General features: G+C 72.9%; 47 protein-coding genes and 1 pseudogene (1 of these 48 cut by a window edge). 34 read left to right on the top strand and 14 right to left on the bottom strand.

Annotated elements, in window-relative coordinates; genetic code table 11:
• The 6 genes in view from KVS67_RS01455 to mnhG are tightly spaced (at most 13 nt apart) and all read left to right on the top strand, a layout consistent with a single transcriptional unit that may run on beyond the window.
• Positions 1-1,516: the 3' portion of a DUF4040 family protein gene (locus KVS67_RS01455; RefSeq protein ID WP_144826503.1), read on the top strand. It extends 1,325 nt beyond the left edge of the window; the window shows 1,516 of its 2,841 coding nt (coding positions 1,326-2,841); its start codon lies beyond the left edge, outside the window; the stop codon is at positions 1,514-1,516.
• Positions 1,513-1,968, top strand: a complete 456-nt coding sequence (locus KVS67_RS01450; protein ID WP_144826501.1) for a sodium:proton antiporter — start codon at positions 1,513-1,515, stop codon at positions 1,966-1,968. The genes KVS67_RS01455 and KVS67_RS01450 overlap by 4 nt, the downstream gene beginning before the upstream one ends.
• Complete coding sequence (locus KVS67_RS01445) at positions 1,965-3,605, top strand: monovalent cation/H+ antiporter subunit D family protein (protein ID WP_144826499.1); 1,641 nt, start codon at positions 1,965-1,967, stop codon at positions 3,603-3,605. The genes KVS67_RS01450 and KVS67_RS01445 overlap by 4 nt, the downstream gene beginning before the upstream one ends.
• A complete protein-coding gene (locus tag KVS67_RS01440) occupies positions 3,602-4,042 on the top strand; it encodes a Na+/H+ antiporter subunit E (protein ID WP_144824080.1) in 441 nt (146 codons plus the stop codon). Before KVS67_RS01445 ends, KVS67_RS01440 begins: the two co-directional genes overlap by 4 nt.
• Positions 4,039-4,329 (top strand): monovalent cation/H+ antiporter complex subunit F, encoded by a 291-nt coding sequence (locus tag KVS67_RS01435; protein ID WP_144826498.1) that lies wholly within the window; start codon positions 4,039-4,041, stop codon positions 4,327-4,329. The genes KVS67_RS01440 and KVS67_RS01435 overlap by 4 nt, the downstream gene beginning before the upstream one ends.
• 13 nt (positions 4,330-4,342) lie before the next feature.
• Positions 4,343-4,720: a monovalent cation/H(+) antiporter subunit G gene (gene mnhG, locus KVS67_RS01430; protein WP_065573027.1), complete on the top strand. Its 378-nt coding sequence runs from the start codon at positions 4,343-4,345 to the stop codon at positions 4,718-4,720.
• 60 nt (positions 4,721-4,780) lie between these two features.
• Here mnhG and KVS67_RS01425 read toward each other — a convergent pair whose 3' ends face one another.
• Positions 4,781-5,302 carry a PaaI family thioesterase gene (locus KVS67_RS01425; protein WP_144826496.1) on the bottom strand — a complete coding sequence of 174 codons (522 nt, stop codon included), beginning with the start codon at positions 5,300-5,302 and terminating at the stop codon, positions 4,781-4,783.
• A 67-nt stretch (positions 5,303-5,369) separates the two neighbouring features.
• Here KVS67_RS01425 and polA point away from each other — a divergent pair, with 67 nt between their 5' ends.
• From polA to rpsA, 3 genes are all read left to right on the top strand, one after another.
• Positions 5,370-8,183, top strand: coding sequence for a DNA polymerase I (polA, locus tag KVS67_RS01420; RefSeq protein WP_217564716.1), 2,814 nt, complete (start codon positions 5,370-5,372; stop codon positions 8,181-8,183).
• Positions 8,167-9,540, top strand: a complete 1,374-nt coding sequence (locus KVS67_RS01415) for a GNAT family N-acetyltransferase (RefSeq protein ID WP_078025548.1) — start codon at positions 8,167-8,169, stop codon at positions 9,538-9,540. Before polA ends, KVS67_RS01415 begins: the two co-directional genes overlap by 17 nt.
• A gap of 142 nt (positions 9,541-9,682) precedes the next feature.
• On the top strand, positions 9,683-11,140 hold the full coding sequence (gene rpsA / locus KVS67_RS01410; RefSeq protein WP_036315338.1) for a 30S ribosomal protein S1: 1,458 nt from the start codon (positions 9,683-9,685) through the stop codon (positions 11,138-11,140).
• Positions 11,141-11,275: 135 nt separating this feature from the next.
• On the opposite strand, the gene KVS67_RS01405 is transcribed toward rpsA, so the two are convergent.
• Together KVS67_RS01405 and KVS67_RS01400 are read right to left on the bottom strand one after the other, a co-directional pair.
• Positions 11,276-12,493 (bottom strand): methyltransferase, encoded by a 1,218-nt coding sequence (locus KVS67_RS01405; protein ID WP_230260433.1) that lies wholly within the window; start codon positions 12,491-12,493, stop codon positions 11,276-11,278.
• Positions 12,486-13,187 (bottom strand): YigZ family protein, encoded by a 702-nt coding sequence (locus tag KVS67_RS01400; protein ID WP_041102704.1) that lies wholly within the window; start codon positions 13,185-13,187, stop codon positions 12,486-12,488. The genes KVS67_RS01405 and KVS67_RS01400 overlap by 8 nt, the downstream gene beginning before the upstream one ends.
• A 154-nt stretch (positions 13,188-13,341) precedes the next feature.
• Between KVS67_RS01400 and coaE (KVS67_RS01395) the strand changes: the two genes are divergently transcribed.
• The 7 genes and pseudogenes from coaE (KVS67_RS01395) (at position 13,342) to KVS67_RS01365 (ending at position 22,164) form a co-directional block, all read left to right on the top strand.
• Positions 13,342-15,711, top strand: coding sequence for a dephospho-CoA kinase (gene coaE, locus KVS67_RS01395; RefSeq protein ID WP_217564715.1), 2,370 nt, complete (start codon positions 13,342-13,344; stop codon positions 15,709-15,711).
• The gene (coaE, locus tag KVS67_RS01390) at positions 15,708-16,355 is read left to right on the top strand and encodes a dephospho-CoA kinase (protein WP_036315330.1); all 648 of its coding nucleotides are present in this window, start codon (positions 15,708-15,710) and stop codon (positions 16,353-16,355) included. The genes coaE (KVS67_RS01395) and coaE (KVS67_RS01390) overlap by 4 nt, the downstream gene beginning before the upstream one ends.
• Before the next feature lie 37 nt (positions 16,356-16,392).
• Complete coding sequence (uvrB, locus tag KVS67_RS01385) at positions 16,393-18,522, top strand: excinuclease ABC subunit UvrB (protein WP_036315328.1); 2,130 nt, start codon at positions 16,393-16,395, stop codon at positions 18,520-18,522.
• A 77-nt stretch (positions 18,523-18,599) separates the two neighbouring features.
• Complete coding sequence (locus KVS67_RS01380; RefSeq protein WP_036315325.1) at positions 18,600-19,238, top strand: SatD family protein; 639 nt, start codon at positions 18,600-18,602, stop codon at positions 19,236-19,238.
• On the top strand, positions 19,235-19,999 hold the full coding sequence (locus tag KVS67_RS01375) for a hypothetical protein (protein WP_217564714.1): 765 nt from the start codon (positions 19,235-19,237) through the stop codon (positions 19,997-19,999). The genes KVS67_RS01380 and KVS67_RS01375 overlap by 4 nt, the downstream gene beginning before the upstream one ends.
• A gap of 49 nt (positions 20,000-20,048) precedes the next feature.
• A pseudogene (locus tag KVS67_RS01370) lies at positions 20,049-20,888 on the top strand (TerC/Alx family metal homeostasis membrane protein); the annotation flags it as partial.
• A 16-nt stretch (positions 20,889-20,904) separates the two neighbouring features.
• The gene (locus KVS67_RS01365; RefSeq protein WP_217564713.1) at positions 20,905-22,164 is read left to right on the top strand and encodes a TerC family protein; all 1,260 of its coding nucleotides are present in this window, start codon (positions 20,905-20,907) and stop codon (positions 22,162-22,164) included.
• 52 nt (positions 22,165-22,216) lie between these two features.
• On the opposite strand, the gene KVS67_RS01360 is transcribed toward KVS67_RS01365, so the two are convergent.
• Complete coding sequence (locus KVS67_RS01360; protein ID WP_063189259.1) at positions 22,217-23,683, bottom strand: alpha/beta fold hydrolase; 1,467 nt, start codon at positions 23,681-23,683, stop codon at positions 22,217-22,219.
• A 32-nt stretch (positions 23,684-23,715) separates the two neighbouring features.
• Positions 23,716-26,349: an RNA helicase gene (locus KVS67_RS01355; RefSeq protein ID WP_217564712.1), complete on the bottom strand. Its 2,634-nt coding sequence runs from the start codon at positions 26,347-26,349 to the stop codon at positions 23,716-23,718.
• Between the two features lie 42 nt (positions 26,350-26,391).
• Between KVS67_RS01355 and KVS67_RS01350 the strand changes: the two genes are divergently transcribed.
• Positions 26,392-27,315, top strand: coding sequence for a methyltransferase domain-containing protein (locus KVS67_RS01350; protein ID WP_159833129.1), 924 nt, complete (start codon positions 26,392-26,394; stop codon positions 27,313-27,315).
• Between the two features lie 30 nt (positions 27,316-27,345).
• Here KVS67_RS01350 and KVS67_RS01345 read toward each other — a convergent pair whose 3' ends face one another.
• Positions 27,346-28,026, bottom strand: coding sequence for an MBL fold metallo-hydrolase (locus KVS67_RS01345; protein WP_036315309.1), 681 nt, complete (start codon positions 28,024-28,026; stop codon positions 27,346-27,348).
• Positions 28,027-28,140: 114 nt separating this feature from the next.
• Between KVS67_RS01345 and uvrA the strand changes: the two genes are divergently transcribed.
• The 11 genes from uvrA (at position 28,141) to secG (ending at position 41,142) form a co-directional block, all read left to right on the top strand.
• Entirely contained in the window at positions 28,141-31,125 is a 2,985-nt protein-coding gene (gene uvrA / locus KVS67_RS01340) for an excinuclease ABC subunit UvrA (RefSeq protein ID WP_063189254.1), read from the top strand.
• A 40-nt stretch (positions 31,126-31,165) separates the two neighbouring features.
• The gene (locus KVS67_RS01335; RefSeq protein ID WP_036315306.1) at positions 31,166-31,837 is read left to right on the top strand and encodes a 1-acyl-sn-glycerol-3-phosphate acyltransferase; all 672 of its coding nucleotides are present in this window, start codon (positions 31,166-31,168) and stop codon (positions 31,835-31,837) included.
• On the top strand, positions 31,830-33,755 hold the full coding sequence (gene uvrC, locus KVS67_RS01330; RefSeq protein WP_036315391.1) for an excinuclease ABC subunit UvrC: 1,926 nt from the start codon (positions 31,830-31,832) through the stop codon (positions 33,753-33,755). The genes KVS67_RS01335 and uvrC overlap by 8 nt, the downstream gene beginning before the upstream one ends.
• Entirely contained in the window at positions 33,752-34,648 is an 897-nt protein-coding gene (gene rapZ / locus KVS67_RS01325; protein ID WP_063189252.1) for an RNase adapter RapZ, read from the top strand. Before uvrC ends, rapZ begins: the two co-directional genes overlap by 4 nt.
• On the top strand, positions 34,645-35,691 hold the full coding sequence (gene yvcK / locus KVS67_RS01320; protein ID WP_063189250.1) for a uridine diphosphate-N-acetylglucosamine-binding protein YvcK: 1,047 nt from the start codon (positions 34,645-34,647) through the stop codon (positions 35,689-35,691). The genes rapZ and yvcK overlap by 4 nt, the downstream gene beginning before the upstream one ends.
• A gap of 31 nt (positions 35,692-35,722) precedes the next feature.
• The gene (gene whiA / locus KVS67_RS01315; protein ID WP_036315298.1) at positions 35,723-36,688 is read left to right on the top strand and encodes a DNA-binding protein WhiA; all 966 of its coding nucleotides are present in this window, start codon (positions 35,723-35,725) and stop codon (positions 36,686-36,688) included.
• 149 nt (positions 36,689-36,837) lie between these two features.
• Complete coding sequence (locus KVS67_RS01310) at positions 36,838-37,464, top strand: superoxide dismutase (protein WP_036315296.1); 627 nt, start codon at positions 36,838-36,840, stop codon at positions 37,462-37,464.
• 185 nt (positions 37,465-37,649) lie between these two features.
• Complete coding sequence (gene gap / locus KVS67_RS01305) at positions 37,650-38,660, top strand: type I glyceraldehyde-3-phosphate dehydrogenase (protein WP_036315293.1); 1,011 nt, start codon at positions 37,650-37,652, stop codon at positions 38,658-38,660.
• 107 nt (positions 38,661-38,767) lie between these two features.
• On the top strand, positions 38,768-40,015 hold the full coding sequence (gene pgk, locus KVS67_RS01300; RefSeq protein ID WP_166437596.1) for a phosphoglycerate kinase: 1,248 nt from the start codon (positions 38,768-38,770) through the stop codon (positions 40,013-40,015).
• Positions 40,016-40,017: 2 nt separating this feature from the next.
• Positions 40,018-40,809 carry a triose-phosphate isomerase gene (gene tpiA, locus KVS67_RS01295; protein WP_010078716.1) on the top strand — a complete coding sequence of 264 codons (792 nt, stop codon included), beginning with the start codon at positions 40,018-40,020 and terminating at the stop codon, positions 40,807-40,809.
• 81 nt (positions 40,810-40,890) lie between these two features.
• The gene (gene secG / locus KVS67_RS01290; RefSeq protein WP_036315286.1) at positions 40,891-41,142 is read left to right on the top strand and encodes a preprotein translocase subunit SecG; all 252 of its coding nucleotides are present in this window, start codon (positions 40,891-40,893) and stop codon (positions 41,140-41,142) included.
• Positions 41,143-41,235: 93 nt separating this feature from the next.
• Here secG and KVS67_RS01285 read toward each other — a convergent pair whose 3' ends face one another.
• From KVS67_RS01285 to tkt, 5 genes are read right to left on the bottom strand one after another with little or no spacing between them, the layout of a single operon-like run.
• Complete coding sequence (locus KVS67_RS01285; protein WP_036315284.1) at positions 41,236-42,177, bottom strand: glucose-6-phosphate dehydrogenase assembly protein OpcA; 942 nt, start codon at positions 42,175-42,177, stop codon at positions 41,236-41,238.
• Entirely contained in the window at positions 42,174-43,736 is a 1,563-nt protein-coding gene (gene zwf / locus KVS67_RS01280; protein ID WP_166437595.1) for a glucose-6-phosphate dehydrogenase, read from the bottom strand. The genes KVS67_RS01285 and zwf overlap by 4 nt, the downstream gene beginning before the upstream one ends.
• A complete protein-coding gene (locus tag KVS67_RS01275; protein ID WP_166437594.1) occupies positions 43,726-45,327 on the bottom strand; it encodes a glucose-6-phosphate isomerase in 1,602 nt (533 codons plus the stop codon). Before KVS67_RS01275 ends, zwf begins: the two co-directional genes overlap by 11 nt.
• Positions 45,328-45,383: 56 nt before the next feature.
• Entirely contained in the window at positions 45,384-46,502 is a 1,119-nt protein-coding gene (tal, locus tag KVS67_RS01270) for a transaldolase (RefSeq protein WP_063189246.1), read from the bottom strand.
• A gap of 59 nt (positions 46,503-46,561) precedes the next feature.
• Positions 46,562-48,736 carry a transketolase gene (tkt, locus tag KVS67_RS01265; RefSeq protein WP_217564711.1) on the bottom strand — a complete coding sequence of 725 codons (2,175 nt, stop codon included), beginning with the start codon at positions 48,734-48,736 and terminating at the stop codon, positions 46,562-46,564.
• Between the two features lie 262 nt (positions 48,737-48,998).
• Here tkt and KVS67_RS01260 point away from each other — a divergent pair, with 262 nt between their 5' ends.
• A complete protein-coding gene (locus KVS67_RS01260; RefSeq protein WP_036338551.1) occupies positions 48,999-49,979 on the top strand; it encodes a heme o synthase in 981 nt (326 codons plus the stop codon).
• 87 nt (positions 49,980-50,066) lie between these two features.
• On the opposite strand, the gene KVS67_RS01255 is transcribed toward KVS67_RS01260, so the two are convergent.
• From KVS67_RS01255 to KVS67_RS01245, 3 genes are read right to left on the bottom strand one after another with little or no spacing between them, the layout of a single operon-like run.
• Positions 50,067-51,083 (bottom strand): heme A synthase, encoded by a 1,017-nt coding sequence (locus KVS67_RS01255; RefSeq protein ID WP_036338548.1) that lies wholly within the window; start codon positions 51,081-51,083, stop codon positions 50,067-50,069.
• 42 nt (positions 51,084-51,125) lie between these two features.
• Positions 51,126-51,902, bottom strand: a complete 777-nt coding sequence (locus KVS67_RS01250) for an ABC transporter permease (protein WP_036338545.1) — start codon at positions 51,900-51,902, stop codon at positions 51,126-51,128.
• Positions 51,899-52,864, bottom strand: a complete 966-nt coding sequence (locus KVS67_RS01245) for an ABC transporter ATP-binding protein (RefSeq protein WP_233263272.1) — start codon at positions 52,862-52,864, stop codon at positions 51,899-51,901. Before KVS67_RS01245 ends, KVS67_RS01250 begins: the two co-directional genes overlap by 4 nt.
• Before the next feature lie 138 nt (positions 52,865-53,002).
• Between KVS67_RS01245 and KVS67_RS01240 the strand changes: the two genes are divergently transcribed.
• The 5 genes from KVS67_RS01240 (at position 53,003) to KVS67_RS01220 (ending at position 57,626) form a co-directional block, all read left to right on the top strand.
• Positions 53,003-53,698 (top strand): helix-turn-helix domain-containing protein, encoded by a 696-nt coding sequence (locus tag KVS67_RS01240; RefSeq protein WP_336627754.1) that lies wholly within the window; start codon positions 53,003-53,005, stop codon positions 53,696-53,698.
• Positions 53,699-53,774: 76 nt separating this feature from the next.
• The gene (sufB, locus tag KVS67_RS01235; RefSeq protein WP_036315257.1) at positions 53,775-55,247 is read left to right on the top strand and encodes a Fe-S cluster assembly protein SufB; all 1,473 of its coding nucleotides are present in this window, start codon (positions 53,775-53,777) and stop codon (positions 55,245-55,247) included.
• A 1-nt stretch (position 55,248) separates the two neighbouring features.
• Positions 55,249-56,487, top strand: coding sequence for a Fe-S cluster assembly protein SufD (sufD, locus tag KVS67_RS01230; protein WP_217564709.1), 1,239 nt, complete (start codon positions 55,249-55,251; stop codon positions 56,485-56,487).
• Between the two features lie 46 nt (positions 56,488-56,533).
• The gene (sufC, locus tag KVS67_RS01225) at positions 56,534-57,298 is read left to right on the top strand and encodes a Fe-S cluster assembly ATPase SufC (protein WP_010078702.1); all 765 of its coding nucleotides are present in this window, start codon (positions 56,534-56,536) and stop codon (positions 57,296-57,298) included.
• 1 nt (position 57,299) lies between these two features.
• On the top strand, positions 57,300-57,626 hold the full coding sequence (locus KVS67_RS01220; protein ID WP_217564708.1) for a metal-sulfur cluster assembly factor: 327 nt from the start codon (positions 57,300-57,302) through the stop codon (positions 57,624-57,626).
• Positions 57,627-57,671: the final 45 nt, after the last annotated feature.

Below are 57,671 nucleotides of genomic sequence, written 5' to 3'. Positions count from 1 at the left end.
GTGGGAGTCCGCCCGCGGCGAGGAGGTCCACGAGGCGGGACCGGCCTTCTGGACCATGCCCGTGCTGGCCGCCGTGGCCGGCGTCGTGCTCGGCCTCGCCCCGCAGGCGCTGGACGCCCCCGTCTCCGCCGCCGCCCAGGCCGTGGCAGGCGCGCAGGCGCACGCGCACCTGGCCCTGTGGCACGGTGTGACCCCGGCGCTGCTCCTCTCCGCCGCCGTGATCGCCACGGGCCTCGTCCTGGTGCTGCTGCGCCGCCCCGTGGAGCGGGTCGCCGCGCGCACGGGCCTGCCCTTCTCGGCCCTGGACATCGTGGACGACATCCGCTTCGGCCTGGTGCGGCTGGGCGAGGTCGTCGGGCGTCACTCCGGCGGCATGGCGCCCCGGGCGCACCTGCTCATCCCGTCCGTCATGCTCGGCGTCCTCGCGGTCGTCGGGGTCCTGCTCGTGGACGAGCTGCCGGACGTGGTCGGTCAGACCGCGCGCTGGCACGACTGGGCGCTCGTCGTCCTCGTGGCCGTGGGCGTCGCCGCGACCCTGCGCGCCCGCACCCGCATCGCCGCGATGGTGGTCGTGGGCACCGTCGGCTTCGGCGTGACGCTGTGGTTCTTCACCCTCGGCGCCGTGGACGTGGCCCTGACCCAGATGCTCGTCGAGGTCCTCACCGTGTGCGTGATGGTGCTGCTGCTGCGCCGCCTGCCGCGCCGCTTCCGGCGCGACCCCGCACCGCGCCGCGCCGGCGCCCTCGTGGCCGCGACGATCGCCGGCGTCGCCTCCACCGTCGGCGTCCTGGCCTTCACCGGTCGGCGCGACATGTCCGAGATCGCGCGCTACTACCTCACCGAGACCTACGAGCAGGCCGGCGGCGTGAACGTCGTCAACGTGATCCTCGTGGACTTCCGCGCGCTCGACACCCTGGGCGAGATGACGGTGCTCGGCGTGACCGGACTGACCGTCGCGGCGCTGCTGATGAACCGCGCCCCCGTCCGGGCGCTGCGCAGCATCGTCGACGAGCGCTCCCCGCTCGCGCACGTGCACGAGAACCTCGTCTACGCGCGCACCTTCGGCCGCGGTCTCGGGCCCGTGATCATCGCGATGTCCGCCCTGCTGCTGCTGCGCGGGCACTACGAGCCGGGCGGCGGCTTCATCGCGGCCCTCGTGGCCGGTGCGGGCTACGCCCTCATGTACCTGTCGGCCGACACCGACCGCGACCGGCGCCTGCGGTGGCCCTACCTCACGCTCATCGGCAGCGGCGTGGCCCTGGGCACCGCCGCCGGTCTGACCGGCTACCTCACGGGCGAGGGCTTCCTGGCCGCCTCCGGGGTGAAGATCCTCGGCTACGGACTGTCCACCACCCTGGTCTTCGACATGGGCGTGTACCTGTGCGTGCTCGGCCTCGTGGTCGCCGCGTTCACCCTCCTGGGCCCGGACACGGTCGAAGAGGCGCCCGACGACGGCGACGCACCCGAGAAGGCCGCACCCGGCGCGGCCACGACGCGAGAGGAGGCGACCCGATGACCGTCGCGATCACCGTGGGCCTGCTGATGTTCGGCGCGGTCTACCTGTTCTCCAAGCGCGAGCTGCTGCGCGTGATCCTCGGCATGGTGCTGCTGGGCCACGCCGGCAACCTCGCCATCCTCGCCGCGGGCGGCACCGACCGGCGCGCCCTGCCGTTCATCGGGAACGGGGACGTGGCTGCGCAGGCCGACCCGCTGCCCCAGGCGTTCGTGCTGACGGCGATCGTCATCTCCTTCGCCGTCACCGTGCTGCTGCTCGTGCTCGCCGTGACGGGCCGGTCCGACGACCAGGTGGCCGACCCCGCCGAGGACGCCGACCCGCACGAGCTCGCCGCCGCGGACGCCCGCTTCCCGCGCGCCGAGCTGGGCGCCGCCGTGCGCCACCTCGCCACGCAGCCCCAGCCCGTGCTGCACGGCAGCCACCGCCATGACGACCGGGAGGAGCGCCGGTGAGCCTCGACGCCCTGGGCCTGGCCCTGCCGCTGTTCGTGGCCGTCCCCCTGCTGGCCGGCGGCCTGCTCGTGATCGCGGGGGAGCGTCCGGGGCTGCACCGCCGGGTCCTGCTCTCGCTGCTCGGGCTGAGCTCGCTCGGCGGCGCCGGGCTCATCCTGCTGACCCTGGACGGCACCGTGGTGGCCGGGGGCGTGGGCGGCTGGCCGGACGGCATCGCCATCGCGTTCGCCGCCGACACGTTCACCGGCCTGATGCTCACCCTCACCGCCGGACTCTCGTGGGTGGGCGCCCTGTTCGCCTACGGCTCCCGCGTGACGAACTCCGTCTACTTCGCGCCGCTGCTGCTCGTCCTCACGGCCGGGGTGAACGGCGCCCTGCTGACGGCGGACCTGTTCAACCTCTTCGTGTTCATCGAGGTCATGCTGCTGCCGTCCTACGGCCTGTTCGTCCTCTCCGCCAACCGGCGCGAGCCCCTGCGCCGCGTGGACGGCGCCCGCCTCTACGTCACGCTGAACCTGTTCACCTCCACGATCCTCGTGGTCGGCGTCGGCTTCATCTACGGCATCACGGGCAGCGTCAACCTCGCCGTGCTGGCCGGCGCGGCGGCACGGGACGAACGGGTCGCCGTCGCCGGGTTCATGGTGCTGTTCGCCCTGTCCATCAAGGCGTCCGTGGTGCCCCTGCACGGCTGGCTGTCCAAGGCGTACCCCTCGACGTCGCCGGCGGTCACCGCGATCTTCTCCGCCCTGCACACCAAGGTGGGCGTCTACGCGATCTACCGCATCTACTCCGTGCTCTACGACGGCGAGCCACGCTACCTGTGGGCCATCCTGGTCCTGTGCTCGCTCACGCTCGTGATCGGCGCGGTCGCCTCCCTCGGGGAGCAGAGCACCCGTGCGATCCTCTCGTGGCAGATGGTCAGCGGCATCGGCGGCATCCTGGTCGGCGTCGGCCTGTCCACGCAGCTCGGCCTGGCCGCCGGCATCTTCTACATGATCCACCACATGGTCGTCATGACCTCCCTGTTCACCGCGACGGGCGCCGTCGAGGTCCGATACGGCTCCGGCCGGCTGGCGGACCTGCAGGGCCTGGCCCGGCGTGAGCCGCTGATCGCCGCCGCGTACTTCGCGGGCCTGCTCTCCCTGGTGGGGATCCCGCCGTTCTCCGGGTTCGCGGGCAAGCTCATGCTCGTGGTCGCCGGCGTGGAGGCGGGCCGGACCGTCGTCGTGGCCGTCGTGCTCGTCGCGTCGCTGCTGAGCCTGTGGGCGCTGCTGCGCATCTGGAACGGCTGGTTCTGGGGCGAACCCGAGATGCCCCGCCACCACCGGGAGCGCCTCGAGACGGCCGCCCTGCCGATCGTGGAGGCCCACGCGGACGGCGCGGCCGCCTCGGCCGGCACCCCCGACGGCCCCGCGGCCGTCCACACCCCCACGGGTGTGCTGCCCGTGGTCTTCAGCCGGGACGAGGACCTCACCCGCTCCCGGATCCCCTTCTCGCTAGCCCTGCCGGCGGTCCTCACCGCGGCCCTGTCCCTCGCGCTCGGCCTGGGCGCGCAGGGCCTGTGGCTGGCCTCGGACACGGCCGCCCAGGGGCTGACGGACACGCATGCGTATGTGGAGGCGGTGATCGGCCGATGAGCCAGGCACACCAGTACGACGACGGCACGCAGGACTTCCGCGACGGCACGGCCAGCGTGTGGTCGTGGCCGCTGCGCCTGGCCGGCTTCGTGCTCTGGTACCTGTGGGCCCTCGTCACGTCCTCGGGCGCGGTCCTGCACGACCTGATCACCCCCGGCGACGACGCCCGCTCGGGCATCGCCCGGGTGCGCACCAGCTGCCGCACGGACCTGGAGGTCACCGTCCTGTCCTCGCTCATCACCCTCACCCCGGGCACCCTCACCCTCGGCACCCGTCGGGCGGGCGCCGTCGACGACGAGCCGGGCGATCCGGATGCGCGCCGCCTGCTCTACGTGCACGGCCTGTACTTCGACGACGCGGACGGCCTGCGCGCGGACATCCACGACATGGAGCGGCGCATGCTCCATGCGCTGCGTCGGACGGGGGTGGCCGCGTGAGCCTGACCGATCTGCACTACGACTGGTCCCTGATCGGGATCGACGTGGGCATCGCGCTGCTGCTCGTCGCCGCCGTCGTCTCCGCCTACCGGATCCTCGTGGGGCCCCTGGACGCCGACCGGGCCGTCTCCGGCGACCTGCTCACGTTCAGCGTCACCGGCATGGTCACGCTGTTCGGGGTCCGGGCGGCCAACGTCTTCACGTTCGACCTGGTGCTCATCGCCGCGATCACCGGGTTCCTGACCGGCATGTCCCTGGCCCGTGCGCTGACGCGCGGGCGACGCTGAGGAGGCCATCCCCATGGACACCGCGATGAACGTCATCGGCTCGCTCATGATCGTGCTGGGCGCGCTCGTCTTCCTCGGCGCCGCCCTGGGCCTCGTGCGCTTCCCGGACCCCTACACGCGGATCTCCGCCACCGGCACGGCCGGCGGCGTCGGCATGATCCTGCTCGTGGTCGGGGCCCTGCTCCACATGCCCTCGGTGGCCAACGTGGTCAAGGTCGTGCTGATCGTGGTCCTGCAGCTCGGGACGGCGTCGGTGGCGACGATGGCCCTGGCCCGTTCGGCCTATCTCACGGGGGTGCCCATGAACCCCGGGCACTATGACGAGCTCGCCGAGGACACCCCGGGGCGCGAGCACGGCGAGCCCGCTCCCCGCGCGCCGGACGAGGTCTGAGACCGCCCGCACGCGGCGTCGGCCCGGCCCGTCCCGTCTCCCGGGGCGGGCCGTGCCGCCTCAGGGGCGCGGCGCCAGGACCAGGTTGGTGATGCGGGCGGTCGAGAGCCGCCGGCCCTGCCCGTCCGTCATCACCACCTCATGGGTGACGAGGGTGCCGCCCAGGTGGACGGCGGTCGCGGTGCCGGTCACGAGGCCCGAGCGGACGGCCCGGTGGTGCGTGGCGCTGATCTCGACCCCGACGACGTTGCGGTCCGGCCCGGCGTGGATTTTCGCGGCCATCGAGCCCAGGGACTCGGCGAGGACGAGGTGGGCGCCGCCGTGCAGCAGCCCGACGGGCTGCTCGTTGCCTGCCACGGGCAGGGTGGCGACGGCGCGCTCGGCCGTGAGCTCGAGGAAGCGCAGGCCCATCTTCTGGGCCAGGGGGCTGATCGCCGCGCCGCCGAGCGCGGCGACGAGCTCGGGCGTCAGACCGGCCTCGGCGCAGGCCGCCGCCAGCTCGGCGGGGCTCAGCTCGGGGGTGACGCCGGGGCGGTACACGCGGTCGGAGGCGGCGGGGGTGGTCGCGGTGTGCTCACTCATGAGCACTAGGCTGGCACACGCGACCGGTGCGCCCCGCGCCGCGCGCCGAGAGGAGACGTGAGTACCCATGGCGGCAGATCCGACCCCAGAGGCCCCACAGCGGCTGCTGGTCCTGGATGGGCACTCGATGGCGTTCCGCGCGTTCTACGCGCTGCCCGCCGAGAACTTCGCCACGGACACGGGCCAGCACACGAACGCCGTGTATGGCTTCACCGCCATGCTCCTGACCATGATCCGGCAGCAGCGGCCCACGCACGTGGCCGTGGCGTTCGACCTCTCCGGGCCCACGTTCCGCTCCGAGGAGTACGGGGAGTACAAGGCCGGCCGCTCCGAGACGCCCGCGGAGTTCGCGGGCCAGATCGAGCTGACCGTGAAGGTCATGGAGGCCCTGGGCATCCCCACGCTCACGCTGGAGGGCTACGAGGCCGACGACATCGTGGCCACACTGTCCGCGCGCGCCGAGGAGGCGGGGTGGGAGGCCGTCGTCGTCTCCGGTGACCGGGACGCGTTCCAGCTCATCTCCGAGCGCACCACCGTGCTCTACCCCAAGAAGGGCGTCTCCGACATCCCGCCGATGGATGCGGACGCCGTCATGGCCAAGTACGGGGTCGCCCCCGCCCAGTACCCCGAGCTCGCGGCCCTCGTCGGCGAGGCCGCGGACAACCTGCCCGGAGTGCCCGGCGTCGGCCCCGGGTTCGCCGCGAAGTGGCTGAAGCAGTACGGGGACCTCGACGGCGTGCTCGCGCACGCGCACGAGATCACGGGCAAGAAGGGGGAGGCGCTGCGCGAGCATCTCGAGGACGTGCGCCGCAACCGCCGCCTCAACGCCCTCGTGCGCGACCTCGACCTGCCGATCGGGCTCGAGGCGATGCGGCTCGAGATGCCGGAGCGCGAGCCCGTGGAGGAGCTGTTCGACGCGTTGCAGTTCAACCGCATCCGGGAGCGCGTGTTCGAGGTGTTCGGTGAGCGGGTGGGCGAGGACGCGCCGCCCCCCGAGGTCGAGGCCGCCCCGGAGTTCACCGAGGCGACGACGGCCGAGGACGTGCGTGCCTTCCTCGCCGCCGAGGCCGGCACCCTGCTCGGCGTCCACGTGGACGTCGAGGGCCCGGCCCTGCTGCCCCGCCGCAAGGTGCCCGTGCCCGGCACGTTCGGCACGCCCGTCGGCGTCGCGCTGGTGGGCGAGCACGCGGGCCTGCACGTGAGCCTCGACGGCGACGCCCCGGACCCGGCGCTGGTCGGCGCCGTGCGCGAGGCCCTCGGCGAGGGCGGACTCGCCAAGGCCGTGCACGACCTCAAGCGCACGCTCAAGGCGCTGGCCGCGCCCACCGAGGGGGACGGGCTCGGCCGGGACGCGGCCCTGGACGGCGTGGTGGACGACGTGCTGCTTTCGGCCTACCTGATCCAGCCGGACCGGCGGGACACCTCGCTCGAGGCGCTGGCGGAGGCGCATCTGCACACCCCCCTCACCGCCCCGCGCGAGCCCGCTCAGCAGCGGGCGCAGGGGACGTTCGACCTCGACGGGGGTCAGGCCGCCGCCGAACGCGCGGACCGCGCCGCGGACGCCGTGCGGGCCGCCTGGGTGGTGCGCCGTCTCTCGACCCAGTTCACGCCCCAGGTGCTCGACCGCGGGGCCCAGCGGCTGCTGCAGGAGCTCGAGATCCCGCTCTCGCGGCTGCTCGCCCGGATGGAGCTGACCGGCATCGCCGTCGACGTCGACGCCCTGACCGGCCTGCGCGAGGACTTCACCGCCGCCGCCGACGCCGCCAAGGAGTCCGCGTGGGCGTCCGTCGCGGAGGAGACCGGCGGGATGCAGGTCAACCTCGGCTCGCCCAAGCAGCTGCAGGAGGTGCTGTTCGAGCGGCTCAACATGCCGCGCACGCGCAAGACCAAGACCGGCTACTCCACGGACGTGGACTCGCTGCAGGACCTGCTCGAGCAGACCCGGCACCCGTTCCTCGAGAACCTGATGGCCCACCGCGACGCCACGAAGCTCCGGCAGACCGTGGAGGGGCTGCTCGAGACCGTCGCCCCGGACGGCCGCATCCACACCACCTACTCGCAGACCGCCGCCGCCACGGGCCGGCTGTCCTCGCTGCACCCGAACCTCCAGAACATCCCGGTGCGCACCGAGGCGGGCCGCCGCATCCGTGAGGTGTTCGTGGCGCACGAGGTGGCCGGCGAGCAGGCCGTGCTGCTCTCGGCCGACTACTCCCAGATCGAGATGCGCATCATGGCGCACCTGTCCGAGGACGAGGGGCTGATCCAGGCCTTCCGCGAGGGTGAGGACCTGCACTCGTTCGTCGGCTCGCAGGTGTTCGGCGTGGACCCGGACGACGTCACCGCCGAGCAGCGCGCCAAGGTGAAGGCGATGAGCTACGGCCTGGCCTACGGGCTGTCCTCCTTCGGGCTGTCCAAGCAGCTGAAGATCTCGGTGGACGAGGCGCGCGGCCTCATGAAGGGCTACTTCGACCGCTTCGGCGGCGTGCGCGACTACCTGCGCGACGTCGTCGCGCAGGCCCGACAGGACGGGTACACCTCGACGATCGAGGGGCGCCGCCGCTACCTCCCGGACCTCAGCTCGGACAACCGTCAGCTGCGGGACATGGCCGAGCGCGCCGCGCTCAACGCCCCCATCCAGGGCTCGGCCGCGGACATCATCAAGCGCGCGATGCTCGACGTGCAGGCCGGCCTCGAGGAGCACGGGCTGGCCTCGCGCCTGCTGCTGCAGGTCCACGACGAGCTCATCCTCGAGGTCCCGGCCGCCGAGCTCGAGAAGGCCACGGCGCTCCTGAAGGAGCGGATGGGCCGGGCCGCCGAGCTCTCCGTGCCGCTCGACGTGCACGTCGGCCAGGGAAGGAGCTGGCATGACGCCGCACACTGACGCGCCGGAGGGTCCGTCGCTGCGGCGGCTGGCCGACGCCGCCGAGGACCGGCTCGGCGAGCACGGCCTCGCGCTGCGCGACCTCGGGGTCCTCGGCCCCGAGGACCCCGCCGCATCGCACTTCGCGGCCGCGGTCGAACGGGGCTTCTACGAGACGGTGCCCACGGGCGCCGCGCTCCGCCAGCAGCTCGAGGCCCACGCGGCCGACGGACGGCGCCGGCTCGGCGTCTACGCGCCGGGGGACGACCCGGCGGCCCGCCGCCCCGCCGCCACCTTCGAGGACTTCGTGCAGCCGCTGACCACGTCGCCCGGCCGCACCGTCGACGCCTGGCTGATCACCGACGTGACCGTCTCGCCGGACGCCCGCCGGCGCGGCGTGCTGCGGGCCATGATGCTCAGGTCCCTCGCGGACGCCCGCGACGCCGGCCTCTGCGCGGCCGCCCTGACCGCGACCGAGGCCGCCATCTACGGCCGCTTCGGCTTCGGGGCCGCCACCCGGTGGCACGCCGTGCGGATCGACGTCTCGGGCGCCCCCGCGTTCACGGGCGCCCCGGCCGGCGGGCGGGTCACGGTCGAGGAGCCGCGGGAGATCCCCGGCCTCGTGGACGAGCTGTACGGGCGGGTGCTGCCGGCCACCCCGGGCTCGGTCCAGCGGACCTCGTTCAGCGTGCCTCGCTGGGAGGACCGCGAGGCGAGTCGGAACGAGGGGCGCGGCTCGGGGCTGTACGCGGCGGTCCACCGCGACGACGACGGGCGGGTCCAGGGCGTCGCGCTGTATCGGTTCGAGGGCTGGGAGAAGGAGCCGCCCACGATCACCGTCACCGCGTTCCTCGCGGCGACCGCCGACGCGCGGCGCGGGCTCGTCCACCACCTGGCCCGACTGGACCTGGTCGAGCGGATCGAGTGGGGCCGCGCGCCCGAGCCCGGTTGGCTCGAGGCGCTCTTCGTCGACGAGCGGCGGGTGAGTCGGCACCGCGGCTCCGACGACCTGTACCTGCGGGTCCTGAACCTGCCCGCCGCCATGGCGGCCCGTGGCTGGGCGGGCGACGGGGAGGTCGTCGTCGCCGTCGAGGACGCGCTCGGCGCGATCGACGGGACGTGGCGGCTCACCGTCCGCCAGGGGCGCGGCGCCGCTGAGCGGTTGGGCCCCGCGGCCGACGCCGTGGGCCTGGACGCGGGACTCCGGCTCGACGCGGCCCGGTTCTCCGCGCTCTGGCTCGGCGGGCACTCCCGCGGGGCCGGCGCCGCGGTGCTGGCGGAGGCCGGTGTCGTGGCGGAGCTGCGGGCCGGCGCGGCGGAGGCGTTCGACGGGCTTGTGCGACCCAGCCGACCCCTGCACACCCTCGTCGGCTTCTGATACGCTGGACGAGCACATTCGTGCGCATTTGATACATGTCCATCACGACCCACGCCGGGTGGGGCCCCTCTGGTGCCCGGATGTCGCCCACCGGCGGCATCGATCCCGACGTGACCCCCGATCCCAACGGAGTCCCTCCTACATGACCACCACTTCCAACGCCCCGCAGGTCGCCATCAACGACATCGGCTCTGCCGAGGACCTGCTCGCCGCCATCGACGCGACCATCAAGTACTTCAACGATGGCGACCTCGTCGAGGGCACCGTCGTCAAGGTGGACCGCGACGAGGTCCTGCTCGACATCGGCTACAAGACCGAGGGCGTCATCCCGTCCCGCGAGCTGTCCATCAAGCACGACGTGGACCCGGACGAGGTCGTGGCCGTGGGCGACACCGTCGAGGCCCTGGTCCTCACCAAGGAGGACAAGGAGGGTCGCCTGATCCTCTCGAAGAAGCGCGCCCAGTACGAGCGCGCCTGGGGCGACATCGAGAAGATCAAGGAGGAGGACGGCGTCGTCGAGGGCACCGTCATCGAGGTGGTCAAGGGCGGCCTCATCCTCGACATCGGCCTGCGCGGCTTCCTCCCGGCCTCCCTCGTGGAGATGCGCCGCGTGCGCGACCTGGCCCCCTACATCGGCCAGAAGCTCGAGGCGAAGATCATCGAGCTGGACAAGAACCGCAACAACGTGGTCCTGTCCCGCCGCGCCTGGCTCGAGCAGACCCAGTCCGAGGTCCGCTCCAACTTCCTCCACAAGCTGGAGAAGGGCCAGGTCCGCAACGGCACCGTGTCCTCCATCGTCAACTTCGGCGCCTTCGTGGACCTGGGCGGCGTGGACGGCCTCGTGCACGTCTCCGAGCTGTCCTGGAAGCACATCGACCACCCGTCCGAGGTCGTCGAGGTGGGCCAGGAGGTCACCGTCGAGGTCCTCGAGGTGGACATGGACCGCGAGCGTGTCTCCCTGTCGCTGAAGGCGACCCAGGAGGACCCGTGGCAGCTCTTCGCCCGCACCCACGCCCTCGGCCAGGTCGTGCCGGGCAAGGTCACCAAGCTCGTGCCGTTCGGTGCGTTCGTCCGCGTGGAGGACGGCATCGAGGGCCTCGTGCACATCTCGGAGCTGGCCTCGCGCCACATCGACACCGCCGAGCAGGTCGTGTCGGTCAACGACGAGCTGTTCGTCAAGGTCATCGACATCGACCTCGAGCGTCGCCGCATCTCCCTGTCCCTCAAGCAGGCCAACGAGGGCGTGGACCCCGAGGGCACCGAGTTCGACCCGGCGCTCTACGGCATGGCCGCGGAGTACGACGAGGAGGGCAACTACAAGTACCCCGAGGGCTTCGACGTCGAGACCAACGAGTGGATGGAGGGCTTCGAGACCGAGCGCGCCGCCTGGGAGCAGCAGTACGCCGACGCTCAGGCCCGCTGGGAGGCCCACAAGGAGCAGGTGCGCCGCTCCCTCCAGGAGGAGGCCACCGCCGGCGCCGACGCCGGTGCGGGCCTGGGCGGCTCGTCCTACTCCTCCGAGGCCCCGTCCTCGGACGGAGGCACCCTGGCCTCCGACGAGGCCCTCGCCGCCCTGCGCGAGAAGCTCACCGGCAACTGATCGCCGCGGTGCGTGACCGTCCCTGACGGCCCGCGCCGAGCACCCGACGCCCCGTCCCTCCCTCCGGAGGGGCGGGGCGTCGTCGCGTCCCGGGGGGCTGGCCGTGGGGGAGCGGACGGGACCCGACGGCCGCGCTCAGCGGCGCTCGGAGACCGTCACGGTGAACGTGCGGTCGCGCGCCGTCTGCCGGGTCGGCCCGACGAGGTCCTCCAGCACCGGCCGGTACCGCAGGTGCGAGTTCCAGACGCACCACAGCCGGCCGCCCGGCTCCAGCACCCGCGCCGCGGCCGCCACCAGCCGGTGGGCCACGGAGGGGTCCACGGCGTTGCCGTCGTGGAACGGGGGATTCAGGAGCACGCACTCCTCCGTCCCGTCCGGCCACGTGGCCAGGGCGTCGTCGCGCACGGCCCGGACGCGGTCCGCCACGCGGTTCGCGCGGGCCGTGGCCAGCGTCGAGGCCACCGCCACGGCGGACTGGTCGGTGGCCAGCACGGTGACGTGCGGCCACAGCCGCGCCGCCCCGACCGAGAGCAGCCCGTTGCCGCAGCCCAGGTCCACGACGCGCCCGGGCGGGCGCGGGTCGTCGGCGAGCGAGGCGAGCAGCAGACGGGAGCCCGGGTCGGCGGCGGCACCACCGAAGGCGCCGGCGTGGGCCACCAGATGCAGGCTCCCCACGCCGGGGACGTCGCGGTCGGCCTCCTCCGGTGGCCGGGGGGTCACGCCGGGACGCGGGCCCCGGGCCGTGAGCACGCGCGCCTTGCGGCGGCCCCGTCCGGCGACGACGTCCTCGAAGGCCGCGCCGAGCACCGCGTTCATGCGCGGGCTCATGTGCTTGTCGCGGCCGCCGGCCAGCAGGACCACGCCGGGGTCGGCCGCGGCTGCGACGATCCGGGACAGCCGGTCGAGCTCGTCGAGCGAGCGGGGCAGCGGCAGCAGGACCGTCCGGGCTCCCCGGGCCGCGTCCTCGGGCGTGGCCGTTCGCTCGAGCTCGCCCGCCTCCCCGCCGAGGCGACCGGCGGCGCGCCACGCGGCGAGGTTCGCGTCCAGCGAGCGCTCGGCGGAGGCGTCGTCCTGGTGGATCCGCACGTCGTGGCCGGCCGTGAGCAGGGGCAGGGTCAGCGCGCCGTGCCGGTCCTCCAGGACGGCCACCGGGCCGGGGACGTGCCCGCTCGCGATCCACCCGGCCAGGGTGTCGAGCAGGAGCAGGTCCGCCGCGTCGTGGGCCTGGCGGTCGGGCTCGGTCGGCAGCGGCCACCGATCCAGCGCCGCGAAGTCCACGCCCGCGGTGAGGTCGTCCGGCAGCCCGCCACGGGCGACATCGGGGGTGACCCCCCGGGGCAACGGCTCACTCATGGTCCACCCAGTCCTCTCCGATCCGTTCCGCACGCCCCGCGCCGGCCGTGACGTCCGCGAGCCGCGCCGCGAACGCCGCGCGGGCCTCCTCGGTGTCCGGCACGCCGACCGTCAGGCGGACCGCCGCGGCGCCGTAGCTCGCTTCCAGCACCGACACGCCCGCCGCGCGCAGCTCGTTCTCCCACCGGCCGGCGTCGGTGTGGGGCGCCTCCACCGCGAGCAGGGCCAGCCGGGAGCGGGTGCGCAGCGGGGCGGCGTCGAGTGCCCCGGACACCGAGTCCGAGTAGGCGCGCACCAGGCCCCCGGCGCCCAGCTTGATCCCCCCGAACCAGCGCACGACGACGGCGCACACGTCCGTCAGGTCGGTCCGGCCCGGCGCGGTCTCGCGCTGGAGGACGGCCTCGAGCATGGGGACGCCGGCCGTGCCGGCGGGCTCGCCGTCGTCGCTGGAGCGCATCCGGTCCCGGGCGGGGCCGAGGACGAACGCGCTGCACACGTGCCGCGCGTCGTGGTGCCGGCGCCGCAGGACGGCGACCATCTCGCGCGCCTGCGCCTCGTCCTCGACGCGCCCGAGGTAGGTGAGGAAGCGGCTGCGGCGGATCTCCACCTCCCGTTCCAGCCAGCCGTCGGGGTCGCGGGCGGACGCCGGCAGGACCGTGCAGCGCGCGGTCGGGGCGGGGGCGGGATCGGGCATGACCCCACCCTAGGGGCTGGCCGAGGACGGGCACGCCGTCGAGCCCCGACGTGAGCTTCGGTACAGTGGAAGACCGTGCCACCCGGCACCGGCCCACCGGTGAGCGAGCACGCGTGCCGCCGCGGGCCTCCCACGACCCTGTCCCGGGAGACTCATGACTTCCCCGCTCACTCGCCTGCACGACACGTTGGGGCTCCGCACGAGTCCGGCGATCTTCTTCGGCTCGGCCGCCGCGGTCGTGCTCTTCACCGCCGCGATGGGCCTGTTCCCTGGCCCGGTCCAGGCGGCCTTCGGCGTGGTCTCGAGCTGGCTGCGCTACGACGTCGGCTGGATCTACACCCTCAGCCTGACCCTGCTGGTGGCGTTCCTGTTCATCCTCGCCGTGACCCGGTACGGCCGGGTCAAGCTCGGCGACGACGACGCGGTGCCGGAGTACTCCGGCCTGACCTGGTTCGGCATGATGTTCGCCGCCGGCGTCGGCGCGGTGCTGATGTTCTGGGGCATCGCGGAGCCGATGAACCACTACGCCAACCCGCCCATGGCGGGGACGGAGCCGTTCTCCGACCGCGCGGCCTCGGAGGCCATGGCGATCGCGAACTTCCACTTCGGCATCCACATGTGGGCGATCCTGCTCGTCCCGGGCCTGTGCTTCGGCTACTTCACGTACAAGCGCAAGCTGCCCCCGCGCGTGTCCTCCGCCTTCCAGCCCCTCCTCGGCGATCGCATCCACGGCCCCATCGGCAAGACGATCGACATCATCGCCGTGGTCTCCACCGTGTTCGGCCTCGGCGTGTCCGTGGGCCTGGGCGCCCTGCAGATCAACGCGGGCATGAACTACGTGCTGGGCACCCCCGTGGCCGGCTGGGTCCAGGCGCTCATCCTGGCCGTCGTCACCGCCGTGGGCACGGCCTCCGTGCTGGTCGGCATGGACAAGGGCGTCAAGCGGCTGTCCTACGCCAACATCCTGCTGGCGATCGCCCTGCTCGTGTACGTCCTGATGTGGGCCGTCTCCAGCATGGACGTCATCCGCGGCACCGTGCAGGCGATCGGCGAGTACGCCTCCATGCTGCCCGTGCTCTCCACCTACAACGACACGTACAACTCGGGCCAGTGGTCCGGTGACTGGACCGTTTTCTACTGGGCCTGGACCGTGACGTGGGCGCCCTTCGTGGGGATGTTCTTCGCCCGCATCTCACGCGGCCGCACCATCCGCTCCTTCATCATGGCCGGCCTCGGCCTGCCCACGGCGTTCGTCATCATCTGGATGGGCATCTACGGCTACTCCGCGTTCCAGTCGGACCGCGCCACCGCGCCGGCGCCGGGCCAGGGCGGTGACCTCACGCAGACGATCGTCACCGACGGCAACGTCCAGGCCGCCCTGTTCCAGCACCTGCAGGGCACGCCGCTCTACACGGTGGCCGCGGTCGTGGCGCTCGTGGTCATCACGCTGTTCTTCATCACCTCGATCGACTCGGGCGCGCTCGTGATGGACGCGATGGCCAATGGCCACGAGGATGCCGCGCCCCGCCGCCAGTCCGTGTTCTGGGCCGTGTCCATCGGCGCGGTCTGCGCGGCCATCATCCTCACCGCGGGCGAGAACGGCCTGGCGGCGCTGCAGGAGGTCATCATCGTGATCGGCCTGCCCATCCTGCTCATCACCGTCACGCAGGCCGCACTGCTGCTGCAGGCCCTGCGCGAGGACGCGGGTGCCGCGCGGCCCATGCGGACCCGCCAGTGGAAGCAGGTGCTGCCGGTCGAGGAGTACCGCCGCCGCGCCACCGAGGACGGCGTGGACGTCTCGGACTTCGTGATCCGCCCCGAGTTCGAGGTCGGCACCGAGCCGGAGAACGACACGCACACCCCGAAGACGTGGCACCAGCAGCGCATCGACGCGGCCAAGGCCCTCGTCACCGTCGGCCTGACCGGCGGCATCGCCGCGGGCCGCACCGAGGTCGGCGCGGAGCTCGAGCGGCTGGGCGCCGTCGTCGTGGAGTTCGACGACCTGATGGGGGAGATCCTCGTGCCCGGCAACCCCGTGCTCGAGGAGCTCCGCTCGGTCTTCGGCGAGGACATCGTCCGCGCGGACGGCACCCTGGACGCGCGCACCCTCAACCGGCTCACCACCGAGAGCTCGACCGCCCGGATGCGCATGTACGAGATCGTCTCCCCGGCGGTGCGCGACGAGGCGAACCGCCGGGCCCGCGAGATCGGCGAGGACTCCGTGCTGGTGGTCGACCTGGCCCTGCTGGCCGAGACCGGCTCCGGACAGGACTTCGACCAGGTGCTGGCCGTCTCCGCTCCCGCCGAGGTGCGCGTCGCCCGGCTCATGGAGTCCCACGACATGACCCGCGAGCGGGCCTGGGCCTTCATCGACGAGGAGGCGGCGGACGAGGAGCGGGCCGAGATCGCGGACACCGTGATCGAGAACGACGGCTCGCTCGAGGACCTGCAGGAGGCCGTCCGGGCATACTGGGAGGCCAAGATCCAGCCTCAGCTCGAGGCCGCCCGAGGAGAGCGCGTATGACCGAGACCGACCCGGTGGCCGAACGGCCGCGCGTCCATGTGGGCCTGACCGGCGGGATCGCCGCCGGCAAGTCCGCGGTGGCCCGTGTCCTGCAGGAGCGTGGCGCGCTCCTGGTGGACTCGGACGCCCTCGCCCGGCTGGTCCTCGAGAAGGGCACCGACGGGCTGGCCGCCGTCCAGGACGAGTTCGGGGACCGCGTCATCACCGCGGACGGTGAGCTCGACCGCGTCGAGATGGCCCGCATCGTCTTCGGGGACGAGGGCGCCCGACAGCGCCTGAACCGCATCGTGCACCCCCGGATCCGGGCTGCGGCCCGGCGCATCGTCGCCGAGGCCGGGCCGGACGCCGTCGTGGTCCAGGACGTGCCGCTGCTGGTGGAGACCGGGCAGGCGGACGCGTTCGACCTCGTGATCGTGGTGGAGGCCCCGCTCGAGGAGCGCCTGCGCCGGATGGTGGAGGACCGCGGCATGAGCCGCGCGGACGCCGAGGCGCGGATCGCGGCCCAGGCCACGGACGAGCAGCGGCGCGCCGTCGCGGACGTGGTCATCGTCAACGACGCCGACCTCGAGCGGCTCGCGTCCGTGGCGAACCAGGTGTGGGACCGGTTCCTCGCCCCCGGCGCGGCTGAGCCCTCGGCGGACTGACCGCCGGGGTGTCCGGGGCGCGACGTAGGGTTCTGCCATGAGCCTGGCCCAGAAGATCAACCGCGTCGTCGCCCCGTTCGAGGTCATCTCCCCCTACCAGCCCTCCGGTGACCAGCCGAAGGCCATCGCCGAGCTCGCCGAGCGCGTGGAGGCGGGGGAGAAGGACGTCGTCCTGATGGGCGCCACCGGCACGGGCAAGTCGGCGACGACGGCGTGGCTCGTCGAGCGCCTCCAGCGGCCCACGCTGGTGATGGTGCAGAACAAGACGCTCGCGGCGCAGCTGGCCAACGAGTTCCGGGAGCTGCTGCCCAACAACGCGGTCGAGTACTTCGTCTCCTACTACGACTACTACCAGCCCGAGGCGTACGTCCCGCAGACGGACACCTTCATCGAGAAGGACTCCTCCATCAACGAGGAGGTCGAGCGGCTGCGCCACTCGGCCACGAACGCGCTGCTGACCCGGCGGGACGTGATCGTGGTGGCCACCGTCTCCTGCATCTACGGCCTCGGCACGCCCGAGGAGTACATCGAGCAGATGGTCACCCTGCGCCGCGGTGCGGAGATGGACCGGGACGTGCTCCTGCGGCGGTTCGTGCAGATGCAGTACGTGCGCAACGACGTCGACTTCCACCGCGGCACCTTCCGGGTGCGGGGGGACACCGTGGAGATCATCCCCATGTACGAGGAGCTCGCGGTGCGCATCGAGTTCTTCGGGGACGAGATCGAGTCCATCCAGACCCTGCACCCGCTCACCGGCCAGGTGGTGCGCGAGGAGGAGGAGATGTACATCTTCCCGGCCTCGCACTACGTGGCCGGCGACGAGCGCATGGGCCGGGCGATCACCACCATCGAGGACGAGCTGCGGGAGCGGCTGCAGGAGCTGGAGTCCCAGGACAGGCTCCTCGAGGCGCAGCGGCTGCGCATGCGCACCACGTACGACCTCGAGATGATGCAGCAGATGGGCTACTGCAACGGCATCGAGAACTACTCGCGCCACATCGACGGCCGTCCCGCCGGCTCCGCCCCGCACTGCCTGCTGGACTACTTCCCGGACGACTTCCTGCTCGTGGTGGACGAGTCCCACGTGACCATCCCGCAGATCGGCGCGATGTACGAGGGGGACATGTCCCGCAAGCGCACCCTCGTGGAGCACGGCTTCCGCCTGCCCTCGGCCATGGACAACCGCCCGCTGAAGTGGGATGAGTTCCTCGAACGGATCGGGCAGACCGTGTACCTCTCCGCGACGCCGGGCGCCTACGAGCTCGGCCAGGCGGACGGCTACGTCGAGCAGATCATCCGGCCCACCGGGCTGGTGGACCCGCAGGTGGTGGTCAAGCCGACCGAGGGCCAGATCGACGACCTGCTCGAGCAGATCCGGGTGCGCACGGCCAAGGACGAGCGCGTCCTGGTGACCACGCTGACCAAGCGCATGGCCGAGGACCTCACGGACTACCTGCTCGAGGCGGGGGTGAAGGTCGAGTACCTCCACTCGGATGTGGACACGCTGCGCCGCGTGGAGCTGCTGCGGGAGCTGCGCAAGGGCACCTTCGACGTGCTGGTGGGCATCAACCTGCTGCGCGAGGGCCTGGACCTGCCCGAGGTCTCGCTCGTGGCGATCCTGGACGCGGACAAGGAGGGCTTCCTGCGCTCCACCACCTCCCTCATCCAGACCATCGGCCGCGCCGCCCGCAACGTCTCCGGCGAGGTCCACATGTACGCCGACAACGTCACGGACTCCATGCGGCGGGCGATCGACGAGACCGAGCGGCGCCGGGCCGTGCAGATCGCGTACAACGAGGAGCACGGGATCGACCCCCAGCCGCTGCGCAAGCGCATCGCGGACATCACGGACCAGCTGGCCCGGGAGGACGCGGACACCGCCGACTTCCTCAAGGGCATGGGGGGCGTGAAGTCCGGGTTCGACTTCGGCATGGGCCACCGCGGCCTCAGCTCACTGGACCGGGCCCCGGCCACGGGGGAGGGTGCCGAGGCCCCGGCGGTGGACCCGGCGTCGCTGCCCGCCAAGGACCTGGCCGATCTGATCGAGCAGATGTCGCAGCAGATGCACCAGGCGGCGGCGGACCTGCAGTTCGAGCTCGCGGCCCGCCTGCGCGATGAGGTCGGCGAGCTCAAGAAGGAGCTGCGGCAGATGAAGCGGGAGCAGTGACCGCCCGGCGCGTTCCGCGCCCCGGGGTGTTATGAAAACACTGATGAATATCTTCATATCAGTGATAGTGTGACGCCATGAGCGCAGCACCCCCGGTCGCGGCCGTGATCGCGGACATCGTCGGCTCCCGCGCCCTCCCGGACCGGGACCGCGCGCAGGAGCAGATCCTGGCCGCCTTCGCGGCCGCGGAACAGGACGTCCCGCCGCTGCGTCCCGCCTGGGCCAGCGTCGGCGACGAGTTCCAGGCGCTGCACCGCACCTGGCCGGACGCGCTCCGGCTGACCGTCCGCGTCACGCTCGCCCTGCCCCCGGGCCTGGACCTGCGCTTCGGGATCGGCCTGGGGCAGCGGCGGGCCCTGGACGCCGGCGGAGACGGCATCGAGGACGGACCGGCCTGGTATCGGGCCCGCGAGGCCGTCGAGCGCGCGCATGAGCGGGCTGTCGGAGCCGCGACCGCCTTCCGCGCCGCGGACCCGTCCCTCACCGCCGCCGTGGACGGGCTCGTCCTGCTGCGCGACCATGTCCTCGGCCGACTCAAGGCCCGCGAACGCCGAATCGCCGCCGCCCTGCTGGGCGGGGCGACCCAGGCGGAGGCGGCACGGGCGGAGCGGATCACGCAGTCCGCGGTGTCACAGGCCGTCGCGCGGTCCGGGATCGACCGGCTGCTCGAGCTGGACGCCGAGCTCGCCGCCGCGGCGACGGAGGTCGCGCCGTGACCGCCCTCGCCCTGCTCGCGCTGGGGCTGCACGACCTGCTCGACGCCGTCCTGCCCGGCGCCTGGCCCACCCCCCGGCGGCGGTGGCTGGCCCGGGCCGGCGCGGCGGTGGCCGCCGTCCTCGCCGCGGTGCTGGTGGCCGTCCTGGCGCCGACCGGCATCTCCGTCGCGGTGGGCGGCGGCCTGGTGGCCCTCGGCCTGCTGATGGGCTGGACGTGGCTGCACCCGGACCGGCCGCTCGGGGTGGTCGCGGTGGCGGCCGCGGTCGGCCTGGTGGCCGTGCTCGAGTCGACCCTGGCGCCCGCGGGCCTGCGCTCCGCGCCCCCGGCCCTCACGCTGTTGGCGGTGGCGCTGGCCCTGACCGAGACCGGCAACCGGGTCACCCGCGCGGTCCTCGCCCTGGCGGGCCGGCCCGCCGACGGAGGCGACGAGGAGGCGGAGGACCCCGCGGCGGAGCCCACGACCGTGCCGTCCGCCGCGCCCACGGACCCCGCGGCCGACGGCCTGCGCGGCGGTCGCTACATCGGGCCCATGGAGCGACTGCTCATGGTCGTCCTGGGGCTCGCGCAGGCCTATCCGGTGATCGCGGCCCTGATGGCGGCCAAGGGCATCGTGCGCTTCCCGGAGATCTCGGCGGACCGCGGCGCCGGCTCGCGCGCGGAGGAGTTCCTCATCGGCTCCCTCGCCAGTTGGGGCCTGGCCGCCGCCGGCGCCGTCGTCGTCTGGCTCGCCCTCGGCTTGACCGCCCCCGGCGCAGCCTGAGACCGGGCCCACCCGCATCCGCGCGCGGGGCCGCACCCGTCTAGACTGGCGCGGCCCCCACGAGCCCTCCATGAAGGAGGCCGGCCTGTGGATCGGGTTCTACGTGGCGCTGGCGCTGGTCTTCGCGGGGCTGCTCTTCGCCCTGGGCGATGCGCAGCACGGCACCGAGTTCCTCGCCGGCTGGGTCACCGAGTACAGCCTCAGCGTGGACAACCTGTTCGTGTTCCTCATCATCATGGCCAAGTTCCAGGTGCCCCGCCGCTACCAGCAGGAGGTGCTGATGGTGGGCATCATCATCGCGCTGATCGCCCGCGCGGTGTTCATCGCGGTCGGCGCCGTCGCCATCGAGCACCTGACGTGGGAGTTCTACATCTTCGGCGCCTTCCTGCTCTGGACCGCCTGGCAGCAGCTCAAGGACGACGGCGGGGACGAGGAGTCCGAGCCGGGCGTCGTGGCCCGCCTGACCCGCCGCCTCAACGTGGCGCCGGACTACGACGGCAACCGACTGCGCACCACCGTGGACGGCCGGCGCATGTTCACCCCCATGGTGGTCGTGTTCATCACGATCGGCCTGACGGACGTGATGTTCGCGGTGGACTCCATCCCGGCGATCTTCGGCCTCACCCAGAACTGGTTCATCGTCCTGACCGCCAATATCTTCGCCCTCATGGGCCCGCACCAGCGGGCCCGACGACGCCCCGCTCCGCCCGCCGCGGGTCGGGGCGTCGTCGTGCGACCGGGTAGACTGACCGGCGACGTAGGGGAGTATCCCGAACACTGTGGACGTCAGCACGCCGCGGCCGCCGAGAGCGCGCCGCCGGCCGGACACAGGGGCCCGGGCCGCGGCCGCGGCGGGCGGAGAGACTTGCGGCACCGTCCTGACCCCTGACGCCGAGAGGTGACCCGTGGAAATCAACGGCCTGACCTGGGGCCTGACGATCGCGCTGATCGTCGGGCTCCTCGCGTTCGACTACTTCGCCCATGTCCGCAAGGCGCACACGCCGTCGATCCGGGAGGCCGCGATCTGGTCCGGCGTCTACGTCGGCCTCGCGCTCGTCTTCGGCCTCGTGTTCTTCGCCTTCGGCGACACCCAGCACGCGGTCGAGTACTACACCGGCTACCTGCTGGAGAAGGCGCTCAGCGTCGACAACCTGTTCGTCTTCCTGGTCATCATGGCCAGCTTTCGGGTGCCGCGCGAGTACCAGCAGAAGGTGCTGCTGTTCGGCATCACGTTCGCGCTGATCTCGCGCACCCTGTTCATCCTGCTGGGCGCCGCCGTCATCGCCGCGTGGTCGGACGTGTTCTACCTCTTCGGCCTGTTCCTGCTGATCATCGCCGGCGGCCAGCTCAAGGGCGAGATGTCCGGCGACGCCGAGGGCGCCCAGGACGAGGCGGACAACGTGATGGTCCGCCTCGTCAAGCGGTTCCTGCCCGCCTCCGAGCAGTTCGACGGCGACCGCCTCTTCACGACGGTGGACGGCAAGCGCCTCATGACGCCGATGCTCCTCGTGATGATCGCGATCGGCGCCACGGACATCCTCTTCGCCTTCGACTCCATCCCCGCGATCTTCGGCGTGACCCAGGAGGCGTACATCGTCTTCACCGCCACGGCGTTCTCGCTCATGGGCCTGCGCCAGCTGTACTTCCTGATCGACGGCCTGCTCGACCGCCTCGTCTACCTGGCCTACGGGCTCTCCGCGCTGCTGGCGTTCATCGGCGTGAAGCTGATCCTGCACGCCCTGCACGAGAACAACCTGCCGTTCATCAACGGCGGCGAGAACGTGCCCGTCGTCGAGATCTCCACGACGCTGTCCCTCGTGGTCGTCGTCGTGATCCTGGCGATCACCGTGGCGATCTCCCTGGCCTCGCCGAAGGGCCAGGCCCTGCGGGCGCTGCAGAACGCCGAGAAGTACTCGTACCGGTACTCGAAGCTGCCCGAGGACGCCGACCCGGCCGAGCGCGAGCGCGCCGCCGCCTTGATGGATCGCTGGACGGCCGGGGCCGAGGCCGTGGACCAGCGCTGGCGCGACCAGCTGCTCGAGCACAAGGACGCGTGGTCGGCCATCATCCGCACGGCCCACGAGACCCGGCTCGCCGATCCCCGTGACGACGACGCGCGCGGGGTCTCCGAGCAGATCGTGCGGCAGGACGGGCCCACCGTCTGAGCCGATCACGGCGCCGGGGAGCCCTCCGCCGGCGCCCGGGCCCCCGGGCCGGTCAGTCGACCGGGTCGGGGGCCGTCGTCGTCCCGGCGCCGTCCGGCGCGGTCATCGCCAGGAGCCGCTCGAGGATCGCCGGTCCGTCGTCGGCGATGCCGTCGTGGTGGAAGGCGTCGGTCTCCCACACCTGCAGGCCGCGGACGCGCCGCGCGGTCTCGAGCGAGAGGTCCCGGTCCACGTACACGTCGTCGGCGTAGACGGCGGCGGCCACGGGGACGGTGTTCTGCGCCAGGGCAGCCACGTCGTAGAGCGGGCCCCACTGCGTGCGCTCGGCGAGCAGCCGCGCCGTGCCGGCCAGGGGCCGCAGCCGGGGGTCGACCTCGACGGACCAGGGCATGACGTGTTCGCCCGTGGGCAGCGGGACCGTGGTCGCCTCCGGGTCGAAGTCCGGGTGCTCAGCGAGCATCCGGGACGCCGACCAGCCGGTGTCCGCCCGGCCGCCGGCCAGGTCCGCCGGCTGCGCGTAGATCGCCTCGTGCAGCACGGTGTAGAGCGGGTTGACGAGGCGGTCGTCCTGGTCGGCGACGGCGGCCAGGAACGTCTCGGACAGGCGCGGCGCGGGTCCGGTGCGGTCCACGGCCTCGGCGAGGACCCAGTGCAGGCGGTCCACGCGGGTGTTGCCGCCCAGCAGCATGCCCAGACCCTGGGCCCGTCCCACGGTGAGCGGCCCGCCGCCGGGCAGGGGGATCGGGGCGCCCGCGGCCTCGGCGGCGCGGATCAGCCCCACGGCCTCCGACCACGCGTCGCGGTCGGCCGGGTGCCGGTCGAAGAACTCCTCGGTGCGGGCGCGCATCCGGGCGTAGGTGGCCCGGTAGACCCGGTCGGCGTGGCCGGTGAGCGGGGCGAGGCCGCCGGTCACCAGGCTGCGCTGCAGGCCCTCCGGGTGGAAGGAGAGATAGCTCAGCGTGCAGAACCCGCCGAAGCTCTGGCCCAGTGTGGTCCACGGCCCGGCGCCGAGGGCGAGGCGCAGCATCTCGGCGTCCCGCACGATCGAGGGCGCCCGCAGGTGCACCAGGTGCTCGGCGCGCGCCTCGTCCGTGGCGAAGGCGCCCGGGGCGGTCAGGGTCGCCACAGTGGCCGGGGTCGAACGCCCCGTGCCGCGCTGGTCCAGCAGCAGCACGCGGTGGCTCTCGGCCAGCGCGCCGAGCCAGCCGCTCAGGCGCGCCGGGCGGGGCCCGGCACTGCCGGGGCCACCCTGGAGGTACAGGGCCCAGGGGCGCTCGCCCTCGGGGTCGTCCTTCGCCCGGATCTCGCGGGCGAAGACGGTCAGCGTGCCGCGCCCGTGCGGCCCGACGCCGGTGCCCGCCGCGTCCTGCGCCTCGGCCTCGGCGAGGCCCAGCGCGTGGTCGATCGGCACCGAGAACCAGTGGTCCACCGTGACGGTGCCGTCGTAGAGCTCGGTGCGCTCGCCCACGCGGTGGCGGGCCGGCTCGAGGGGAGCGAAGCCGCGCGGGTCGCCCGCCACGGGCCGTCCTGCCGCCCGAGCGTCCCCGGCGCTCACAGGCCCCACCCGGACTCGGGCGCGCCCACGGAGACCACCCGGATCACGGGATGGCCCGCCTCGTCGGAGGCGTCCAGGTCGACCACGGCGTTGATCCCGTGGTCCAGGTCCCCGTCCGGGTCCTTCAGGACCTGCCGCACCGCCCACCAGCGCGGGCCGGCCAGCTCCAGCGGGGCGGCGACGTCGGGGGCCGCGGCCACGCGGAACAGCTCGGGGCCGCGCGCGGCGGGGCCGTCGTCGATGTCCTCGTGGTCGTCGAAGTAGGCGTCGAGGGCGTCGGCCCAGTCGTCGGCGGACAGCTCGCCGGACAGGCGCGCGAGCGCCTCGTCCCGCTCGTCGCCGAACAGGCGCACCCGCTGGAACATCGCGTTGCGGACCATCACCCGGAACACGGGCTCGTTGTCCGTCAGGCGAGGCGGCGCCGGCGGCTCGAGCGCCTCCATGTCCCGGCGCAGCTCGTCGATGTCCCCGGCCACCAGGTCCTCCCACTCCTCCAGGAGGGACGAGTCGGTCTGCTTCACCATCTCGTCGAGCCAGTCCAGCAGCACCTGGAGATCCTCGGTGCGGGCCGCCTCGGGCACCGTGTGGCGCAGCGCCTTGACCGCGTCCGTGAGGTAGCGCAGCAGCACGCCCTCGGACCGGGCGATCCCGTAGAACCGCACGTAGTCGCCGAAGCCCATGGCCCGCTCGAACATGTCGCGCACCACGGACTTGGGGGTCAGCTCGAACTCCGCGAGCCACGGGGCGTCCTGCCGGTAGAGCTCGAACTGCTGCTCGAGGAGCTCGGCCAGCGGCCGCGGGTGGGTGATCTCGTCGAGGGCCCGCATGCGGTCGTTGTAGTCCATGCCCTCGGCCTTCATGGCGGCCACGGCCTCGCCCTTGGCGTGCTTGACCTGGGCGGAGAGCACCTGGCGCGGCGGGTCGAGGGTCGCCTCAATCACGGAGACGACGTCGAGCGCGTGGTCGGGATCGGCCGGGTCCAGCAGGTCGAGCGCGGCGAGGGCGAAGGGGGAGAGCGGCTGGTTGAGCGCGAAGTCCGGCTGCAGGTCCACCGTGAGGTCCACGGTGCGGCCCTCGGCGTCCGGCTCGGGCAGACGCTCGACGACGCCCGTGGCCAGCAGCTCCCGGAAGATCCCGAGCGCGCGGCGCATGAGCACCGCCTGGCGGGCCGGGGTCTCGTGGGTGCCGCGCAGCAGGCGCCGGACCGCGATGACCGGGTCGCCGGGCCGGTCGAGGATGTTCAGCAGCATCGAGTGCGTGATCCGCATGCGGGAGACCAGCGGCTCCGGCTCGGCGGAGACGAGGCGCTCGAACGTCGCCGGCCCCCACGAGACGAAGCCGGCCGGCGGGGTCTTGCGCTTGCCGGACTTCACGGACTGCTTCATGCGCTTGGCCCGCTCGGCCTCGTCCTTGACGTTCGCGAACTTCGCCGCGGCCTTGCGCTCGGCCGCCTTGTTCTCGATCACGTGCTCGGGGGCCTGGACCACCACGGTGCCGGAGGTGTCGAAGCCGGCCCGGCCCGCCCGGCCGGCGATCTGGTGGAACTCGCGGGCCTGGAGCAGGCGGGTCTTCTCGCCGTCGAACTTGGACAGCGCGGTGAGCAGCACGGTGCGGATCGGCACGTTGATCCCGACGCCGAGCGTGTCCGTGCCGCAGATGACCTTGAGCAGCCCGTCCTGGGCCAGCTTCTCCACGAGGCGGCGGTACTTGGGCAGCATGCCCGCGTGGTGCACACCGATGCCCGCCCGGACGAGGCGGTTCAGGGTGTGCCCGAAGCCCGCGGAGAAGCGGAAGCCGGCGATCCGCGCGGCGATCGCCTCCTTCTCCTCCCTGGATGTCACCGAGATCGAGGACAGACCCTGGGCCGTCTCCACGGCGTCCAGCTGCGAGAAGTGCACGATGTACACCGGTGCCTGGTGGGTGCTCACGAGCTCCTCGACCTTCTCCTGCAGCGGCACCTCGGACCACTCGAACGTCAGCGGGATGGGGCGCTCCGCGTGGGCGACGACGGCGACCTCGCGCCCGGTGCGCTCGGTCAGGTCCGCCTCGAGGCGGGTCGTGTCGCCGAGGGTGGCCGACATCAGCAGGAACCGGGCCTGCGGCAGCTCGAGGAGGGGCACCTGCCAGGCCCAGCCGCGGGAGGGGTCCGCGTAGTAGTGGAACTCGTCCATCACCACGGTGCCGATCTCCATGCCCGAACCCTCGCGCAGCGCACGGTTGGCGAGGATCTCGGCGGTGCAGCAGATGATGGGTGCGTCACCGTTGACGGTGGAGTCACCCGTGACCATGCCCACGTTCTCCGCACCGAACACGTCCACCAGCGCGAAGAACTTCTCCGAGACAAGCGCCTTGATCGGCGCCGTGTAGTAGGAGACGGCGTCGTGGGCCAGGGCGTCGGCGTGCGCGGCCAGCGCCACCAGGGACTTGCCGGACCCGGTGGGCGTCGCCAGGATCACGTGCCGGCCCTGGACCAGCTCGAGGGCGGCCTCCTCCTGGGCGGGGTAGAGCGCGATGCCGCGGTCCTCGGTCCAGGCCGCGAAGGCCCCGAAGACGTCGTCGGCGTCCGGGGTCGGCGGGAGCGCGTCGATGCGGTCGGTCAGCGAGGGCGGGTTCGTGGCGGCAGAAGTCATCGCCCCCAGGGTATCGGCCGCTCCGCGCGATACGGTGCCGCCATGAGTCAGATCGCGCCCGAGAGCCCGCACCCGGACACCGACGCCGTCGTGGGGGACGTGACCGGCCGAGAGGGCGGGGGGTTCACCTGGGATCCCGCGCAGTACGAGGGCTTCGCCGAGCACCGCGCCCGCCCCTTCCACGACCTGGTGGGGCGCGTGCGCGCCGAGGCGCCGCGCGTCGTGGTGGACCTGGGCTGCGGCCCGGGGACCCTGACCCGGACGCTGGCCGAGCGCTGGCCGGACGCCGAGGTGATCGGTCTGGACGACTCGCCCGCGATGCTCGAGCGGGCCCGAGAGCAGGCGGCCCGCACGGGTGCCCCCGCCAACCTGCGCTTCGAGGCGGTCGACGCCTCGCAGTGGCGCCCGTCGGGGGCGACGGACGTCGTGGTGTCCAACGCGATGCTCCAGTGGATCCCGACGCACCGTCGCCTGATCCGGCGCTGGCTCGGGGACCTCACGCCGGGGGCGTGGTTCGCGGCGCAGATCCCGCGGCCCTACGAGCAGCCCTCCCATGCGGCGATCGTGGCGCTGGCGGAGGACCCGGCCTTCTCCGAGCCGCTGCACGGGGTGGCGACGACCCGCACCGTGGCGCCGCCCGAGGAGTACACGCGGCTGTTCCTCGAGGCGGGGTGGTCCCCGGTCGTCTGGGAGACGGAGTACCAGCAGGTGCTGACGGGCGAGGACCCGGTGTTCCGGTGGACCTCCGGCGCGGCCCTGCGACCGAGCCTGCAGGCCCTGGCCCGCTGGGACGCCGAGGAGGGCGCCGCCGAGGGCGCCGGGCTGCTCGAGGCGTTCGTGGACCGGTACCGCGCCGCCATGCGCGAGGCGTACCCGCCGGTGCCCGGTGTCACGGCCGACGACGGCGGCCCGGTCACGATCTTCCCGGCCCGGCGCCTGTTCATGGCGGGGCAGAAGCCGGCCTGACGCTGGGCCCGGGACCGCCCGGGCGCACCGTCACCAGCCGCGCTCGGCCCACTCCGGCAGGTGGGGGCGCTCGGCGCCCAGGGTCGTGGAGGCGCCGTGGCCGGGGTGGACCACCACGTCGTCGTCGAACGCGTCGAAGATCCGATCGCTCACGTCCGTGAACAGCTGACGGAACCGGCCGTCGTCGCCCTCGGTGTTGCCCACCCCGCCCGGGAAGAGGGAGTCGCCGGTGAAGAGCACGGCCGGCTCGTCCGCCTCGGGGCGGCACACCAGCGCGATGGACCCGGGCGTGTGGCCGCGCAGGGCCACCACCTCGAGCCGGAGCCCGTCCGCCCCCACGGTGTCCCCGTGGCGCAGGCGCACGTCGGGGGCGACCCCCGTGGCCTCGGCGATCGCGTCGGCGTCGTCCTCGCCGGCCGCCGTGCGGGCCCCGGTCAGGGAGGCCAGCGCCGGCAACGCGCGCACGTGGTCCCAGTGTCGATGCGTGGTGACGATCATCTCGAGGCGCGGCTCGCACGGGGTGTCGTCCGCGGCCGAGGCGATGAGGTCGCGGATGGCCTCGGCCTCGGCGGCGGCGTCGATCAGCACCTGCGCCCCCGTGGTCTTGGAGGTGAGCAGGTACACGTTGTTGTCCATCTCCGACACGGAGCAGGTGCGCACCGTGACGGCGGGCAGATCGTGCAGGAGGCGGTTCCGGGCGGTCTCGGGCATGCGCAACAGTGTACGGACGGGGCGGTGAGGCGCCAGGGCGGGCCCGGCCCGCGGTGGGTTCGCCCACAGGCGAGACCCCGGTGTCGTGTCCGTACCCGCCCCTATGCTGGCCGCGTGCCCAAGAACTCCTCCACCACCGTCTCCTCCGCCGTCGAGGCCCACCCCGGCGGCCTCGCCTCCGGCCCCGGCGGCGCGCGCTCGGGCGAGCGGGACCGCATCGTCGTCCAGGGCGCCCGCGAGCACAACCTGAAGGACGTGGACGTCAGCTTCCCGCGGGACGCCATGGTCGTGTTCACGGGTCTGTCCGGCTCGGGCAAGTCCTCCCTGGCCTTCGACACGATCTTCGCCGAGGGCCAGCGACGCTACGTCGAGTCGCTCTCCTCCTACGCCCGCATGTTCCTGGGCCGGGTGGACAAGCCGGACGTGGACTTCATCGAGGGCCTGTCCCCGGCCGTGTCCATCGACCAGAAGTCGACCAACCGCAACCCGCGCTCCACGGTGGGGACCATCACCGAGATCTACGACTACATGCGCCTGCTCTGGGCGCGTGTCGGGGTGCCGCACTGCCCGCAGTGCGGCGAGCCGGTGAGCCGGCAGACCCCGCAGCAGATCGTGGACCAGCTCGAGGAGCTGCCCGAGCGCACCCGCTTCCAGGTGCTCGCGCCCGTGGTCCGCGGCCGCAAGGGCGAGTTCGTGGACCTGTTCAAGGACCTGTCCACGCAGGGCTTCGCCCGCGCCGTCGTGGACGGGGAGACCGTCCAGCTCTCGGACCCGCCCGTGCTGAAGAAGCAGGTCAAGCACACCATCGCCGTCGTCGTGGACCGCCTGGCCATGAAGGAGGGCATCCGCCAGCGCCTCACCGACTCGGTGGAGACCGCCCTGAAGCTGGCGGACGGCCTCGTCGTCGCCGAGTTCGTGGACGTGGAGCCGGTCGCCGAGAAGGGCAGGAAGAACACCGCGGAGTTCGGCGGGCGGGACGCCGAGGGCAACCCCCGGTACCGCTCGTTCTCCGAGAAGCTCTCCTGCCCCAACGGGCACGAGCAGACCGTGGACGAGATCGAGCCGCGCTCGTTCTCCTTCAACAACCCGTTCGGCGCGTGCCCCGAGTGCACCGGCATCGGCTCCCGCCTGCAGGTGGACCCGGACCTCGTCGTCGCCAACGACGAGCTGTCCCTGCGCGAGGGCGCCGTCGTGCCGTGGTCGCTCGGCAAGTCCACCTCGGACTACTGGCTGCGCGTGCTCGGCGGGCTGGGCAAGGAGATGGGCTTCTCCCTGGACACCCCGTGGAAGGACCTGACGGAGGCGGAGCGCGACGCCGTCCTGAACGGCAAGGACTTCAAGGTGGAGGTGACGTTCCGCAACCGGTTCGGCCGCGAGCGCCGCTACACCACGGGCTTCGAGGGCGTCATCCCCTACGTGATGCGCAAGCACGGGGAGACCGAGTCGGACGGCGCCCGCGAGCGCTACGAGTCGTTCATGCGGGAGATCCCGTGCCCGGCGTGCCACGGGGCTCGCCTCAACCCCACGGTCCTGAACGTGCTCGTGGGCGGCCTGTCCATCGCGGACGCCACCCGCCTGCCCATGCGGGAGGCCATGGAGTTCTTCTCGGGGCTGCGGCTGACGGACCGCGAGCGGCAGATCGCGGACCAGGTGCTCAAGGAGATCCTGGCCCGGCTGGCGTTCCTGCTGGACGTCGGCCTCGAGTACCTCAACCTGGAGCGGCCGGCCGGCACCCTCTCTGGAGGCGAGGCCCAGCGCATCCGCCTGGCCACGCAGATCGGTTCCGGGCTGGTCGGCGTCCTCTACGTGCTCGACGAGCCGTCCATCGGCCTGCACCAGCGGGACAACCGCCGCCTCATCGAGACCCTCCTGCGCCTGCGGGACCTCGGCAACACCCTCATCGTCGTCGAGCACGACGAGGACACGATCGCCGAGGCGGACTGGATCGTGGACATCGGTCCTCGCGCGGGCGAGCACGGCGGCGAGGTCGTGCACTCGGGCTCCCTGGCGGATCTCAAGGCGAACACGCGGTCCGTCACCGGCGACTACCTCTCCGGGCGCCGCTCCATCGCGGTGCCGGAGCGGCGTCGCGTCCCGGAGAAGGGGCGCGTGCTGACGGTCCGCGGCGCCCAGGAGAACAACCTGAAGGACGTCTCGGTGGAGGTCCCGCTCGGGGTCCTCACGGCCGTGACGGGCGTGTCCGGCTCGGGCAAGTCCACGCTGATCAACGAGATCCTCTACAAGGTCCTGGCCAACCGGCTCAACGGCGCCAAGCTCGTGCCCGGCCGGCACCGGTCCGTGGAGGGGCTCGAGCACCTGGACAAGGTGGTCCACGTGGACCAGAGCCCCATCGGGCGCACGCCGCGCTCCAACCCCGCCACCTACACGGGCGTGTTCGACGCGATCCGCAAGCTCTTCGCGGAGACCCCCGAGGCGAAGGTCCGGGGCTACCAGCAGGGCCGGTTCTCCTTCAACATCAAGGGCGGGCGCTGCGAGGCGTGCGCGGGGGACGGCACGCTGAAGATCGAGATGAACTTCCTGCCGGACGTCTACGTGCCGTGCGAGGTGTGCCACGGGGCCCGGTACAACCGGGAGACGCTCGAGGTCACCTACAAGGGCAAGAACATCGCCGAGGTCCTCGACATGCCGATCGAGGAGGCCGCGGACTTCTTCAGCGCGTACACCCGCATCTCGCGGTACCTGGACACGCTCGTCGACGTCGGTCTGGGCTACGTCCGCCTGGGCCAGCCCGCCACCACGCTCTCGGGCGGCGAGGCCCAGCGCGTGAAGCTGGCGGCCGAGCTCCAGAAGCGCTCCAACGGCCGCACCATCTACGTGCTGGACGAGCCGACCACGGGGCTGCACTTCGACGACATCCGCAAGCTCCTGCACGTGCTCCAGTCCCTCGTGGACAAGGGCAACACGGTGCTCACCATCGAGCACAACCTCGACGTCATCAAGAGTGCCGACCACGTGATCGACCTCGGCCCCGAGGGCGGCTCCGGGGGCGGCACGATCGTGGCCGCGGGCACGCCGGAGGAGGTCGCACACGTCGCGGAGAGCCACACGGGCCGGTTCCTCGCGGAACTGCTCGCGTAGCATGGACCCCGCCCACGCAGGACGCGGACGAAGGAGAGCCATGGCGACGTCGGAGCCCGTGCGCAGGAGCGCCGCCGCGCTCCTGCGGCTCACCTGCCGCCCCGAGGTCGTCGGCATGGAGCACGTCCCTGCGCGGGGCCCCTTCGTCATGGCCTCCAACCACCTGTCCTTCGTCGACTCGGTGATCCTCCAGGCCCTCGCCCCCCGCCCGGTCCACTTCTTCGCCAAGGAGGAGTACTTCACGGGCACGGGCCTGCGGGGCCGCGTCCGGCGGCGGTTCTTCGAGTCCGTGGGCTCCGTCCCCGTCCGCCGGGGCGAGCAGGCCGCCTCCGTGGCCGCGCTCGAGTCCCTCGTGGGCCTGCTCGAGTCCGGCCAGGGCGTCGGCATCTACCCGGAGGGCACCCGCAGCCGCGACGGCCGCCTCTACCGCGGCCGCACCGGTGCGGCCTGGCTGGCCCTGGCCACGGGCGCACCCGTGGTGCCCGTGGGCCTCGTCGGCACGCAGCACCTCCAGCCGCCGGACACGAACGGCTTCCGTCCCCACCGGTTCTCCGTGCGCGTGGGCGCGCCCCTGGACTTCGGCCACCCCGGGCGTCGACACACCCTGCCGCAGCGCCGCGACGCGACGGCGGCGATCATGGACGCCATCGGCGCGCTCTCGGGGCAGGAGCGCGTGGACGCCTACAACGCCGCCCCGGGTGCCCGTGGCTGATCCGGCCTCCTACCGCCCGGCTCCGGGCGAGATCTCCACGTCGCCCGGCGTCTACCGCTTCCGCGACGCGGACGGACGCGTCGTCTACGTCGGCAAGGCGAAGAACCTGCGCGCCCGCCTGAGCTCCTATTTCCAGGACCCCGCCCGGCTGGCCACCAAGACCCGGACCATGGTGTTCACGGCGGCCGCGGTCGAGTGGACCGTCGTCGGCTCCGAGCTGGAGGCGCTCCAGCTCGAGTACACGTGGATCAAGGAGTACCGCCCCCGGTTCAACATCATGTACCGGGACGACAAGTCGTACCCGTACCTGGCCGTGACCATGAACGAGCAGTTCCCGCGCGTCCAGGTGATGCGCGGCGACCGGAAGCCCGGCGTGAAGTACTTCGGCCCGTTCCACCCGGCCAAGGCGATCCGCGAGACCGTGGACCTGATGCTGCGCGTCTTCCCGGTCCGCACGTGCTCGGCCGGCGTGTTCAAGCGGGCCCGCGCCCAGGACCGGCCGTGCCTGCTCGGCTACATCGGCAAGTGCTCGGCGCCCTGCGTGGGCCGGATCAGCCCGGCGGACCATCGCGCGCTGGCCCAGGACTTCTGCGACTTCATGGCCGGGGATGCGAACCGGTTCATCCGCGAGCTGGAGAAGGCCATGGCCCGCGCCGTCGAGGAGCTGCGCTACGAGGACGCGGCCCGGCTGCGGGACGACATCGCCGCGCTGCGCCGCGTGTTCGAGCGCAACGCCGTGGTGCTGCCGGAGAACACGGAGGCGGACATCTTCGCCCTGCACGCGGACGAGCTGGAGGTCGCGGTGCAGGTGTTCCACGTCCGGCAGGGTCGCATCCGCGGCCAGCGCGGCTGGGTCATGGAGCGCGTGGAGGACGTCGCCGAGCCGGAGATGGTCGCGCACCTGCTCCAGCAGGTCTACGGCGACCTCGAGGGGCCGGAGCGCATCCCGCACGAGATCCTCGTCCCGGTCGAGCCCGACGACGCCGCACAGCTCACCGAGTGGCTCTCGGGCCTGCGCGGGTCCCGGGTCGCCGTGCGCGTGCCCCGGCGGGGCTCGAAGGCGGACCTCATGGAGACCGTCCGGGAGAACGCGGAGATGGCCCTGAAGCTGCACAAGTCGCGGCGGTCCGGGGACCTCACCACCCGCTCCGCCGCCCTGCGGGAGCTGCAGGAGGCCCTGGAGATCACCGAGCCCCTGCTGCGCATCGAGTGCTACGACATCTCCCACTCCCAGGGCACCAACGTGGTCGGCTCGATGGTCGTCATGGAGGACGGGCTGCCGAAGAAGAAGGACTACCGCCGCTTCAACGTCACGGGGGAGGCCGCCCGGGACGACACGGCGTCCCTGCGCGACGTCCTGCGGCGTCGTTTCGCCCGCCTGGCCAAGGAGCGCGCGGAGGGCGCCCCGCTCTCCGGTCAGGTCGAGGGGGACGATCAGGAGGCGGGGCGCCGCTTCGCGTACCCGCCCTCGCTCGTGGTGGTCGACGGCGGCCCGCCCCAGGTGGCCGCGGCCGCGGCGGTCCTCGAGGAGCTGGGCCTGGACGACCTGCCCGTGGTCGGGCTGGCCAAGCGGCTCGAGGAGGTGTGGCTGCCGGGCGACGAGTTCCCGGTGGTCCTGCCGCGCACCTCGGAGGGCCTGTACCTGCTCCAGCGCATCCGTGACGAGTCGCACCGGTTCGCGATCGCGGGCCACCGCAGCCGGCGGTCCAAGGCGATGACCGTCTCCGCCCTGGATGGGATCCCGGGCCTGGGCCCGGCCAAGCGCACCGCGCTGCTGAACCACTTCGGCTCCGTCGCCGAGATCCGGGCCGCCGGCGTGGACCGGCTGACCGAGGTCGCCGGCATCGGGCCGCGGCTGGCCGAGGCCGTCCACACGGCGCTCACGGCCGACACGCCCGCGGATACAGTGGAGTCATGATCGAGGAGACCCTCCAGCCGGAGAAGCCGCCGACATCCGAGGTGCTCGTGATCGCCGGGATGTCCGGCGCCGGACGGACCACCGCCGCGCACGCGCTCGAGGACCACGGCTGGGACGTGGTGGAGAACATGCCGCCGGCCCTGTTCGGCACGCTGGCCGAGCTCATCGCCCGCTCGCCGGAGGCGTTCCCGCGCCTGGCGATCGTGGTGGACGTGCGCTCGCGCTCCTACTTCGAGGAGCTGTACGCCGCCCTGCAGCACCTGGCCAACAGCGGAGTGGAGTATCGCACCGTGTTCCTCGATGCGGAGGACCACGTCCTCCTGCAACGCTTCGAGGCCGGCCGCCGCCCCCACCCGATGCAGGGCAACGCCCGGCTGCTGGACGGCATCCGCGCGGAGCGGGACGTCGTCGAGCCGCTCAAGGCGCGTGCCGACGTCGTGGTGGACACCACCGAGCTGAACGTGCACGGCCTGGCCACGGAGATCACCGCGCTGTTCTCGGAGTCCGGCCCCGTCACGCTGCGCCTGACCATCATGAGCTTCGGGTTCAAGTACGGCGTCCCGGCGGACGCGAACTTCGTGGCGGACATGCGCTTCATCCCCAACCCCCACTGGGTGCCGGCGCTGCGTCCGCACACGGGCACGGAGGCCGCGGTCGCGGACTACGTGCTCTCCCGCCCCGGTGTGGAGGACTTCCTGCGCGCGTACGTCGCCATGCTGGGGCCGGTGTTCGAGGGCTACCGGCGGGAGAACAAGCACTACGCCACGCTCGCCATCGGCTGCACGGGCGGCAAGCACCGCTCCGTGGCCGTCGCCGAGGAGCTCGCCCGGCGCCTGGCCCAGGTGCCCCACGTGACGGTGCACGTCCAGCACCGGGACATGGGGCGCGAATGACGTCCCCGCTCACCGGCCAGCTGCCCCTGCCGCCCGGGATGGGTTCGGAAGGGCGCGGGGTGGGCGCCGGCATGTCCCGCCCCACGGCCCGGGTCACCGCCCTCGGCGGCGGCCACGGCCTCTCCGCGTCCCTCGCGGCCCTGCGGCACGTGGCCGGGCACCTCACGGCCGTCGTCACGGTGGCGGACGACGGCGGCTCCTCCGGCACCATCCGCCGGGAGATGGCGGTGCTGCCGCCCGGCGACCTCCGCATGGCGCTGGCCGCCCTGTGCGACGACACCGACTGGGGTCGGACCTGGGCCCACGTCATGCAGCACCGCTTCCGCTCCACCGAGGTGCCCGCCGACCAGGCCACCCTGGACAACCACGCGCTCGGGAACCTCCTGATCGTCGCCCTCTGGGAGCTGCTGGGCGACCCGGTGGACGGGCTGCGCTGGGCCGGCGCCCTGCTGCGGGCGCACGGTGAGGTCCTGCCGGTCTCGCGGGTGCCGCTGACCATCGGCGGGGACGTGTTCAGCGCCGGCCCGGACGGCCGCCTGCGCACCCGATGCGTGGAGGGCCAGGTGGCCCTCGCGGTCGCCGCGTTCGAGGGGCGCGTCACCGACGTCCGCCTGAGCCCGTCCGACGCCCCCGCCACCCCGGAGGCGCTCTCGGCGATCGAGATGGCCGACTGGGTGGTGCTCGGACCCGGCTCGCTGTACACGTCGGTGCTGCCGCACCTGCTGATGCCGGACGTGCGCGCGGCCCTCGCCGCCACCACCGCCCGGCGCCTCATGGTGCTGAACCTGCGCACGGGAGACCAGGAGACCACCGGCCTCACCCACGCCGACCACCTCAAGGTGCTGCGCTCCTATGCGCCGGACCTCCGGCTGGACGTGGTGATCGCCGACGTGGACGCGGTCACCGACCGGGCGGCGGTGGAGGCCGAGGCGGCCCGGATGGGCGCGCGCGTGGCGTTCAGTAGAGTGAGCAGTGCCCAGGATCCCCAGGTCCACGACCCGCTGCGCCTGGCCGTCTCGATCGGCGAGGCGATGACCCACTGACGCGCGCACCTCGCCGAGAAGGAGCACGAGCATGGCGCTGACCATGACCCTCAAGGAGGAGCTGGCCCGTGTGCCGGTCGCCGCGACCCCGGAGCGGCGGGCGGAGACCGCGGCGATGCTGCGGTTCGCCGGGGGGTTGCACCTCGTGGCCGGCCGCGTCGTCGTGGAGGTTGAACTGGACCACGGCGCCAGTGCGCGCCGCCTGCGGGCCGCCATCACCGAGCTGTACGGCCTGGCCCCGGAGATCGTGGTGGTCTCCGGCGGCAACCTGCGCCGTGGTCAGCGGTACGTGCTCCGGGTCGTGCGCGGGGGAGAGGACCTCGCCCGGCAGACCGGGCTCATCGACCAGCGGGGACGGCCCGTGCGTGGCCTCGCGCCGGTCCTCGTCAGCGGGACGACGGCGGCCACCGCCGCCGTGTGGCGCGGGGCCCTGCTGGCCCACGGCTCCCTCACCGAGCCCGGCCGCTCGGCGGCCCTCGAGGTGACCACGCCGGGCCCGGAGGCCGCGCTCGCGCTGGTGGGGGCCGCGCGTCGGCTCCGCGTGGCGGCGAAGGCGCGCGAGGTGCGTCAGTCGGACCGCGTCGTGGTCCGCGACGGCGAGGCGATCGCCACGCTGCTCGCCGCCGTCGGCGCGGAGCAGACCGCGACCCTCTGGCGCGAGCGGCGCGAGCGCAAAGAGGTCCGGGCCACCGCCAACCGCCTGGCGAACTTCGACGACGCCAACCTGCGCCGTTCCGCCCAGGCCGCTGTCACGGCCGGGGCGAAGGTGGAGCGGGCCCTCGAGATCCTCGGGGACGAGGTGCCCGACCACCTTCGCTACGCGGGACGGCTGCGCCTCGAGCACAAGCAGGCCTCCCTCGACGAGCTCGGCCGCCTCGCGGACCCGCCGATGACCAAGGACGCCGTCGCCGGGCGCATCCGCCGGCTACTGGCCATGGCGGACAAGCGGGCCGCCGAGCGGGGCATCCCCGGGACGGACGCGGCCTCCGAAGGCTGAGCGCGGGATCACCGTCGACGGGATCTGGCCCCGGCGCTCCGCCCCCGATCACAATGGAGACGGACGGAATACGCCGCCGAGACGCGAGGTTGCCCGAGGTGGAGGCCGAGGGCGTCCTGCCCGCAGCCTCGCCTGACCAAGGAGGAAGCATGACCGAATACACCCTTCCGGAGCTGGACTACGACTACGCCGCGCTGGAGCCGCACATCTCGGCCCGCATCATGGAGCTGCACCACTCCAAGCACCACGCCACGTACGTCAAGGGCGCGAACACCGCCCTGGAGAAGCTGGCCGCCGCGCGTGAGGCCGGCGACTTCGGCTCCGTGAACCAGCTGTCGAAGGACCTCGCCTTCAACCTGGGCGGGCACACGAACCACTCGATCTTCTGGAAGAACCTCTCGCCGGAGGGCGGCGACAAGCCGACCGGCGAGCTGGCCGCCGCCATCGACGAGTACTTCGGCTCGTTCGACCAGTTCCAGGCCCACTTCACCGCCGCCGCCCTCGGCATCCAGGGCTCCGGCTGGGCCGTGCTGGCCTACGAGCCCATCGGCGGCAACCTGGTGATCGAGCAGTTCTACGACCAGCAGAACGGCGTGCCGGTCGCCACCATCCCGCTGTTCCAGCTGGACATGTGGGAGCACGCCTTCTACCTCGACTACCAGAACGTCAAGGCGGACTACGTCAAGGCGATCTGGAACATCGTGAACTGGGCCGACGTGCAGGCCCGCTTCGAGGCCGCCCGCGCCGGCGCCTCCGGCCTGATCCTCCCGGCCTGATCCACACCGCGCACCGGGGCGCTGACGTCGTGGCCCCACGACGTCAGCGCCCCGATGCGGGGAGGGGCTCGGCGCTCCGGCCCTGTCCCCACCGCGCGCCCGGACCGGGCGCGACCGCTCGACCGTACCGCCCCGGACCCACCGCCACGGGGACCACGCAACGCGAACTAACGAGAGAGACCACCATGACCAAGATCGCCATCAACGGCTACGGCCGCATCGGACGCAACATCGTGCGCGTGCTCAGGGACCGCGGCCACGAGAACCTCGAGCTGGTCGCGGTGAACGACCTCGCCGACCCCGAGGACCTGTTCTGGCTGACCCAGTACGACACCATCCTGGGCCGCTACCCGGGCGAGCTGGAGCGGACCGAGAAGGGGTTCCGCATCGACGGCCGCGACGTCGCGTTCTTCCAGGAGGCCGACCCGACGAAGCTGCCGTGGGGTGAGCTCGGCGTGGACCTGGTCATCGAGTGCACCGGCATCTTCACGACCGGCCCCAAGGCGCAGGCCCACCTCGACGCGGGGGCCAAGAAGGTCCTCATCTCGGCCCCCGCCAAGGAGGTCGACGGCACCTTCGTGATGGGCGTGAACGAGCACACCTACGACGCGGAGTCGATGCACATCGTCTCGAACGCCTCGTGCACCACGAACTGCCTGGCCCCGATGGCGAAGGTCCTCAACGACGAGTTCGGCATCGTGGACGGCATCATGACCACGATCCACGCGTACACCGGCGACCAGAACCTGCACGACAACGTGCACAAGAAGGATCGCCGTCGGGCGCGCGCCGCGGCCCAGAACATGGTGCCCACCTCCACGGGCGCGGCCAAGGCCATCGGCGAGGTCATCCCGGAGCTGAAGGGCAAGCTCGACGGCTTCGCCATGCGGGTGCCCACCATCACCGGCTCGGCCACCGACCTGACCGTGGAGCTGACGCGCCACGTGGAGGTCGAGGAGATCAACGCGGCGTTCAAGAAGGCCGCGGAGTCCGGTCCGCTGCAGGGCCGCCTGGTCTACTCGGAGGACCCGATCGTGTCCTCGGACATCATCACCTCCCCGGCGGCGTGCACCTTCGACGCCCCGCTGACCAAGTCCATCGGCCAGACCGTGAAGATCATCGGCTGGTACGACAACGAGTACGGCTACACCTCCCAGCTCATGGACTTCGCAGACCTCATCGGCTCGAAGCTCTGAGCCCGCACGGCGCCCGACGGCCCGGGCCGACGGTTCCTCCGTCGGCCCGGGCCGTCCGCCTAGACTGCACCGTGAACCGACCCCGCTCCGGCACCCCAGGAGGCATCATGCCCGCACCGACCCTCACCGATCTGCTCGAGGCCGGCGTCGCCGGCCGCACCGTGCTCATCCGGTCCGACCTGAACGTCCCGCTGGACGGGGACACCGTCACCGACGACGGCCGCATCCGTGCCTCGCTGCCCGCGATCCGGGACCTGGCCGAGGCCGGTGCGCGCGTGATCGTCATGGCCCACCTGGGCCGCCCCAAGGGTGAGCCGGACCCCGCGTACTCCCTCCGCCCCGTCGCCGCGCGCATGGCCGAGCTGCTGGGCACCGACGTCGCCCTCGCCGCGGACGTGACCGGGGACGACGCGCGCGCGAAGGCCGCCGCCCTGCAGGACGGCCAGGTGCTGCTGCTGGAGAACGTGCGCTTCGACGCCCGCGAGACCTCCAAGGACGATGCCGAGCGCGCCGCACTCGCCGGGGAGATGGCTGCCCTGGCCGGCGCGGACGGTGCCTACGTGGGCGACGCGTTCGGCGCGGTCCACCGCAAGCACGCCTCCGTGTTCGACGTCGCGGCGCAGCTGCCGGCCTACCAGGGCCCGCTGGTCGCCGCCGAGCTCGAGGTGCTCACCCGCCTGACCGAGTCCCCGGAGCGGCCCTACGTCGTCGTGCTGGGCGGGTCGAAGGTCTCGGACAAGCTGGCCGTGATCGACAACCTGCTGGACAAGGCCGACATGCTGCTGATCGGCGGCGGCATGCTCTTCACCTTCCTCAAGGCGCAGGGCCACGAGGTGGGCGCCTCCCTGCTCGAGGGGGACCAGCTCGACACCGTCCGCGAGTACCTGCGCCGCTCCGAGGCCGGGGCCGCCCGCATCGTGCTCCCCACGGACATCGTCATGGCCTCCGGCTTCGCGGCCGACGCCGAGCACGAGGTCCTGGCCGTGGACGCCCTCACCTCGGGCGCGCACGGCGCGTCCGCCATGGGCTTGGACATCGGCCCGGAGACGGCCCGGGCGTTCGCGGAGCAGATCCGCGGCGCCCAGACCGTGTTCTGGAACGGCCCCATGGGCGTGTTCGAGTTCCCGGCCTTCGCGGAGGGCACCCGGGCGGTGGCCCAGGCCCTCACCGAGGCCTCCGCGGCCGGCGGCCTGTCGGTGGTCGGCGGCGGCGACTCCGCGGCGGCCGTGCGCACGCTCGGCTTCGCCGACGACGCGTTCGGCCACATCTCCACCGGTGGCGGCGCCTCCCTCGAATACCTCGAGGGCAAGGAGCTGCCGGGCGTCACCGCCCTGGCCGGCGAGGGGCGGGCGTGAGCATGGCGGAGCAGACCACGCGCGTGCCGCTGATCGCGGGCAACTGGAAGATGAACCTGGACCACCTCGAGGCCGTCACCCTGGTGCAGCGCCTCACGTGGCTCCTCTCGGACGCGGACCATGACCAGGAGGCCGTGGAGGTCGCGGTGTTCCCGCCCTTCACGGGCCTGCGGTCCGTGCAGACGCTCGTCACCGGCGACCGCCTGGACCTCGTCTACGGCGCGCAGGACCTCTCGCCCGAGGACGCCGGCGCCTACACGGGCGACGTCTCCGGCGCGTTCCTGGCCGCGCTGGGGTGCCGTTACGCGATCGTGGGCCACTCCGAGCGCCGCACCCTCCACGGGGAGGACGACGCCCTCGTCGCGCGCAAGGCCGCCGCGGCCCTGCGCCACGGCCTCACCCCGGTGATCTGCGTGGGCGAGGGCCTGGAGGTGCGCCAGGCCGGCCGGCACGTCGAGCACACGCTCGCCCAGCTGGAGGGCTCGATCGCGGGCCTGTCGGCGCAGGACGTGGCCGGCGTCGTCGTCGCCTACGAGCCCGTGTGGGCGATCGGCACGGGCGAGGTCGCCGGCCCCGAGGACGCGCAGCAGATGTGCGCGGCCCTGCGCGCCCGCGTGGCCGCACTGCACGGCGACGACGTCGCCGCCGGACTGCGGATCCTCTACGGCGGCTCCGTGAAGTCCTCCAGCGCGCCGGCGCTGCTGGCGCAGCCAGACGTGGACGGCGCCCTCGTGGGCGGCGCCAGCCTCGACGCGGACGAGTTTGCTAAGATCGTCCGGTTCGACCAGGCCTGATCCGTCCGGCCCGACCGACCGCATTCTCCGTGACGGCCCCGGCGCGCGCCGGGGCCGCACCTCGACCCGAGGAGCCCTCCCGTGGACGTCCTGACCCTGGCCCTGCAGATCCTCGTGGTCGTGCTCAGCGTGGTCATCGTGCTGCTCATCCTGCTGCACAAGGGCCGCGGCGGCGGCGTCTCGGACATGTTCGGCGGCGGCGTGACCAGCTCGATGAGCTCCTCGGGCTCCGCCCAGCGTCTGCTCACCCGCCTGACCGTCGGCTCCGTGGTCGCCTGGGGTGTCGTGATCGCCCTGCTCGGCGTCCTGCCGCGTCTGACCATGGAGTCCTGAGGCCGCCCCGCCGGGCCCCGACGCGAACGCCCCGCACGGAAGATCCGTGCGGGGCGTTCGCGCGTCCCGGACCGGTGGGGCGCCGGGGGCCCCTCAGCGTTCGGAGGCCTGCACGGGGGAGAGGTCCGTGCGCGGCAGGCCCTGGTGGAGCACGGCGCCGAAGACCTCGTCCGGGTCCAGGCGGCGCAGCTCCTCGGCCAGGCAGTCCTGGATCGTCCGGCGTGGCAGGGAGATGCGCTGCACCGGCCGGCCCTGCTGATAGAGCCGGGCCACCTGCGACTGCGAGCGGGAGAGCACCACGTCCCCGTCCGTGCACCGCAGGCGCACCGCACGGATCCCGTGGCCGACCTTCGAGTGCGCGATCGTCACGGGCACCTTCAGGGTCAGGGTGAGCCACGCCGCGAGCAGCATGGTGCTGGGGGAGTCCGGCGCCCCGTCCACCGTCACCGAGCGCAGGGTGGCCACGTCGAGCGTGTCGAAGATCCCGGCCACCTGGATCCGCCACAGCGTCAGGCGCGTCCAGGCCAGGTCGGTGTCCCCCTCATGGTGGCCCGCGCGCAGAGCCCACAGGGCGGGCTCGGCCGCGGACGCCGAGGCCGTGTCCGTGATCCGGCGGTGGGCCAGGCGACCGAGCGCCGTCGCCGAGGGGACCCCGGGTGGCACCCCGGGCCACCACACGACGATGGGCGCATCGGGCAGGAGCAGCCCGGAGACGAGCGACTCGTCGGCGTGGGCGTTCTCCCCGGCGCACCACAGCACCACGACGTCGGAGGCGCCGGCGTCGCCCCCGACCCGGATCTCGGCGTCCAGGCGGGTGGGGGCCGCGGGGTCGCCCAGGGCCAGGACGACGATGCGGCACGGGTGTTCGAGCGAGGCCGCGTTGGCGGCCTGGACGGCGGACTCGATGCCGGCGTCGTCCGTGCTGATCACGAGCGTGAGGACGCGGCCGAGGGCCACGACCCCGCTCTTCTCGCGCAGCTGCGTGATGCGCTTGGCCACCTGGGAGGTGGTGGTGTCGTGCATGCGGATCTTCACGGGCGCCTCCAGCTTCGTCCGTCGCGGGCCATGAGGGCGTCGGCCGAGGGCGGTCCCCACGTGCCCGGGGCGTAGGGCTCGGGCTGGGTGCCCAGGCTCGCCCAGTGCTCCTCGAACGGGTCCACGATCCGCCAGGACAGCTCCACCTCGGCCTGGCGCGGGAACAGCGGCGGCTCCCCGAGGAGCACGTCGAGGATGAGACGCTCGTACGCCTCGGGGGAGTCCTCGGTGAAGGCGTGGCCGTAGCCGAAGTCCATCGTGACGTCGCGGATCTCGGTCTGCGTGCCGGGCACCTTGGACGCGAAGCGGATGGTGACGCCCTCGTCCGGCTGCACCCGGATGACGATGATGTTCTGCCCGAACTCGTCCCCGTCGTGGACGGGGAACAGCAGGTGCGGGGGCTTCTTGAAGACGACGGCGATCTCCGTCACCCGCCGGCCGAGGCGTTTGCCGGCCCGCAGGTAGAACGGCACGCCCTGCCAGCGCCGCGTGCGGATGCCCACCTTGAGCGCGGCGTACGTCTCCGTGACGGACGCCGGGTTGAAGCCCTCCTCGTCGAGGAATCCCGTGACCCGCTCGCCGCCCTGCCAGCCGGAGGTGTACTGGCCGCGGGCGGAGGCCGCCGCGAGTCCCTCGGGCGTGTCCGGGACGGTCACGGCCTCGAGGACCTTCTCCTTCTCCGCGCGCAGATGGTCCGCGTCGAACGAGATCGGCTCCTCCATCGCGGTGAACGCGAGCAGCTGCAGGAGGTGGTTCTGGATGACGTCGCGCGCCGCGCCCACGCCGTCGTAGTAGCTCGCCCGTCCACCGATGCCGATGTCCTCGGCCATCGTGATCTGGACGTGGTCCACGTGCTCCGCGTTCCAGAGCGGCTCGAACATCCGGTTGGCGAACCGGAACGCGAGGATGTTCTGCACCGTCTCCTTGCCGAGGTAGTGGTCGATGCGGAACACCGCGTCCGAGGGGAAGACGCGCTCGATCACAGCATTGAGCTCCTGCGCGCTGGCCAGGTCGTGGCCGAAGGGCTTCTCGATGACCACGCGGCGCCACGGGCCCTCGGCCGGCTGCGACCGGTCGGCCAGGCCCTGGTCGGCCAGGTGGCGGGAGACGGCCTCGAACCAGTCCGGCGGGATGGAGAGGTAGAACGCGGTGTTCCCGCGCGTGCCGCGTGAGGTCTCGAGCTCGGCGAGCACCTCGTCCAGACGGACGTAGGCCGCCTCGTCGTCGAACGCGCCGGAGACGAAGCGCAGGCCGCCCTGGAACTGGTCCCACACGGTCTCGTCGAACGTGGTCCGGGAGGAGGCTTCGACGGCGGCGCGCACGTAGTCGGCGAACTCCTCGTCGGACCAGTCGCGGCGACCGAAGCCGACGAGGGAGAACGCCGGCGGCAGCAGGCCGCGCTGGGCCAGGTCGTACATGGCCGGCAGGAGCTTCTTCTTCGCCAGGTCGCCCGTCACGCCGAACAGCACGAGCGCCGACGGGCCCGCGATGCGGGTCAGGCGCCGGTCACGGGGGTCGCGCAGCGGGTTGCGGGGGACGGTCCGGGACTCACCGGCCACGGACGGCGCTCCTCAGGGCCTCGATGCCCGCGTCGCGGCGGCGCAGGTGCAGGGTGACCACGGGGCGGCCGAGATCGCCCAGCACCCGGGCGTCGCCCGCGGCCTGCGCGGCGATGAGCCTGCCCAGGGAGAACGGGCGGCCGGGCACCTCGAGGTCCCGGCCGGCGTCGCCGGTGATCTGCAGGAACACGCCGACGGCCGGGCCGCCCTTGTGGAACTGCCCGGTGGAGTGCAGGAACCGCGGACCCCAGCCGAACGTGACCGGGCGGCCGACCAGGTCCGCCAGGTCTGCGCGCAGCTCCTCGAGCTCGGCGTCGTCATGACGGGAGAGGTAGGCGTGGACCGCCAGGTAGCCGCCCTCGGGCACCAGTGCCGCCGTGGCGCGCAGCACGCCGGCCAGGTCCGGGGCAGAGGTCACGGACGCCGGGCCGGAGACCTCGACACCCTCCACCTCACCGTCGGCCGGCCGCTCGGCGGCGGGGCCGTCCAGCAGGGTGCGGGCGGCGGCCTTGGCGGCCTCCACGTCCGGCTGGTCGAAGGGGTTGATCCCGAGCAGGCGGCCGGCCACCGCGGTGGCCACCTCCCACAGCAGCAGCTGGGCGCCGAGCGAGCCGGCGACCTGCACGCCGTGGCCCGGGGCCGCGACGTCGTCCTCGCCGACGAGCTGCACCTGCAGCAGGTCGGGGGCGTCCCACACGGTCTCGGGGTCGCCGGGGGCGACGACGACGGGCAGCAGCCCGGTGCCGTCCTTGCCCGTGGACTCGGCGATCAGCTGCTCGATCCAGGCCGGCAGTCCGGCGATGCCGGACCCGTGGTCGGCGAAGACGAGCTTGTCGCGCAGCGGGCGGGTGCCGCCCAGGGCCGCGCCGAGCTGCAGGCCCGGGTTGTCCTCGTCGTCGGCGATCAGCAGGTCGAGCACGGCCTCCGCGTCGTCCAGCAGGGCCGCGACGTCCACGCCGGCCAGGCCGGTGGGGACCAGGCCGAACGCGGTGAGGGCCGAGAAACGCCCGCCCACGGTCGGGTCCGCGGTGAAGACGGCGCGCCAGCCGGCGGACTCGCACGCGGCGTGCAGCGGTGAGCCCGGGTCCGTGACGGCGACCAGGCGGGTGCGGGGGTCGATCCCAGCGTCGCGGAACGCGGCCTCGACGACGCGGCGCTGCGAGTCGGTCTCCACGGTGGAGCCGGACTTGGAGGAGACCACCAGCACGGTTCGCTCGAGGTCGCGCTCGAGGGCGCGGGAGACCTGGAGCGGGTCCGTGGAGTCCAGGACCTCGAGCTCGACGCCGGCCGTCGCCGCGATCACCTCGGGGGCCAGGGACGAGCCGCCCATGCCCGCCAGGACCACGCGGTCCACGCCCTCGGCGCGCAGCTCCCGGGTCAGCTGGGCGATGTCTGGGACGAGGGCGCGGGAGTCCTCGAACAGGTCGATCCAGCCGAGCCGCTTGGCGGCCTCGTCGCGGGCCGGCGCCCCCCACAGGTCGGCGTCCTGCGCCCCGAGGCGGGAGGCGACGCGGTCCTGGAGGAGGGCGGGCAGATGGCGGTCGATCGCCTCGAGGGCGGCTCCGGTGGCGGTGAGGCCGAGGGTGCTCATGGGGGGTCCTTCCGTGCGCGTGGCGAGCGGGCGGCGGGGTCGGGGGGCGGGTGCGGTCAGCGATGGGCGTCGAGCCCGGAGCGGACCGAGCCGAGCAGCTCGTCCCACGCGGCCTCGAACTTCTCCAGGCCCTCAGTCTCCAGCACGTCCACGACGTCCTGGTAGGACACGCCTGCCGCGCCGACCGCGTCGAGCAGGGCATCGGCCTCGGCGTAGGCGCCCGTGACGGTGTCCGCCGCAATCACCCCGTGGTCGGCGACCGCCTCGAGGGTCTTCTCCGGCAGGGTGGTCACGGTGTGCGGTGCCACGAGTTCGGTGACGTACAGCGTGTCCGGCAGGGCGGGGTCCTTGACGCCGGTGGAGGCCCACAGGGGCCGCTGCACGGGGGCGCCGGCCGCCTCGAGCAGGCGCCAGCGCTCCGAGTCCAGGGCCTGCTCGAAGGCTCGGTAGGCCAGGCGCGCGTTGGCGACGGCGGCCCGGCCGGTCAGCGCCTCGGCCTCGGGGGTGCCGATCGCGCGCAGCCGCGCGTCGACCTCCGTGTCCACACGGGAGACGAAGAAGGAGGCCACCGAGTGGAGGCGGCGGACGTCGTGCCCGTTCGCCCGGGCCTTCTCCAGGCCGGTGAGCCAGGCGTTGAGCACCCGGCGGTAGCGGGGCAGGGAGAAGATCAGGGTCACGTTCACGCTGATGCCCGCGCCGAGCACGTCCGCGATGGCGGACAGGCCCTCCACGGTCGCGGGGATCTTCACCATGAGGTTGGGACGGTCGACGGCCGCCGCCAGCTCGCGGGCCTGCGCCACGGTGCCGGCGGCGTCGCGGGCCAGGCGCGGATCGACCTCAAGGGAGACGAAGCCGTCCGCCCCGCCGGTGCGCTCGTGGACGGGCGCGAGCACGTCGGCGGCGCGGCGCACGTCCTCGGTCGTCAGGGCGACGACGGCCTCGTCCACCGAGGCGCCGGCCGCGGCGAGGTCGCGCAGCTGTCCCTGGTAGGCGCCCGCGTCCGCGAGGGCGACCGCGAAGATGGACGGGTTCGTGGTGACGCCGGTGACCGAGCGGGTGGCGATCAGCTCTTCGAGCGTGCCCTCGTCCAGCCGCGTGCGGGAGAGGTCGTCGAGCCAGATCGACACACCGGCCTGGGCCAGCGCGGCGGTGTTCGGGTTCTGCGGGGTGCTCATGGTCTGCGGGTGCCTTCCCTTCGGGGTGGACGTGCTCGGGGCGCCGTGGGCGCCGGGCCTCAGAGGAGGCCGCGGGTCACCTCGGCGACGTGCTCGCCAGTGAATCCGTACTTCTCCATCAGGCGGGCGCCGTCGGCCGACTCGCCGTAGTGCTCGAGGCTCACGCGGGCGCCCGGGGAGGAGGCCGTCACCGTGTGCTCGAACCACGGCATCGCGATGCCGGCCTCGACGGAGACGCGGACCGGGGCGTCGGGGCCGTCGGGCAGGACCTCGGCCCGGTAGGCCTCGTCCTGCTCGGCGAACCACTCGAGGCAGGGGGCGGAGACGACGCGGGTCGGGACGCCGTCGGCCTGCAGCAGCGCGCGGGCCCGCACGGCCACGGAGACCTCGGAGCCGGTCGCGATCAGCAGCGCGCGGGCCGGCGTCGGCGCGCCGTCGGCATCCGTGGCGTCGATGAGGACGTAGGCGCCGCGGGCCACGCCCGAGGCGGGGGCGAAGCCGTCCGTGTCCCGGGGGAGCACGGGCAGGCTCTGCCGGGACAGGACGAGCCCGGCCGGGCGGTCCCGGTGCTCGAGCACCGTCCGCCACGCCCACGCGGTCTCGTTGGCGTCGGCCGGGCGGACGACGTCGAGCCCGGGGATGGCCCGCAGGGCGGCCAGGTGCTCCACCGGCTGGTGCGTGGGGCCGTCCTCGCCGAGGCCGATGGAGTCGTGCGTCCACACGTACGTGCTCGGGGTGCCCATGAGGGCGGCCAGGCGGACGGCGGGGCGCATGTAGTCGGAGAACGTCAGGAACGTGCCCACGTACGCGCGGGTCAGGCCGCCGATCGTGATGCCGTTGACGATCGCCCCGGCCGCGAACTCGCGGACGCCGAAGTGCAGGGTGCGGCCGTACTCGTGGCCCTGCCACGTGGCGGTGGAGCGGTGGGCCGGGATGAAGGAGGGCTCGCCCTTCATGGTGGTGTTGTTCGACCCGGCGAGGTCGGCCGAGCCGCCCCAGAGCTCGGGCATGACCGGCGCGAGGGCCGTGAGCACCTCTCCGGAGGCTGCGCGCGTGGCCAGGCCCTTCTCGTCCGCGTCCCAGGACGGGAACGCGTCCGCGAAGCCGGCGGGCAGCTCTCGTCCGGCCAGTCGGTCGTACAGGCGAGCCTTCTCCGGGTGGGCCTCGCGCCAGGCCTGGAACGCCGCCTCCCAGCCGCGGCGGTACTCTGCCGAGCGCTCGGCAATGGACCGGGCGCGGGCCAGGAGCTCGGGGTCGACGTCGAAGGTCGTGGTCGGGTCCAGCCCGAGGCTCTCCTTGAGGCCGGCGACCTCGTCCGTGCCGAGCTTGGAGCCGTGGATGCCGCCGGTGTTCTGCTTCGTGGGGGAGGGCCAGCCGATCACGGTGCGCAGCTTGATCAGCGAGGGCCGGCCGGTCTCGGCCTTGGCCGCGACGAGGGCGTCGTACAGGGCCTCCACGTCCTCCGTGTACTCGGTCACGGCGTGGCCCTGGGCGCCGTTGGTCCAGTCGACCTCCTGCACGTGCCAGCCGTAGGCCTCGTAGCGGCGGACCACGTCCTCGGTGAACGCGATGTCCGTGTCGTCCTCGATCGAGATGCGGTTCGCGTCGTAGACGACGACCAGGTTCCCGAGCTCCTGGTGCCCGGCCAGCGAGGAGGCCTCGGCGGCGACGCCCTCCTGGATGTCCCCGTCGGAGGCGAGCACGAACACGTGATGGTCGAACGGGGAGGTGCCGGGGGCGGCGTCGGGGTCCATCAGCCCGCGCACACGGCGCTGCTCATACGCGAAGCCGACGCCCATCGCCAGGCCCTGGCCCAGCGGCCCCGTGGTCACCTCGACGCCGTGGGTGTGGCCGTACTCCGGGTGGCCCGGAGTCCTGGAGCCCTCGGTGCGCAGCGCCTGGATGTCCTCGAGCTCGAGCCCGGCGCCCGCGGCGAACAGCTGAAGGTACTGGATGAGGGAGGCGTGGCCCGCGGAGAGGATGAAGCGGTCCCGCCCCTCCCAGCGGTCGTCCGTGGGGTCCAGGTGCATGACGTTCTGGTACAGCTGCCACGCCACGGGTGCCAGCGAGATCGCGGTGCCGGGGTGGCCGTGCCCGGCCTTCTCCACGGCGTCCGCCGAGAGCGCCTTGAGCGTGTCGACCATCCGGCGGTCCTGCTCCGAGTAGACGAACCCGCGGGCCGGGGCCACCCGGTCCAGGGTCGGGGGAATGGACGGCTGCGCGGCGTCGGTCACGGGTTCTCTCCTGGCGGATCGGGAGCGTCGGGGCGCGACCCCGGCCGACGCCGGGGCGTCGCGGCGCGGGGCCGTCATCCCAGCCTAGCCCCGCGACCGCGAGGCGGGCCCGACCGGGCGTCCCATGACACGGTTCGTCCCCGGGCGAACGACCGTTGACACGAGTAGACTGCGTCAAGGCCTGCCCGCAGGCGGACCGCCCGAGTGGCCGATCCGAACCCCGGGACGGGCACGCCCACCGTCCCCTCACCGTGAGAAGCAGATGTCATCCTCCCTGGAGTCGCCGTCCGCCGCCCGCGTCGCCGCCGAGCCCGGCGTCGTCGACCGGTCCCCGCTGCCCCTGCGCCGCAAGGTGCGGGCGTACGTCGAGCTGACGAAGCCCCGGGTGATCGAGCTGCTGCTGGTGACCACGCTGCCGACCATGATCTTCGCGCAGCGCGGCTTCCCGGACGTGCTCACCATGATCGCCACGCTCGTCGGCGGTGCGCTCGCCGCCGGCGCCTCCGGCACCTTCAACTGCTACATCGACCGGGACATCGACCGGGTCATGAAGCGCACCGAGAACCGGCCGCTCGTCACCGGCGAGGTCACCCCGCGCGAGGCCCTCGTGTTCGCGTGGGTGCAGACCGTCGTGTCCATCCTGATCCTCGGGTTCGGCGCCAACTGGCTGGCGGCCGGCCTGGGTGTGGCCGCCATCTTCTTCTACGTGGTCGTGTACTCGCTCGTGCTCAAGCGCCGCACGGAGCAGAACATCGTGTGGGGCGGCATCGCCGGCTGCTTCCCCGTGCTGATCGGCTGGGCGGCCGTGCGCGGGACCGTCGAGTGGCCGGCCATCGTGCTGTTCCTCGTGGTCTTCCTGTGGACGCCCCCGCACTACTGGCCGCTGTCCATGAAGTACAAGCGCGACTACCAGCAGGCCGACGTGCCGATGCTCGGCGCCATCGCCTCCGCGCGCCACGTCTCCAACCAGGTCGTGCTCTACGCGTGGGCCACCGTGGCGTGCTCCCTCCTGCTCGTGCCGATGGGCTGGGCCGGCATCGTCTACACCGCGGTCGCGCTCGTCGTCGGAGCCTGGTTCATCTGGGAGTCCCATGTGCTGCAGGTGCAGGCCCAGCGCGAGGACTTCGAGGACCGCAAGGCCATGAAGGTCTTCCACCTCTCCATCACCTATCTGACGCTGCTGTTCATCGCCCTGGCCGTGGACCCGTTCGTGGGCGCGCCGCTGATGCACTTCGGCGCCTGAGCGCCGGTCCGCCCCCAGCGCTCCCCGGGACGCCGACGACGACGGCCCCGCACCAGCCGGTGCGGGGCCGTTCGCGTGCGCGGGGCGTCAGCCCGCGGCGACGGTGCGCGTGGGGGCGGCGGCCTCGACCGGGACACCCGGCCCGGCCGTGACGTAGCGGGCGACCTGGCGGTCCCAGGTCTCCGTCGCGGCGGCCACGAGCAGGGCAGAGCCCAGCATGTGCAGCAGGACCACGCCGATCGGCAGGCCCGTGAAGTGCTGGGTGTAGCCCACGGCGGCCTGGAACACGAGGGCGAGCAGGAGCCGCAGCACGGCGGCGCGCTGCAGGCGGGAGGCGCCGGCCGCGCGGCGCACCGTGAAGAACAGGACGAGGGTGGCCGCCAGGAGCAGGTACACCGGGACCACGTGGGCACGCGTGACCAACAGCGGGTCGAACTCGTGGCGCGGCGAGCCGGGGTCGCCGGAGTGCGGGCCCGTGCCGGTCACCACGGTGCCCAGGTACACGGCGGCCCACGTCAGCGCGAACGCCGCCCAGGCGGCGGCACGGGACCGGCCGGTGGTGGCGCCGTCCACGAGGGGCACCCCCGCCCGGCCGGCACGGCGCTCGGCGGCGATGCGCACCACGAGCAGGGTCGCCACGGCCACCATGATCGAGGACACGATGAAGTGGCCGGCCACCCACCACGGGTTCAGATTCGTCAGGACCACGACGCCGCCCACGAGGGCCTGCGCGGGAATGCCGGCCAGCAGGCCCACGGAGAGCCAGAAGGGGCTCCGGTGGGTGCCGCGCAGGTTCCACAGGGACAGGAACATGGCGGCGGCGATGACCACCAGGACGAACGTCAGCGTCCGGTTGCCGAATTCGATGTAGCCGTGGATGCCCATCTCCGGGGTGTTGGTGAGGGACTCGGGTGAGCACTTGGGCCACGTGGGGCAGCCCAGGCCGGAGCCGGTGAGGCGCACGGCGCCGCCGGTGACGATGATGCCGATCTCGGACGCCAGGGACGCCACGGCGAGGGCCATGGTGGCCTTCGAGAGGCGCTGCGGCAGACGGGCGGCGAGTCCGGCCGGGGCGGTCCGGGCCGCGGGGGTGGTGGTGGACACGGTGTCCTTCCGATCGTTCGATGCAGGGGGACGGGGAACGGTTCAGGGCCGCCAGCGGAACCAGCGGAGCGCGGCCGCGACGGCCACGGCGCCCCACAGGGTGAGCACGAGCAGGGGGACGGGCGACCAGGACCCGTCCAGGAGGGCGGCCCGCAGGGCCGTGCCCAGCGCGCCGGAGGGGAGCAGGTCCACGCCGGGGACCCGGGCGGGGAACACCGTGCCGCCGACGGCGCCGAACAGCACCCACAGCAGGTTGGCGACGGCGAGGGTCGCCTCCGGCCGGGCCGTGCCGGCGAGCAGCAGCCCGAGGGCCGTGAAGGCGGCGGCCCCCAGTGCGAGGGCGACCAGGGCCGGCAGGATCCCCTCGGGGTCCGGACGCCACCCGAGCGCCAGGCCGACGCCGCCGATCACGCTCACCTGCACCAGCAGGAGGGCCACCACCGCCAGGGCCTTGCCGGCGACGAGGCCGAGCGTGCCCAGCGGGGTGGTGGCCAGGGCGGCGAGCACGTCGTAGCGACGCTCGAAGCCCGTGGCGATCGCGGTGGCCGTGAACGCGGAGCTGATCACGGCCAGGGCGAGCACGCCGGGCACGGCCACGTCCAGGCCCGATCGGCCCGGGGCGTCGAGCAGGCCGGTGACGTGCACGCCCACGAGCGCGAGCAGGGGCAGCACCACGGTCACGAGCAGCTGCTCGCCGTTGCGCAGCGCGGTGCCGGTCTCGTAGCCGGCCTGACGCAGGACGCGGGCGGCCAGCGGGGCGGCGCCCGCGTGGGCTCCGGTGCCGGCCGGGGCGCGGTGGTCGACGACGGGCGTGCTCATGCGGCGGTCTCCCGGAGGATCTGCTCGAGGCGCAGTCCGGCGCGCTCGAATCGGGTGGGCATCAGGGCGTGCTCCCGCCAGCTCGCCGCGAGGACGGCCAGGTCGTCCGGGCCGCGGACGCCGGCCACGCGCAGGCGGGCGGACTCGTCGAGGCCGGCCGCGCGCAGCGGCGCGGGCAGGGTGTCGGCCCAGGCGCGGACGGCGTCGGGGGAGGCGTCGCCGAAGTCCACGTCGACGACGTCGCCCTCGGCCACGCGTGTGAGCTCGGACAGCGGGCCGGAGCGGACCACGCGGCCGGCGCGCAGGATGGCGACGTCGTCCGCGAGCCGCTCGGCGTCGTCGAGCAGGTGCGTGGTCAGCAGCACGGCGGCGCCGCGGTCGGTCTGTTCCCGCACGACGTCGTGCACGACGGGCCGGGTCTCCGGGTCGAGGCCCGCGGTGGGCTCGTCGAGGAACAGCATGTCCGGCCGGCCGACGAGGGCGGCCGCGAGCGCGACGCGCTGGCGCTGGCCACCGGAGAGGCGGCGCAGGGGGCGGCCGGCGACGTCGGCGATCAGCAGGCGCTCCAGCAGCGGCTCGACGGGCAGCGGGTCGCGGTACAGGGACGCCACGTGGCCGATGAAGCGGCGGGCGGGGATCGCGGGCGGCAGGCCGCCCTCCTGCCACATCACGCCGATGCGGGCGCGCAGGTCGGCGGAGGCCCGCCACGGGTCTGCGCCGAACACGCGCACGGTGCCGGCGTCGGGCCGGTCCATGCCGTGGCAGAGGCCGAGGGTGGTGGACTTGCCGGCCCCGTTGGGGCCGAGCAGCACCGTGACGGCGCCGGCACGGGCGGTGAGGTCGACGCCCCGCAGGACGGGGGTGCGGGACCGGCCGCGGCCGAGGCTCCGGTGGACGTCGCTCAGGCGCAGGACGGGCTCGTCGCGCGGCACGGGATCCGGGGTCAGGGGAGGTCGGGGCACTGTGCCAGTCTAGTCCTCGGGCCCTGCGACCCCGGCTCGAGGGGCCGGGGCGCCCGGTCTGACGCGGGTTCCGCCGCGACCGTCATCAAGCCAGGCGAGCCTCACTTGAACCGTTCCAGATCAATAGGTCATGATGGCGTGGTGTATTCGGATCAGTCTGCGTCGCCCCCCGCTCCGGCCCCGGCCGAGGGCACGCGCGAGCGTGTGCTGCAGCTGGTCCTGACGCGTGGTCCCGTCAGCGCGGCCGAGATCGGTCGCGAGCTGGAGCTGACCGCGGCCGCCGTGCGCCGCCATCTGGACGCGCTCGAGGAGGACTCGCTCGTCGAGGTCAAGCGGGTCACCGCGGCCCGCGGCGCGGGACGGCCCTCCCGCCGTTACGTGGTCACCTCGCACGCGCAGGAGCACCTGCCCAAGGACCACCTCGCCGTCGCCCTGGACACCCTGGCCCGCCTCGAGGAGCTCGCCGGGGAGGAGGAGGTGCGCCGCACCGCGCGCCACGCCTTCCGGGAGATCGAGGAGCGCTTCACGGCCGCCGTCGACGGCCGGGAGACTGCGCTGCAGGACCGCACCCGGATCCTCGCGCGGGTCCTCGACGAGGCCGGCTACGCCGGCACGCTGCGCCACTTCGGCGCGGGCCTGGCGCCCACCCTCCGCGCGGACCAGGTCTGCCAGGGGCACTGCCCGTTCCAGGGAATTCCCGCGCGCCATCCGGAGTTCTGTGAAGAGGAGACCGCGCTGTTCGCCCGCCTGCTCGAGGTGGACGTGCGCCGGCTCTCGACCCTCGCCGCCGGCGCCCACGTGTGCACCACACACGTGCCGCTGGGCCGCGACTGAGCCGCGCGGGCCACGCCCCGGCTCCCGCCGACCACCCGACCGACCCCGACCGCAGTGACTAGTGAGAGAGGCTGAGATGACCGACCAGATCGTCCAGCGGGACTCCGCGGAGACCGCCGACCCCGGCGTGATCCAGGAGATCCTCGACAAGAACCCCGAGCTCAACGCCATCGGCGCCTACCAGTACGGCTGGGCCGACTCCGACGCGGCCGGCGAGAAGGCCGTCCGCGGTCTGAACGAGGACGTCGTGCGCGACATCTCCGGCAAGAAGGACGAGCCGGAGTGGATGCGCGACCTGCGCCTCAAGGCCCTCAAGTACTTCGAGCGCAAGCCGATGCCGGCGTGGGGCCCGGACCTGTCCGGCATCGACTTCGACAACATCAAGTACTTCGTGCGCTCCACCGAGGGCCAGGCCAAGACCTGGGAGGACCTGCCCGAGGACATCCGCAACACCTACGAGCGCCTGGGCATCCCCGAGGCCGAGCGCGAGCGTCTCGTGGCCGGCGTCGCCGCCCAGTACGAGTCCGAGGTCGTCTACCACCAGATCCGCGAGGACCTGGAGGAGCAGGGCGTCGTGTTCCTCGACACCGACACCGCGCTCAAGGAGCACCCGGAGATCTTCGAGGAGTACTTCGGCACCGTGATCCCGGTCGGCGACAACAAGTTCGCCTCCCTGAACACGGCCGTGTGGTCCGGCGGCTCCTTCGTGTACGTGCCCAAGGGCGTGCACGTGGAGATCCCGCTGCAGGCCTACTTCCGCATCAACACGGAGAACATGGGCCAGTTCGAGCGGACGCTGATCATCGCGGACGAGGACTCGTACGTGCACTACATCGAGGGCTGCACCGCCCCGATCTACCAGTCCGACTCGCTGCACTCGGCCGTCGTGGAGATCGTGGTGAAGAAGAACGCCCGCGTGCGCTACACCACCATCCAGAACTGGTCCACGAACGTGTACAACCTCGTGACCAAGCGCGCCGTGGTCGAGGCCGGCGGCACCATGGAGTGGATCGACGGCAACATCGGCTCCAAGGTGACCATGAAGTACCCGGCCGTGTACCTGACCGGCGAGCACGCCACCGGCGAGACCCTCTCCGTCGCGTTCGCGGGCAAGGACCAGCACCAGGACACCGGCTCCAAGATGGTGCACATGGCCCCGCACACGAACTCCTCGATCGTGTCCAAGTCCGTGGCCCGCAGCGGCGGCCGCGCCGCCTACCGCGGCCTGGTGCAGATCGCCGAGGGCGCGAACGGCTCCGCGAACTCGGTGGTGTGCGACGCCCTGCTCGTGGACACGGTCTCCCGCTCCGACACGTACCCGTACATCGACATCCGCGAGGACGACGTGACCCTCGGCCACGAGGCGACCGTCTCGAAGGTGTCCGAGGAGCAGCTCTTCTACCTCATGAGCCGCGGCATGTCCGAGGACGAGGCCATGGCCATGATCGTGCGCGGCTTCATCGAGCCGATCGCCCGCGAGCTGCCCATGGAGTACGCGCTCGAGCTCAACAAGCTGATCGAACTGCAGATGGAAGGATCGGTGGGCTGACATGACCGACACCGTGGAGAACACCCAGCGGACCATGATCCCGGGCATGGGCGAGGAGGGCGAGAAGCTCACCGTCGCGCAGAACCCGGTCGCCCGGGCCGGGGGCCGGGAGCGCAACGCCGCGGGCTCGCGCGCCGATCGCCTCAGCTCCTTCGAGCTGTCCGACTTCCCCGTGCTCACGGGGCGCGAGGAGGACTGGCGCTTCACCCCGCTCAAGCGCCTGGGCGGGCTGCACCTGCCCGAGGGCGACGACGCGCGCCTGACCGGTGCCGCGCCCGCCGTGGCCGTGGCCGAGCAGGCCGGCGTCACGGTGGAGACCGTGGCCCGCGACGACGCCCGCGTCGGCTCCGTCCTGACCCCCGACGACCGCGTGTCCGCCGCGGCCTGGAACTCGGTCTCCGAGGCCACCGTCGTCACGATCTCCGGCGAGGTCGCCGAGCCGGTGCGCATCGACGTCGTCGGCTCCTCCGCCGACCCGGCCGCGATGCACCTGACCGTGCTCGTGGAGGAGAACGCGCAGGCCGACGTCGTGATCGCCCACCGCGGCACCGCCGTGCTGGCCCAGAACGTCGAGTTCGACGTGCGCCGCGACGCCCGCCTGAACGTGGTCGCGGTGCAGGCCTGGGAGGGCGATGCCGTGCACGTCTCGGCCCAGCAGGCCTCGGTCGCCACGAACGCGCACTTCAAGCACGTGGCCGTCTCCTACGGCGGCGGCGTGGTGCGGCTGACCCCGACCGCGCGGTTCGCCGCCGAGCGCGGTGAGGCCGAGATGTACGGCCTGTACTTCGCCGACGCCGGGCAGCACCTCGAGAACCGCCTGTTCGTGGACCACAACCAGCCGGACTGCGTCTCGAACGTGCTCTACAAGGGCGCCCTGCAGGGCACGGACGCGCGCACCGTGTGGGTGGGCGACGTGCTGATCCGCAAGGAGGCCGAGGGCACGGACACGTATGAGAAGAACCAGAACCTGCTGCTCTCCGACGGGGCGCGCGCGGACTCGGTGCCGAACCTGGAGATCGAGACCGGCGTGATCGAGGGTGCGGGCCACGCGTCCGCGACCGGCCGCTTCGACGAGACCCAGCTGTTCTACCTGATGGCCCGCGGCATCTCCGAGACCGAGGCCCGCCGCCTGATCGTGCGCGGCTTCCTCAACGAGATCATCCAGAAGATCGGTGTCGGCGACGTCGAGGACGAGCTGACCGCCGTCATGGAGGACGAGCTCCGCATCGCGCAGCTCTGACCGACGCCCCGCAGACCCCACCGCCTTCCACCCGAGGAGAACCACCATGGCAACCCTGCAGATCACCGACCTGCACGTGCAGATCGCGACCGAGAACGGCCCCAAGGAGATCCTGAAGGGCCTCTCCCTGACCATCGAGACGGGCGAGACCCACGCGATCATGGGCCCGAACGGCTCCGGCAAGTCCACCCTGGCCTCGACCATCGCCGGCCACCCGCGCTACGAGGTCACCTCCGGCTCCATCACCCTCGACGGTGAGGATGTGCTGGAGATGAGCGTCGACGAGCGCGCCCAGGCCGGCCTCTTCCTGGCCATGCAGTACCCCGTGGAGATCCCGGGCGTCACCATGACCAACTTCCTGCGCACCGCCAAGACCGCGCTCGACGGCCAGGCCCCCTCGCTGCGCACCTGGACCAAGGACGTCAAGGGCGCCTTCGAGGCCCTGCAGATCGACCCGGCGTTCATGAACCGCAACGTCAACGAGGGCTTCTCCGGCGGCGAGAAGAAGCGCGCCGAGATCCTCCAGCTCGAGCTGTTCAAGCCCAAGTTCGCGATCCTCGACGAGACCGACTCCGGCCTCGACGTCGACGCGCTGCGCATCGTCTCCGAGGGCGTCAACCGCGCCCAGGCGCAGAACGAGATGGGCACCCTGCTGATCACCCACTACACGCGGATCCTCAACTACATCAAGCCGGACCACGTGCACGTGCTGGTGGACGGCCGCGTCGCCGAGTCCGGCGGCCCGGAGCTCGCCGAGCAGCTCGAGGCCGAGGGCTACGCCCGCTTCGAGAAGGCCGCGGCGGGGGCCTGAGATGACGGAGACCACGAACCAGGCGCCCACGGAGGACATCCGTGAGGCCCTCAAGGACGTGATCGACCCGGAGCTGGGCGTCAACGTCGTGGACCTGGGCCTGCTCTACGGGCTGCACTACGCCGACGACGGCGCGCTGCTCGTGGACATGACCCTGACCACCGCGGCCTGCCCGCTCACGGACGAGATCGAGGACCAGGTCTCCCGCGCGATCGGCACCATGGTAGACGAGTGGCGGCTGAACTGGGTCTGGATGCCCCCGTGGGGCCCCGAGCGGATCACCGAGGACGGTCGCGACCAGATGCGCGCCCTCGGCTTCCACATCTGATCCCGCCCGGGCCCCGGCGGGGGGGGCCGGGCCCCCCCCCCCGCG

The organism is Micrococcus sp. GbtcB5 (assembly GCF_019091605.1).
GTDB lineage: Bacteria > Actinomycetota > Actinomycetes > Actinomycetales > Micrococcaceae > Micrococcus > Micrococcus luteus.
Note: the sequence above shows the minus strand (reverse complement) of the source record. Positions and strands in the feature narration are given on the sequence as shown.

Coding starts and splice junctions, on each gene's coding strand:
- KVS67_RS01450 (WP_144826501.1), top strand. CDS start 1,513: ATGACCGTCGCGATCACCGTGGGCCTGCTGATGTTCGGCGCGGTCTAC.
- KVS67_RS01440 (WP_144824080.1), top strand. CDS start 3,602: ATGAGCCAGGCACACCAGTACGACGACGGCACGCAGGACTTCCGCGAC.
- mnhG (WP_065573027.1), top strand. CDS start 4,343: ATGGACACCGCGATGAACGTCATCGGCTCGCTCATGATCGTGCTGGGC.
- KVS67_RS01425 (WP_144826496.1), bottom strand. CDS start 5,302: ATGAGTGAGCACACCGCGACCACCCCCGCCGCCTCCGACCGCGTGTAC.
- polA (WP_217564716.1), top strand. CDS start 5,370: ATGGCGGCAGATCCGACCCCAGAGGCCCCACAGCGGCTGCTGGTCCTG.
- KVS67_RS01415 (WP_078025548.1), top strand. CDS start 8,167: ATGACGCCGCACACTGACGCGCCGGAGGGTCCGTCGCTGCGGCGGCTG.
- rpsA (WP_036315338.1), top strand. CDS start 9,683: ATGACCACCACTTCCAACGCCCCGCAGGTCGCCATCAACGACATCGGC.
- KVS67_RS01405 (WP_230260433.1), bottom strand. CDS start 12,493: ATGAGTGAGCCGTTGCCCCGGGGGGTCACCCCCGATGTCGCCCGTGGC.
- KVS67_RS01400 (WP_041102704.1), bottom strand. CDS start 13,187: ATGCCCGATCCCGCCCCCGCCCCGACCGCGCGCTGCACGGTCCTGCCG.
- coaE (WP_217564715.1), top strand. CDS start 13,342: ATGACTTCCCCGCTCACTCGCCTGCACGACACGTTGGGGCTCCGCACG.
- coaE (WP_036315330.1), top strand. CDS start 15,708: ATGACCGAGACCGACCCGGTGGCCGAACGGCCGCGCGTCCATGTGGGC.
- uvrB (WP_036315328.1), top strand. CDS start 16,393: ATGAGCCTGGCCCAGAAGATCAACCGCGTCGTCGCCCCGTTCGAGGTC.
- KVS67_RS01380 (WP_036315325.1), top strand. CDS start 18,600: ATGAGCGCAGCACCCCCGGTCGCGGCCGTGATCGCGGACATCGTCGGC.
- KVS67_RS01355 (WP_217564712.1), bottom strand. CDS start 26,349: ATGACTTCTGCCGCCACGAACCCGCCCTCGCTGACCGACCGCATCGAC.
- KVS67_RS01350 (WP_159833129.1), top strand. CDS start 26,392: ATGAGTCAGATCGCGCCCGAGAGCCCGCACCCGGACACCGACGCCGTC.
- KVS67_RS01345 (WP_036315309.1), bottom strand. CDS start 28,026: ATGCCCGAGACCGCCCGGAACCGCCTCCTGCACGATCTGCCCGCCGTC.
- KVS67_RS01335 (WP_036315306.1), top strand. CDS start 31,166: ATGGCGACGTCGGAGCCCGTGCGCAGGAGCGCCGCCGCGCTCCTGCGG.
- rapZ (WP_063189252.1), top strand. CDS start 33,752: ATGATCGAGGAGACCCTCCAGCCGGAGAAGCCGCCGACATCCGAGGTG.
- yvcK (WP_063189250.1), top strand. CDS start 34,645: ATGACGTCCCCGCTCACCGGCCAGCTGCCCCTGCCGCCCGGGATGGGT.
- whiA (WP_036315298.1), top strand. CDS start 35,723: ATGGCGCTGACCATGACCCTCAAGGAGGAGCTGGCCCGTGTGCCGGTC.
- KVS67_RS01310 (WP_036315296.1), top strand. CDS start 36,838: ATGACCGAATACACCCTTCCGGAGCTGGACTACGACTACGCCGCGCTG.
- gap (WP_036315293.1), top strand. CDS start 37,650: ATGACCAAGATCGCCATCAACGGCTACGGCCGCATCGGACGCAACATC.
- pgk (WP_166437596.1), top strand. CDS start 38,768: ATGCCCGCACCGACCCTCACCGATCTGCTCGAGGCCGGCGTCGCCGGC.
- tpiA (WP_010078716.1), top strand. CDS start 40,018: ATGGCGGAGCAGACCACGCGCGTGCCGCTGATCGCGGGCAACTGGAAG.
- KVS67_RS01275 (WP_166437594.1), bottom strand. CDS start 45,327: ATGAGCACCCTCGGCCTCACCGCCACCGGAGCCGCCCTCGAGGCGATC.
- tal (WP_063189246.1), bottom strand. CDS start 46,502: ATGAGCACCCCGCAGAACCCGAACACCGCCGCGCTGGCCCAGGCCGGT.
- KVS67_RS01260 (WP_036338551.1), top strand. CDS start 48,999: ATGTCATCCTCCCTGGAGTCGCCGTCCGCCGCCCGCGTCGCCGCCGAG.
- KVS67_RS01250 (WP_036338545.1), bottom strand. CDS start 51,902: ATGAGCACGCCCGTCGTCGACCACCGCGCCCCGGCCGGCACCGGAGCC.
- sufB (WP_036315257.1), top strand. CDS start 53,775: ATGACCGACCAGATCGTCCAGCGGGACTCCGCGGAGACCGCCGACCCC.
- sufD (WP_217564709.1), top strand. CDS start 55,249: ATGACCGACACCGTGGAGAACACCCAGCGGACCATGATCCCGGGCATG.
- sufC (WP_010078702.1), top strand. CDS start 56,534: ATGGCAACCCTGCAGATCACCGACCTGCACGTGCAGATCGCGACCGAG.
- KVS67_RS01220 (WP_217564708.1), top strand. CDS start 57,300: ATGACGGAGACCACGAACCAGGCGCCCACGGAGGACATCCGTGAGGCC.